Below are 57,671 nucleotides of genomic sequence, written 5' to 3' on the forward strand. Positions count from 1 at the left end.
GAGCAAGGAGTTGCTTAGTTGCTGGGCGAAAAGTTGCTCACTGAGCAAGAATTGGCCGAAATGAAAGGGCAGCAAACGACATAGTGTGTTTGCTGCCCTTCAACGTTTTGATTGGCGTGTCGAAACGTTAACTAAATGTCAGTACTTGGCCTTCAGCGCTTCTGCTAAGGGCTTTGTATTCCACTTTCGACACCACAGTGCCTTGGGCATCATGCAATTCAATCCATGTGCCTTTGTTGGAAAGTGCCGCGCCACCGCCGCCAGCACGAACAATCACTTTATGCTCTCGTCCTGGGGACAGGACCAAACGTTGATGCAATGTGGTGGTGCCGGATTTGGTTTTAATCTGCCAGCCAGTCACGTCCAACAAACCAGGGCTGTCATTTCGAATGGCGACCCATTCATTGCGATCGCCCGCACCAACAGGGTTTGGCAACGCAGATGAAATGGCGACATCACCTTCCTCAAACAACACCACATCAGGATTTGAGTGCGGATCGAGAAGCGGTTTGCTGTCATCTCGGTTTTTCAATATCGGGAAGAAGGAACGGATATGCAGACCGCGTGACTTATCCTGCGCGGTTTCTCGGTAAACCACCAAATCGTAGCGCCAACCGTTGATCGCGACACGGCGTTTTGCTTCGCCATTGAAAAATGACAAAGGATCGACATCATTTTTGTAGCTCTCAATGGTTGCGAGCGTCCCGATGGCAAGGAGGCATTCAGGGCTAATGCCAACGAAGAACCCACCTTTCGATTTGTGTGCGGTTTTGTTGCCCACGCGCCAGCGCATAGACAGGGTAGCGACATCGGTATTCAATTGGCCTTCTGGGCCGTCGTAAAACGAACCGAGGTAGTTCAAATCCGTTTTGCCATCGATCCCGTTTTGCTCATCCCAGTAGAATTTCACCCAACAGTGATAGCCACCCACTTGATACTGCGCACCTTGTTTCTTAAATTCGCCAAGAAACACATGTTCAAAGCCCGAACAATCGTGAGTCGGAGAACTGTAGTAGTTGGTATAAAGCCCAAACCACATGTTTTTCACTGAAGCTTTGAATGTCTCTAAGCTCGTGAAATCGACACACTGATTGGCACCAAAGGTATCGCTGCTGAACGGAAGGTCTGTTTGTTTGGTCGCCGCGTAACCCAAGCCACCTTTGGCCGTTTCCGCGATGGCATACTGATAAACCTGCTCCATGAGTGAAGATTGATCACCCTGAGTACGTGCAAAACATGCGTCAAGGAAGGTGTCGATTTCCTGCAGTTCTTCTGCGGTGTAGCCCTCTTTTTTGCTCTGCACTAAATTGTAATTGTCGATCAGCGCCTTGAGTGATTGGTAGGTCGGAAGCGTCGCGAGCTTGTCGGTGTTCACATCTTCAAACAACGAGAACTGCGCTAAATCGCGGTGTTTTGGTTTGCGATGGCCTTGTTCACGCAGCTTGATATCAGCCTGTTCATTCACCCAACGGCCATCTTTCATGCGTGTAACCGAAAAGCCTGTTTCGTCGCCATCCCAGAGATCTTGCACGATGTCGAAGTAGTCGCCGCGCGTCTCAATGATGTCTGTTGGAGACTCAATCGGCCGCATTTCCGGTGTTTGAATGTCGTTTGATTCGGTGTAGTTGTTCGGGGAGTAGAACATCGGATTTGCTTCGTACAGCGCTTGCTCGAAATAGAGGTCTGTAAGCTCGCTGATTTGCGTCAATGAAACCTGATAGTTCTCAAGGTTCAGGGCATGTTTGCCGTTCTGATCATCCCAGAACTCGCTTTGTTTCATCAAAAACGCACGGCACTGCAATTCCCCATTTTTGGTAAACACAATCACCTTCCAAAATGCGGACGGGATGTAGGTACCTCTATATGGCTGGTCATTGATCGTATTGATAGGGCCGGTAAATACTGACAACTTATCGCCAAGTTCTGGGTCTTCAAGCAGCCAGTTTTCGAGTTCTAGCCATTCATCTTGGTTGAACTTTGCATGTTGCAGATTGGCATTGGTGTAAAAGAAAGAATCGCGATTGGCCTGGCTTGCCTCGGCACGTGTGCCCCAAGTGATCGCCGCGCGGCGAACCATGTGGCCGCGATCCCAATCATTGTTTTTGTAAACGCTAGCACCTGCTTGGTAAGCAATGTCTACGCGTGGGTCAATTTTCCAACGGCTTCGACGAATCTGAATCAAGCCTTTCCGGTCAACGTTGTGGGCGGTGTAGAACGCGGTTTTGGTTTCGCGGTTCATTACCAGTGAAAAGTGCTCATAGTGGAGCGGATCGCCATCATCCCAAGCAATTTCTCGTAGTTCTTCGCCAAGGCGAGGTAATTGAACAGGATGCGCGAGAAAGTCGGTATTGAATCCTTGAGCTGCCATCAAAATCTCCAGTAGGGAACGAAAATACCTTCCTACGGTAAAGCAGTTGCCTTGGAAAATGGGCGAAACTGGCGCTGGATTCCAACATTGCTTCGTTGTTTTATAAGGTGGTCGAACGTGTTGGAAATAAGAGTCGGACATTGACGGTAGGTAAGAGCAAGCACGAAAGGTGTCGAAAGTGCGGAACAATGATCAAGGAAAACATATCTTCAAAAAAAATTGCGACCAAATCACGTCGTGATCGTCTTATAAGGTATTCCATTGAATATTCATGATTGCGCTATTATCACCCATGGTAGACACATCGACAGGAACTGACATGCCAGATACATTCAAGCGAGAGTTAATTGAGGCATTTACGCCGCTGCAGCAAACCATCAAGGGTTATCTCGCGAGCAAAATATCGAATGCTGATCAGGTTGATGATCTGCTTCAAGACGTGTTCTTAAAAGCGTGGAAGCAAGCAGATGCTGTTCCTGAAATTCAGAGCTTTCAAGCATGGCTATTGAGCATTGCCCGGAATACTGTGATCGATTTTTATCGCACACGAAAACTCGACAACGTAGAGCTGCACGAAAGCATCGTCGAAGAATTAGATGAAACCCTCGCATTGCACCAACAGCTTGGTAATTGCATGCTGCCATTTATTAATGACCTGCCAGAACAATACGCAGATGCTCTGCGTGAAGCCGACATTCATGATGTGAAACTGGCTACCCTTGCTGAACGTGAAGGCGTGAGCTTGTCTGCGATAAAAAGCCGCGTGGCAAGGGGCAGAAAACTATTGCACAAAAAGGTCATCGCCTGTTGTGATGTGACGTTTGCAGGTGGTGTGGTGTCTGATTACGGCTGTAAAGGCGATTGCAACTGAACTCGGCCTGCAGCGTTGGACATGAGCCTCTGCACTGGATGAGCGAGAAGGGACAAGGTGATACACTGCATGCTTCCTACGACACGAAGAAAGCACCATGTTAGATAAAGAAAAGATGCTGAAATTGGCACGAATGAAAATGCCTTTCGGCAAATACGCGGGTCGCGTGATCATTGATTTACCCGAAGAGTATTTACTGTGGTTTCGCAAACAAGGCTTCCCTGAAAATGAGTTGGGCGCGTTGATGGAACTTGCGCTGGAGTTGAAAATTGAAGGGCTAGAAACCCTTATTCGGCCGCTAAAACAAGACTAACGATCGCGTCGTAAACAACAATATCTATTGCTGAGCGGCGGCTCAGCAATGCGCATCAAGGACGAGTGTTCGCTCGATATACATCATGGAATCATTGTCTCTCTCGCAAGCCCGCAAACTTATCCTTCATTCACAACAACTGCCCCACAACATGCAAGGCGGCAGTGCTTTGTCAGCCACTTTGTCGGCAATAGAGCAATTGGGTTACATCCAAATCGATACCATTTCTGTGGTGCAGCGCGCGCATCACCACACCCTGTGGAATCGCAACCCGCGTTATGACGTTTCTCACCTTGATAGCTTGGTTGCAAGTAAACAGGTCTTTGAGTATTGGTCGCACGCAGCCGCCTTCCTGCCCATGCGTGATTATCGCTATAGCTTGCCGAGAAAACATGCGTTCAAAAGCGGCGCACAAAGCCACTGGTATAAACGCGACTTTCAGATGATGGATGACATCTTAAAACGCATAGAAGCGGAAGGGCCGTTGCTGGCGAAAGACTTCGAGGGCGAGAGAAAAACCAAGCAAGGGTGGGGCAGAAAGCCATCAAAACACGCGCTCGAAAACTTATTCATGCAAGGTGATTTGATGATCACTGCGCGTCGAAATTTCCAGAAAGTGTACGATCTAACAGAACGGGTGTTACCTGACGGCATAGACACATCACGGCCAAATGATGAGGAATATGCCCGCTTCTTGATCACGCGTTTTCTTGAAGCCAATGGTTTAGGTAACGCCATAGAAATGAGCTATTTGCTCAAGAACACCAAACCACTTATCACGTCAGTGCTGAAAGACATGGTTGCCAGTGGAGACATCCTTGAAGTTGCGATCAGCGATGCGGTGTATTTCGCGTTGCCTCAGTCACTTTCCTTGCTCGATAAACCCCTCGCCAAACGAAAAGCCAAGATCTTATCTCCGTTTGATAACCTGCTTATTCAACGAAAACGCGCCCAGTTCTTTTTTGACTTTGACTACCTTATCGAATGCTATGTGCCAGAAGCCAAACGTCAATTTGGTTACTTCTCGCTGCCCGTATTGTGGAATGGCGACCTGGTTGCGCGAATGGATTGCAAAGTCGATAAGGTGTCGTCAACCTTGGTGGTGTTGCACCTTGCCCTAGAAGCAAAGCTCAAGAACACAGAAACATTTAACGCGAGTTTGCACGACGAACTACAGCGTTTCGCTGCATTTAACGGTTGCGAAAGTTATCGCATTGAAAGAACCTCAACAGCGTAAAGTGTCTTAGAAGGAAGAGGCATTAAACCAGTTCAATTGTTGCTTTGGTTTCTCACAATTGGTTGAGTGTCTATCTGCGTTGTCGTGCATCATGTCGACGACAAATCACGTCGAGCAAGGTTAATCACCTCACACACCATGAACAAAGCAAAACACCTTCAATTACTCATCTACAGTTTCGTCACGTGGTTGAGTTTCTATTTGATTGGCTTACCCGAGTATTATCAGCAATGGCCGCTATGGTCCAAATTGGTGATCCTTCCTTTGGTGACCTTCACCTACTTTCCCGTCACCCGATACACGCTCAATAAATATTGGGATGACGGACGTCATTTCATTAACGCATGTTGGCTGGCGTTGTACCTCACCGTGCCGCTGTTTATCTATGATTACTTCCTGCTCGCTGTCTACAAAGGGCTGGGGATCGAATTTGTCATACCGTATTGGTATCTCACCTTCTTCTATTTTTCATTTTGGGTGCAGTTCCCTTACATCGGCTGGCGAATGGAAAAAGAAGAGAACAAGGCGTAACGGTCGTTCTGTCGCAACAGCTATTAACTGTTCCACCACGTGATGATGCAAATCTGGGGTTTAGGAAAAGAGACGATAGGGGGAAAGCTTTCAGACAGAAAGAGGCTGCATGATGCAGCCTCTTTGGGTGTTTACTCCGCGCCGTAGCTGGTCATGGAATCAAGGTAAAGATCAAGCAGGGCTTGATCGTTAACCTTGATGGCAACATTCTGCGCGGGCATGTCGCTCCATTCGTCAGTTTTGTGCTTGGTGTCCGTGTACTTTTGTAATGTATGCCCAACGGCTGGGCCATCGCAGACGACGCGCACCGGGCCTTTGCGAAGGGTAAACAGCGATGGGTCGATCACATAGGCAATGGCTGATGGGTCATGAACAAAGCAGCCGTTAACGCCCATGCGTTCTTTGTAGAAGTTTAAGTAGAAGCGGCTGATGTCCCACATAAACTGTCCCACTTCCCCGCAAGTATCGCGCAATGTGTCGATATAATCTGACGAGAAGAAGGCTTCATGCGTAACATCCAAACCCACGATGGTAACTTGCCAAGGCGCAGTGAACACAATGTCTGCTGAGTGCGGGTCATCATGAATATTGGCTTCGGCAAACGGCGTCACATTGCCAGTGTGTTCGTGTGTGCCAAATGCGCCACCCATGATCACGACTTCTTTAACAAGTTCGGCAATTTCAGGTGCGTGGTTATACGCGAGAGCAAGGTTGGTTAATGGACCAACGGCCACGAGCGTGACGTCGCCAGGCGATGCTTTTACGGTATCGATGATGTATTGAAATGCGGGGCGTGGATCGGCAGTGATCGTCGGTGCCTCAATGGCAATGCCGCCAAAACCATTTTCGCCATGCACGGCGATACTGGCACCTACTGGTTCACGATATAGCGGTTTGTCTGTTCCTTTTACAACGTCGCACTGAAGGTTAAAGCGTTCTTTGAGATAAAGTGCGTTGCGTGTGCCGGTTTCGATGTCTGCATTGCCAAAGATGGTGGTGAGAGCCAACAGTTCAATGTTTGGATTTGCTTCAGCAAATAGGATCGCCATTGCATCATCAATTCCCGGGTCGGTGTCTAATATTATTTTGGTTGTCATTGTGGAGACCTAGCCGATGAGTGAGTGCCTATTCTATGGAAATTTCACGGATGACTTATGCGGATATGTGTGTTTTTATTGTGACACTTATCAATAAATTCATGGAAAGTGACATTTATCCCTCTGAAAGTAGGAGGGAATTATCGTCATGTCTCTCATTTTAGATGTCAGCGTTTCTGTGTAGAGAAGGTTTTATCACGTGCGCGGCATGACAGGGCGTTGTCTAAATAGAGATAAAAGAGTGCCAGAGGCTGCTCTTTTATCTCGTCGTGGTTTTTAGACAATGCATAAGGAGGCGTGACTAATGCTCGGCACCCTCTATCGCTGGAGAGACAAGGTGTCGGTTTTCTAAAAAGCTCATTAAGTCTTGGATAGGCAGGGATTTAGAATAGAAATACCCCTGAACATAATCAAAACCTTGATGTTGCAAATAAGATTGTTGATCAATGTTCTCAATACCCTCTGCGATGATCCCCATATTGAGCTTATCGGCAAGGTATTGGACCACACTGAAAATGGCTTTTGCATCTTCATCACGCGGTAGCGCTTGAGTGAAATGACGATCGACCTTTATTTGGTCAAACCCGTAGGTCAGCAAATACTCCAGTGATGCAAAACCTGTCCCGAAGTCGTCCAGGGTCACAGTCACTCCTGCATTTTTTAGCCAGTGGCGCACTTTGTAGCTTTTCTCGGTATCGAAAATTTGGCAAGACTCTGTGATTTCGATATCAATGCGTGTCAACGGAACATTAAACTCCTCTGAAAACATCAACAAGTCGCTGATGAATTGGTCTGACACCAACTGCTTCGGAGACACATTCACACTCATCCGAAAGTGCTCAGGTAGTACATCTAAATAGTGACTGAGATCGGAAAAGGCGCGGCGTAGGATGGCTTGCCCAAGCGCAACAATCAGCCCGTTCTTTTCTGCTTCTTCAATGATTTCGACAGGGGCGCCGTCTTGTTTGGTGTCACTGTTCAATCGCAATAAAGCTTCGCAACCGACGACTTCACCAGAATGCATGCTGACTTTGGGTTGGTACTCCAAATAGAAATCATCATTTTCAATGATCTTTTGTAGTTTCTTCCTTGTTACATCACGGCGAGAGCGCTCTAGGTCGGCATCTTCGTCATAGAAGCGAATGCATTTTCTGCCAGCGTCTTTCGCAACATATAACGCGATATCAGTGCAGTGAAGAAGACGTTGCGGTGTGTGTGCATCTTGCGGATACACAGTGACGCCAATGGATGTGGTAATCCATTGCGTGTTGTTGATGTCTTCGCGATGCAGGGGAACGTTCAACACGGGATTAAGTTGCTCGACCAGCGCCTCGGGTGTGGTGTAGTTGTTAAACACGATGATAAATTCATCGCCACCCGGTCGGCTAATGATCGCGGTGTCTTTTAGTGTGCTTTGAAGAATTTCGGCGAGAGTGGTGAGCAATTCATCACCCAATTGATGCCCGTACGCATCATTGATGCCACCGAAATTATCGATGTCCAAGGAGACAACAGCAAAGCGAGAATTTTGCTCACACAGCGCACTTAGCGTTGAAAGCAATGCTCGTCGATTAGCTAAACCTGTTAATGGGTCTTTCTCAGACAATGCTTTAAGTTCCGCTTTGGTTCTCTCTAGCTTGTTCATGTACTTCGCAGCATGATCAATGGAGGTGTTGTAGGCCCGAATGAGTCGGCCAAATTCATCTTTTTCATGGCCGGCGACGGTGATCAGTTTTGCGCGGTTAGTACGATCAATGTGTGAGTTGTCATCAATGTGCTGAATAATGTTCGACAGTGGCTTGCCAATCTGGCGTTGAAAGAAAACACACAAGAACACTGCCGTCATAAAAATTTCGACAGATGTAGAAAGGAAAATCGTCCAGATCAGTTGGTGAAATTCATCGGCAGTGGGCACATAGTCGATACTGCCCACCAGTGAGCCTACGTCGGAGTCTACGTGCTTACCGTCGCGAAAGACGGGAAACGTCAATGCATGGTTTATCGTTGACGTTTCATAGCTTGGTAGAAAAGAAACGTACCAATTTTCCGTCGACGAAGACGGTGTTTTTGATGCTTTGGCAACGATGTCACCGTAGTTATCGAGCAAGATAACTTCTGAAAACAAAGAGTCTTTCTCGAAACCTTTCAGCAACGAGTACCCCTGCGTGGAATCCAAGTTGAATGCGGCATAGGCGGCGCTGTCTGTAATCTTCTCTAGCTGAGAGTTGGCTTCACGATACTTTTCGTCATAGAGGCTTTGTAATTGCACATTGGCCATTATGACGCTCATTATCATCCCCGCCACAAAACTCAGTAATATCACTGAGGTGACAAATCTGCGCATCAATGGCGCGTTTGATGATGAAAACAACCAGTTGCTCATGGATTACCTTCTGTTTTTCACTATGGTGCTGCGGCTTCACACGAAGCAACGTGCAGTTTTTTAGGATCATCTTGTGTACACACGTCATAGAGCTTGCCGCTTTTACGTAACCTGTTGTATGCATTCTCCAATGCGCTAATCACACTAGGGTCTGACTTGGGGTTAATGGCAAGGTTAAGTACCAAAGGGGATTCAGGGTCGCCTAAATAAAGGAAAGATTTCAGGTCTTTGCCGATACTGTCGTCAAATGCATAGGTAGACCAAGGGCCCAATACGAAATCGCACTTCCCATTTCTCAACAAACTAATGCGAAGCGCCGGTCGAGCGACACTGCCATCCGGCGTTCGGAATGTGTTTAGAAGGCTGTTCAAAGAGAAGAGGTTTTTATTTTGCTCAAACCCGAGTGTTTGTAGTTGCTGGTAAGAATAGGTTTCTAGTTCAGAGCAGACTCGAAACCGTTTGGCATCTTCTAAAGAGGTAATGGCTAAATCTTCACGGTGGTTTAAACCAATTAATGATGAACGCTCTAGCGCGTAAAGGGGGCCAATCCAATGAAATAAGTTTTTTCGCTTCTCGGAATAAGCAATGGAAAAGATGGCAACGTTCTTTTCTTTTGTCGCCGTTTTGTAAGCGCGCGCCCAAGGCATAACATCGATTACTGACCCTTCCATATTCGCTTCTTTGAGTATGACTTCCATCATATCAACGGCGCGACCACTGAATTGGCCTGCATCATTAAAGACTTGGAAAGGGGGGAGCAACTCACTCACGACACGTATTTGATTTTCGGCACGTGCGCGTTCACTAAAAAATATCATTCCTGCGATTATTATTAGTAATTTCATTATTTTAAGATACCGATTGGCGTTAATTTCATGCTGCTGTATGTATCATAAATCCGTGTGGTTTCCTGTTTTAAATAACACGGTTAAGAATACAATACCTTTCGTTAAACCTCTTGATACAGCACGCTAGTGACTTAACGTAGAGTGTACAAGGTTCATCGATAAGAAAATGTCTCTTAATTGATACGTATAATAGTTTTTTCGCGATTGAATTTAAGTGTCGATACAGAAGGATAGAAAACAAGTCTTTGTTTTCATGAAATTAAACACGTTGCTTATTTGATTAAGGTGTTGAATATAAATATGAAACCAAGGCTGCTCAGTATTACATTCATGCAGGGAGTCAGTAACCTTAACGATGTTGTGTCTAAATTGACAGCATAAAACGTGTAATTTCATAATGGGAAGTAAGCTCACATTTTTCGCTATTTTAAAGCGGGAAAACACACCCGAACAATATAAGAATGACAGCGCTAAATTATCTGAACCGTAATAATCTACTGCCAAAAACCTTTTGCTAAGAGCCTACTGCCAAGAACCACTTACCAATGCTGAGTGGAGAAATGATCACTAAGGTGATCAATGAGTGCGCGCACCGCTGGAGGCATGTTCTTTCGAGACGAGTAGAGCACATACACTTGCATGTCTTTAGGTTTCCAACTTGGCAATACTTCTACGAGCTTTCCTGATTGCAAATGTGTAGACACCAGATATTTGGGTTGCATAGCAATGCCTAAATCCGCGATAGCGGCTTGCGTTAACAATGTTGCGTCGTTTGCCGTGAGGTGGCAGCTAATATCGATAGATTCAATGTCAGTGTTTTTTTGAAGGTGCCATACATGGCGTTCAAAATTTTTGTACCCTAAGCACTCATGCGCCTCGAGATCTCGTGGGTGTTTTATCTCGGATGATTTGTCGATATATCCCGGCGAGGCAACCAATACGGATTCGCAAGGTGCAATCGGTTTACCAATGAGTGATGGGTCGGGGTCTGACGCAATGCGCAGTGCAAGGTCGATACGTTCCCGCGTCAGATCGGTAGTGGAATCTTCCAAATCAACATCGATGACCACGCTGGGGTGGGCATGCATAAACCCTTTTAGCGCAGGCACGAGCTGTGCGTAGCCAAAAGACATGCTGGTAGCGAGCCGGATTGTCCCTGTTAGCTCATCGTTTGCTGTGGTGAGTAGAGTGAGTTCATCCGCTTTTTCGAGAAGACGTTCGACATCGACAAGACACGCTTCCCCCGCTGACGTCAGGGAGACTTTTCGCGTGGTGCGATTTAAAAGTCGGGTTTGCAGCCAGTTTTCCATCGCTTCGATGTATCGCGTCACCATAGGGCGTGACATATCCAAGCGATCAGCGGTTGCCGTAAAGCTCCCTGAGTAAGCCACATCCACGAAGACTTTTGCGGCGGTTATTCTGTCCATATATGCATATTTTACGAAATAATAACGTCAGTATTTGCTGCGTTTTTGAACATGTCAATAAAGCCTGAGTGGCGAATTACTCCTGCTCAAGCCCTGTTCTTTTGGCGATGTCAGATTCAAATCCGTCTAGGCTGGTTTGGTTTTTCTTTAGCCAATACCGTTGAATGCCTTCTTCACCTTGACGATCAGACCATTTGTCCAAGTCATCACGATCGCCTTCGTAGCTGAAATTCGGCACAGACATGCCACACGAACTCTGCACAAGGTCGATATCCAACAAGAAAATTTGGCGCGAGGCAAAATTGATGGGGAACAAGGCCGAGAAAATCTCCCACTCCGGATCATTTCTATGCAGTGCGCGGGCTTGACCATAAGCGCGAAGGATCAGTGGCGCACCTTCAAAGGCACAAAACATGATGGTCATTCGTGGGTCTCGAAGCACATGTGCAGCAGATTCATTGCCGCTGCCCGTTTGGTTTAGCCAAGCGATGGTTTTATTGTCGATAACGCGCAGTGAATCGCCGCCTTTGGGTGACACGTTAACCTTTCCACTCTCAGCCGCTGTACCGACAAAATACATTTTCTGTTCGCCGATGAATGCGATGTGTTTTTCACTCAGTGATTTGGTTGTTTGTCCCATGTTTCGTCCTTGATGATGCCGCCATATACAGAGTGAATACCGTAACATTGTTGATTTTTCATACCAAGTCACGTGGGGTGCTTCGTCATTGAAAGGGGGGAACCGTGACAAGACGCGACCTTTTTAGGTGTCCAAATAGCTGCATCATGGAGTCATGCCTACTCTTAAGTGACTGTTTTAAGGAGTAAACCGCATGGCTGACAGCGCATCGTTACTTGTCTACAAGACTTACATGAAAGCTTTGAAAATAGCGGCGAGAATCATTCCCATTCCTCGACCGACGCTTTTTTCTGGCGCCAATAGCAGTGAGCAACTCTGTGAAGCCATTGGGTTAATGAACATTGGCAAGTTACTGATCGTGACTGATAACGCGTTGGTGGACATTGGCCTTGTGGGCAACATCGAAGCACAGCTAATTGCAAACGGGGTGGATTTTGTGCGCTTTTCCGATGTGACGCCAGATCCCACGTATCCGCAAGTTGAAGATGGATTAGCACTTTACCAGCGTGAGCAATGCCAAGGGATTCTTGCCATTGGAGGTGGTTCACCTATTGATTGCGCCAAGGTGATTGCAGCACGGGTAACCAACAAAAAAGCCATTAAACGCTTAGCGGGATTGTTGAAGGTGTGGCGAACGCCTGCACCGCTGTTTGCACTGCCAACCACGGCGGGGACAGGCTCTGAAGTGACCGTCGCCGCAGTCGTGTCCGATCCGAATACTCATCAAAAAACACCCTTGATGGATCCAAAACTTGTGCCGCTAATGGCAGCGCTTGATCCCGTATTGATGACGGAACTCCCTCCGCACATTACTGCTGCAACGGGCATGGATGCGCTCACACATGCCGTGGAAGCGTATCTTTCGGTAAATGCCACCGCAGAGACCGATGCCTACGTTAACGCAGCCATGGCTTTGCTTAGCCGCAACCTTATCGCGGCGTACAAAGACGGACGTTCACTCAAAGTCAGACAGGGCATGGCGTTTGCGTCTTACTATGCTGGCCTTGCGTTTACTAAGGCTAGCTTGGGCTATGCACATGCCATTGCCCACAATCTAGGCGCGAAATATGGCACACCACATGGTGTAGGTAATGCGCTGGCGCTGCCTCATGTTCTGGCATTTTCTCTACCAGATGCGGCCAGTCGAATGGGGAATCTTGCCAGAATGGTGGGTGTGGGGGATGAAGAGTGGGACGACAATACCAATGCCCAGGCTTTCATTGATTATGTGGTGATGTTGCAAGAAGAAATGGCGTTACCGAAAACCTTAGAAGCCATTAAAAACCACGATGTTTCCACTATTGCGCAATTGGCCATCAAAGAAGCCAATTGGAATTACCCTGTCCCACGTTATCTCACTCAGCTCGAATGTGAGTCACTGATTCAAAAATTGATGGTGTGAGGCAATAGTCGCTTCGTGTTATTGCTGTGCTTGAAGTTCGAACTGGGCTTTTTTTGATAGCGAAGACATGGCCTTGCTATAAGACCATGCAATTAACGTCGCTAAATACTCTTCGTTAAACACAGTGACATCCACAATGGTGACCCAGTGAAATCGATGCATATATCGTGCGGGTTTCACGCCGGGTTGGTCAAGCAATTCAAGGAAGCGCTCTGGAGAAACACGGATGCTGAAACGCCATTGTTCAGGCTCGCTGGTCTTGAAGTAAGCAAACTTCTTTCCACCAACGCTGTATATCAACACGTTATTGGGCGCGGCTTCTTCGTGTTCACGCACGCTCGTCATTGTGAGGCAGTGCTGCTTTAGCGTTTCTACATCCATGGTGTCTCTTCCTTGGTCACTACCCGTTTACGCGACTTCTTCTGCAAGCTGTGTCAAATACGATTGCATGAATACCGTGCGACGTTTGGCTTCTTTTTGCGCTGCGGGAGTTTTCATGGTGTTTTCGAGTTTCAACAGCTTGGTATAGAAATGATCTAATGTGAATTCGCTATCATCTGGCTCACGTGTTTCGCAGAAAGGGTCGTCAGGCGAATACAAAGGACGATTCAGTGTGACGCTGACTTGTAAGCAGCGTGCAATGCCAATTGCGCCAAGGGCATCTAAACGGTCTGCGTCTTGAACAATTTTTGCTTCGAGCGTGGAGGTTTCAATGTTTGCGCTAAAGCTATGCGCGACGATCGCATGATGAATGCCTGTCAGATACTGCTTTGGATAACCAATGTTTTCTAAAAAGGCTTGTGCTTTATCTGCAGCATACAGTGAGCTTTGGTGGCGTTTAGGGTGGCCTTTTCCAAAGGAAAAACAATCATGCAGGTAGGCGGCGGGAATAACGATTTCAGGTATTCCAACTTCTTCTTTGCATAGCTGCTTGGCAGTTTTTACCACACGCAGAACGTGCTGAAGGTCATGCGCGAGATCTTGGGTCATTTCTTGTTCGATAAAGGCAAGAAATGCGGCTTCGCGTTCAGGCGTGAGGACTTTGCTTTTGTCTAGGATCATGTGGCCAACGATTGGATTGTTTGAGAAGAAATTCTTATTAGATTAAGGGCAACAGACCCTCGATATTTTGCGCCATAGTATGCGCCAATTCCCGTTGAATTCTAGCGTCTTCACATTGTTTGAGTCGGGAGTTTTAAGAAAACGTGAGGGTGGAAGGAAAGGCTCAACGTTGCTGCTCATTTCTCATGCAAATTAGCACGAAAGACATTGCTCTGTTTTTTAAGCGACCCATGCTAGAATGCGCGCCCTTTGTGGCAGGCGATATCTGCCATACTTGTTGTTTTTCCATTTAGCCGAGATTTCTCATGCCATTCTCTAAGCTGGGCTTAAGCCTGCCGATTGTTTCAGCCGTCACTGAACTTGGGTATACATCCCCAACGCCAATTCAAGAAAAAGCGATTCCTGCGATCTTGAAAGGTGAAAACCTACTGGCTGCTGCGCAAACCGGTACAGGTAAAACGGCCAGCTTTGTGCTGCCGATTTTAGAAATGCTGAGCCGTGGCGAGACCCAGCGCAAAAAGCGTGTGCGCGCGTTGATCCTTGCGCCTACGCGAGAGCTGGTGGCACAGGTTGAGAAGAATGCTGAGCAATATGCGAAGAACCTTTCGCTTACCACGCTAGCCATGTATGGCGGCAAAGAAATTGCGGCGCAAAAACAACGTTTGGTTGAAGGCGTGGATATTCTGGTCGCAACGCCAGGGCGTTTGTTGGATATGTATTCACAGCGCGCTGTTCATTTTGATGAGATTGAAATCTTGGTATTGGATGAAGCTGACCGCATGCTCGACATGGGCTTCATCGAAGACATCAACAAGATCATCGAGCGCTTGCCTGTTGATCGCCAAAATCTGCTGTTCTCAGCGACGTTGTCTGACAAAATTCGTTTCCTTGCGAAAACAGCAGTGCCAAACCCTGTTGAAATTTCAACGGCGAATTCACAAAGTAAACCAGATATTGAACAATGGCTGACGACTGTCGATAAAGACAAAAAATCAGCGCTGTTGAGCCATTTGATCATCGAGCAAGCGTGGGAGCAGGCGTTGATTTTCCTTGAAACTAAGCATGGTGCGGCCAAATTGGTTGAACAACTTGGTAAGCGTGGCATTCAAGCTGAGTCGTTCCACAGTGGCCGCAGCCAAGCGGTACGTGAGCAACTGTTGGAAGATTTCAAAGCCGGTGATCTGAAATTCTTGGTCGCAACCGGTGTTGCATCGCGCGGTATCGACATTGAAGAGTTAACGCGCGTTGTGAACTACGACCTGCCGTTCCCTGCGGACGATTACATTCACCGTATCGGTCGTACTGGCCGCGCGGGCGCGAAAGGTGAAGCGATCACCTTCTTGTCGAAGGATGATTTCAAAAACCTTTGTATGATTGAAAGCCGCCTTGGGCATTTGATTGAGCGTCGTGACATTGAAGGGTTTGAACCACGTAAACCTGTGCCGATTTCTGTTTTGAATTACGTGCCAAAGAACAAACCAAAAGGCGACAACGCTGATAAGCGTGATGCGAAAGCACCACGAAGCCCACGCTCAGGTGCGAAACCAAGCGGACGTTCAAACAACCAAGATCGTCGTCGCGCTGATGATAGCGCGAGTAAACCAGTATCGCGTCAGCGTTCAGAGTCAGGCCGCTCAAGTAGCCCTTGGGATTCGCTGAAGCCGAAAAAAAACAGCTAACGCAGAACACATAAGCACGCGAGTTATGTCGTCGAGTGTACTTAGCGTTTTTGTTTTACGAAGCCCGCAGTTGCGGGCTTTTTTGTACGCGGAATGAAATACTGCACTGTCGTCTTAAAAACGGGAGACATGAATTGACCTTGGCGCATTTCACCGCCATGGTTGAAATGGAGTATCACGCAGCAGAAATGGGTGTCGGTAACATGCACAGAGAAGCAACGCGCCAACAAGTCACGCAGAAAAACCGAATCAAGCAATCCGTATGGGTGGGTTTGAGCGCGTTGTTGCTTGGTGGTTGTGTTTCCCCTCAGCAAGACGCGTGGGTAACAATCAATGGCATTTCAGTCACGGCCGAAGGGGCGAACGATGTTAGCACGCAATGTCAAAACGCCATCCTAGCCAAAGTCGAGCGAGAGAACATCGACGCCACTCCTCAAGAGTGGGCGGAAGCCATGGATTTATGCATGCTTTCAAATGGCCTTGTTCGCAAAGATGATCTCTATGAATACACGCCAATTTTGGTCGAGGCCACGGCACGCAGAATCAATAGCGATGTGCCTGTAATGGTGGATGATGTGACGCGATTAGACTTGGTTGAAAACGACCGACGTACATTGCGCTTTTATCACACCATTTTGGATGATTTGGTCGAAGACATTAACCTCGAACAATTCAATCATGTCGTGCCCAAAATTGTGGCGAAGAACAGCTGCAGTGTCCGTCCTACCGCTGTGTTACTTGAGAATGACGTGGTCTTCCGCTACTTCTATTTCGATGCGGAAGGCGAAAAAATCTCTGACTTTGACGTCGATATTTCCGACTGCGAGCCATAATCGTCGCAAGGCGTCCTCTTGATTTTCTCACCTTCCCCCGTTGTTAGGGTTTACTCATTCCGCAGTGCCGCTATTCACTATCCGCGGTTCGGCACGCAATACAGAAGAACGCGCTTTTTACTTTCTGCTCTCTGCTGACATTGTTCTAACGACATATCAGCCTTGTCGTCTGAGTGTGCATGGGCGTGAACAATGAACGCAGGCTGCTCGAGTTCTGTAATGGTGCTTTGCAGATCCGTCGATACGCGTTTCGCTTTTCCATTCGAATAATATTGCGCCGAAAATGGGCGACTCCCTACATAGTAAAGATCGACGAAACGGGCTTCCGGTTGTTTCTCCCAAAGCGTCAGCAACGCGTTTTCCGCCGCTTTCCCAGTCAGGTTGAAATTTAAGGCGAGCGCAGCAAACAAGATCAGCACGGGCGTGGTTAAACCGGTTAAATAGGCGCGAGTGTTGAGCGGGTTTTCTGACTGATACAAGGCAATCAGCAATGCAAAAGCAGGTAGCCCAGGTAATACGTAGCTGGCGAGAATATTACCCGCGAAGGTGAACAGCACCAACGGCGACAGCATCCAACACCAAAGGTACTGCGCATACGCATTCGTGACACTCTCTTTTCCTTGTCGAAAACGTTTTAAGAGCTGCCAGAAGAACAAAGGCGTCCACGGCAGCGCAGCGATGGCGGCATATAACCAAATCGTGCCGCGTGGTTCGTTGTGCGCAGTGCCATACAAATCGCCTTCCCAGCCAGAAACCACAAAGCGCATGAAGTGCTCACCCACCAAGAAATAGTTCAGAAACCCCGGGGTTTTGAATTCTGCCAGCATGTACCACGGCAGCGAAATAGCCAGCATCAGCAAGGTGCCGCTTACCCAAGGGAGCGCGTGCAGTACTCGTCGCCAGCGACCATCAAGCACTGTCCAGCAAAAGAGGCTGATGCCAATCAATACCAGCGTAAGCGGGCCTTTGGCGAGCATGCCAATCGCAAGGCCGACGAAAAACAGGTAGCCCGCCAGTTTGGATTGGTGCTGAAACGCGAGCCAGAAACTCGCCATGCTGAGGGTGATACCGAGCGCTAGCGCAGTGTCGGTCATGACGGCACCAGAAATGACAATGAACGCAGTGCTCGTCGCCAAAACCGCGACTGACAGGATGGCTTCTTGCACGGACTTCCCCGCGCGAACACAAAACTGATAGGTGATGGTCAAGATAAGCACGCCCACAAAAAGATGCGGTACCCGAACGGCAAACTCATTATTGCCGAACAAACTTATTCCCCCCGCACTTAGCCATGCAAACAACGGCGGTTTTCCCCAAAAGGGCACATCGTAGTCGAACATGGGGGTGATCCAGTTTTGGGTTTCGAACATGATGCGCGCCATTTCGCCATAACGTGCTTCTGTCGTGTCCATCAGGGAATACATCGGCAAGGTGATGAGGCGAATGCCCAATGAAATGATCAGCGTTGCAAGGGCGAGCTGGGTCAGCGATAGGCGTGAAATGAAGTGTGGTATACGGTTCATGGTGTAGGGATCTCAGAAACAGCGGAAGTGGATGCTTTAGCGGTGTTTGAAGCTGATGCAGGTTTGACCGTTGAGGCGTTAAAAGATGACGTTGCTGCTGCCTTGGTAAATTGGGTATCCACCAAAAAGAGTGGGCGTTGTTTGGCTTCAATAAACAAACGGCCGAGGTATTCACCCAGCAAGCCAATGGAAAGCAACTGGACGCTGCCCAGTGTCAGCACGGTGAGCATCAGGCTGGGATACCCAGCAACGGGATCGCCCCACATGAGGGTTTTGAGCACGACGACCACGGCGATGCAAAGGGCACTGACTCCCGTCATTAATCCCGCATAAGTGGCGAGTCGAAGAGGTTTGGTGCTAAACGAAGTAATGCCTTCTGCGGCGAGGTTAAACAGCTGCGAGGTATTCCATTTGGTGGTGCCCGCGAAGCGAGGGTCACGGTCAAATTGAAGGACAGTGCGCTGAAAACCGGGCCACGCAAACAAGCCTTTCATAAAACGCGTGCGCTCGGGAAGGGCATTGATGGTGTCAACAACGCGCCTGTCCAACAGGCGGAAATCCCCAACGTTTTCAGGAATGGGCACGTCGCTCAGTCGATTCAACAGGGTATAGAACATACGCGCGGTGAACCGCTTGAATGCACTTTCACCCAAGCGAGCTTTACGCTGCATATCCACAACGTCGTAGCCTGATTGCCAAGCTTCAATCATCTCGGGGATAAGCTCCGGCGGGTCCTGAAGGTCGGCATCCAGCAATATAACGGCATCACCACGGGTGGCTTTTAATCCCGCCGACATGGCCGCTTCTTTGCCAAAGTTCCGGCTGAGCCGAATCAAGGTCACATCGTGGTGCTCAGCATCGAGTGCACTGGCAATGTTGGCGCTGTCGTCCTTACTGCCATCGTCCACATAGATGATTTCGCAGCGTGCGTTGAGTGTGTCGAGCACCGACAAAATGCGCTGGTGACACGCCGCGAGAACAGCTTGTTCATTAAAAAATGGCACCACCACAGAAAGGTACGGTGGGGCATGAGAAGTTGGCTGAGCTGGGAAATATCGAATTACTGTCAAAATGGGACCTCCTACGTCAGTGAGGGCCACATTACGAGGAGAGAAGTGAAAGAAAGGTCGTTCACTTTTTTTTTATGTTTTCTGTGCAAGAATAAAGAAGAATTCGGCAGCCAGGTTTAGTGAAAATGAAAATATTACTCGTTGAAGATCATGCAGATATTGCGGGTGTTATCTACGATTACTTCGAATTGCTTGGTCACACCATGGACCATGCATTATCCGGCACGCAGGCCCTAAATCTGGTGGAAGACAATCATTATGACGTCGTCATTCTCGATGTAATGTTACCCAAAATGGACGGCATGACGGTGTGCAAAAAACTGCGTGAAAATGGCGTAGATACCCCTGTGCTCATGCTGACAGCGATGGGCGAGCGAGAAGACATTCTCTCTGGCTTCGATCATGGCGCAGATGATTACTTGGTAAAGCCATTCGATTTGAAGATCCTTGAAGCACGGGTGTCGGCGCTTAATCGACGCCGCACGGGGCAAGTGTCCGTCCGCGAGTTGGTTTTTGGCGAACTGAGCTTATCTCTCACATCACACATTGCTGTTCGTCGTGAGTGTCAATTTACCCTTAACCCATCGTTATTTACTGTGCTCAAATTGCTGATGGCACGTGCTCCGCAAGTGGTGACGAAAGAAGAGTTGGCCACCGCGCTATGGGGCGATGACGAACCCGAAGGCAACGTGTTGCGCAGCCATGTCTATCAACTCAGAAACCTCATTGATAAACCGTTTGAGTTTGGGTATATCCGCACCGTTCCGAAGATTGGTTATCAATTGGTCGACAAACCGAGTGGCGCAGAATGAGCAAGATTAAATCCGCAAAACAGCTGACGTTTACATATTTTTCGATTGTGGCGTTTGCCATCATCACCATTCACTTTTCCGTGCTGGAAAGTACGGTTGAAAACCTCGAACATTTTACGGCTCAGCACCGATTGGAGTTGTTGGCAAATAGCCTGAAAGAGGTTGATATCGACAGTGACGAAGTGGTGCTCGACAATTTTTCGACCGCCTACATCGGCTATGGTGCGTTGCCCGATTCGCTCGAAATCAGCAAACAACTTGCGCTGAACAGTGCCGTAGAAATCTACAAAGCAGGGAGAGTCGGTCAAGAAACAGATTACTTTGTGATGAAAACTGAAGTGTTGATGAATGGTGAAATGCTCGATGCTTACATCGTCAACAATGATCCCATCTTTGAATTAAGCGAAGATAAAGCGTTGAACTCACAAACCAATCAGCTGCTCTTATCGTTTGGGTTGCTGATTTTAAGTTTGCTGGTCGTGCTAAAAATTGCGTCTAGGTTGACCAAGCCCTATTCGTCGCTCACCAATCAATTGAGTGCCAAACCCAAAGGGGACTTGTCACCCCTGACATTGCCAGCAGCAGGTAAAACAGTCGAGCTTGTGACCTTGACTGAAAGTATTAACACCTATCAATCGCAAATCGCTGAGATGCTGGAAAGAGAACGGGCGTTTAACCGTTTTGCGAGCCATGAATTACGCACACCGCTCATGGTATTACGCGGCAGTTTGTCTCTGCTTGAACACTCTAACGATCCTCATTTCGTTGATAAGCAGCGAGTGCGAATGACAACCGCAGTCGAAGCCATGCAAGACTATGTGGAGACCTTGTTATCACTGACGCGAGAGAAAGAAGATGCAGTCACACCGTGGCGACTAAACAGCGCCGAAATCGAGACCTTACTTTCACATTTTCAAATGTTGCTGGAAGAGAGAGACATCGACGTGTCGGTCAATGTCGAACATGCTCCGTGTTTGCGCGTGTCTCATAAAGCCGTCGGGATTTTAATTGGTAACTTGATTAAAAATGCTTTTGTGTACACCGAACAAGGGCACATCACTGTGCATGTTTCTTCAAACGCTGTCGTGATTAAAGACACGGGAGTGGGCCTAGAGAACGAGAGTAAGGCGAATCAAGGGTATGGATTGGGTTTGGTCATTGCGCAAGACATCGCACGAAAATATGGTTGGCAAATAGATCTAAAAGCGAATGAAGCGGGGGGATGCACGGCTAGCGTAACAGGGTTAGAAAACGAAGGGTTAAAGTAGCGCGTTGACATTTTTTTCACCTATCGTCTGGTTAACTAAACCTATCGATAAGGAGATACGTATTATGAAAAAAATGTTTGGGATTGCGTTGGGTGTTTTAGGTTTAGGGGTGATCGGTTTTATCGCACTAGTTGCCTACGAAAACACAATTTATGGTGAAAGTGATGTGGCAAATGGTAAACAAAAATATGTTGAAAACTGCCTTGTTTGCCACGGTCAGAAAGGTCACGGTGATGGTTTAGCTGCTGCGGCACTCCCTGAAAAACCTGTAAATTTGCACAAGAAATTTGGCCGTTTGAATCCGATAAAATCAGGGATCATTGGCGCAGTAATAGAAGGCCGTGATGGGGGCATGCCTGCGTTTGAAGGCGTGCTCACCAAAAACGACGTGAACGACATCATGGCATATGTGTTGGAGCAAAACGACGTGACAAACTAGTGTGCTTTTTAAGCAATTAGAACTGCGCCGCACAAACGGCATAGCCTGTCGATTATGCCCGCTGGCTGTGTCATAAATAATGCATCGCTCAATAATACATACCTCTTCACTCCGTGTTTATTGGGCTCTTGGTTTCAATCAGCGATCCACTGCCTTTTAAGCTGATACATCCGCAAGTGACATCTCATTTGTGGTCAACCTTCGTCTAACTTGACGAACACCCGCCAGCACCGTTTTGGTGTTTAGTGACAGCAACACAGTCGCTGGTGGGTGCGTTTTTTCCCCGATTTACACCGTCTTTTAAATTCGCCCCTTTATTTATCGGCCTCTAACCTCTCGCTAGCCCGCATTCCTCTGCCGATTTACACCGTAAATTTTTCCATCGTCTGCGTGAATTCGTTGATGAGACAACGTGGTTGTAAGTAGTGGGCTTTACCCAAACGAGTTGAAGATGACGGATTCAGCGAGATTGACTGGTGTTGTGATCGCGGCGTCCCTTTGTAGATGTAGTCACCTCCATCAAAAAGGGACAACAAAGAGCACGATGGCAGTCAACTCGCCCGTAGGGAGGCCCTCAATGCGCCCACTTCTTCGTTAGATGCCTCGGAAATGAGGTGACTATTCCTCGCGAAATTCGCCGCGAATTGAACGCACTGATGGCCTCTGGATACGAGCATCTTCAGGTCGTTTGGGTATGTAACCTTGCAAACAGTTGTTCGTCTCTTTACATAACTCGGCTAAGGTGAGGGCAAATTTAATGGGGTGTGATGATGAAAAAATGGCGTGTGTTACTAACAAGTGCTGTGGTGATGACGGCGCTAACGGCGTGTTCGTTGACTCCCCAAGATCATGCTGACAGCACGGTGTCCGGGTCTGTTGTGCAGATGGCTGAAATCAATGATGCCCGAGAGATCCGTGATATTTATGATCGCCAGTTAGGCGAATTGTCTCCGTATCAGCTTGGGCATTATGGGCTTCGTATGTATCGCCAGACTCAAGATGACTATTACAAAGGCGCGGTTTGGACGGATATGGCGCGGGTGGCGAGTCGTCTTAACGCGTATGCGGCAGACATTAACAGTCAAGCGGATGTAGAACGACTTGGTAAAGTGCGTCTGTCCCATTATGGATCTGGCGATTCTGAGCGAGATGCGTTGCGGCAGAAAGCGGGCATTGGGCGTGAAGAATATTTGGTGCTTGGTGCTGGGCTGATAAGCAGCATGGCGCGTGCCAATGAATATGGTTTGGCACACATTGAAGATGAGAAACTGCGTGACGTGTTGGGTTGGTATAACTTTAGTGTTTATGTCACCAACCCTGAAATGATTCGTGCTTGGGCTGCGCAGCTGGCGAACCAAGTGTATTGGCTGAAGCAACTTGGTGAAGATGATCTGACGAAAACATTCGAGTCCGCGTTTCGCGAAACCTACCCAGACAGCGAAGATACACAGCTCTCCACGCAGCAATTTAACAATAAATTGTATGGCATGACGCACATCATTCTCGCGGCATCAGAATATTACCGCGTGCCAGTGTCTGAATCAGATTTCGCGTGGATCTATACGTATTACCGCGACAATATAGATACGATTTTAGCGCGCTCAAAACCGGATGTGGTGGCTGAAATTGGCATCAGTTTTCTGCTGGCAGGGCTTGATGATGATCCTGTCGTCGAACGTGCACAAGCCTATGTTCGACAGGCGATTTCAGATCAAGCTGGCATCGTACCTTCTGTATCAGGTAGCGTCGATCTTGCCAAGGGTGAGCATCGCAACGTACTCGCCATCATGTTGCTTGATTGGCAAGGTGCGAATGCCGTGCCGATGGCGGGGCAGAAAAATGGCATTGTTTCATCTGTTCCCTGGGGGTTGGTACCGAAAGCGAAGCCCTAGTGGAAAAATCGAAACCCATAAAAAAGAGAAGCAGGGAACCCTGCTTCTCTTTTTTGTATTCGGAAATCAGTTTGTGCTGATTAGTGGCTATTAGCGAAAGCAGTGCGCCGCATAACGTGCCAAACCTGACGTGACAGAGCCAAAATAGTCTCCCGCCACAATCGGTACACCGGGAAGGGTGTTTTCCAACAAGGCACGAAGAATCGGGGAGCGCGCACTACCGCCTGTCATGAAGATCGCATCCGGTTTAGCATCAGCTTGCGCAATGGCATCTTGCACTAGCTCAGCGATACGCATCACTGGGTTGCTGATCGCCTCTGCCAATTGGTCAGATTGAATCGAAATCGTCAGCGCTTCGTTGCTTAGTGGCAGCAAATGTTGGGTGCTGGTTTGCTCAGAGAGCGCAATTTTGGCTTCTTCTGCGCAACGAACAATTTGATACCCTAAGGTTTCTTGCTGCACTTTGAGTAAGCGCCTAATTTTCTCAGGTTCGCTTGCGTCTCGGATCAATTGTTCTAACACTCGGCGGTTGGCTGATGTGTAGAAATCCGATTGTGCTGCGACGTTGTTGATCGCAATCGGGTTCCAAAACTGTGTAACGGGCATGGCAATGCCGCGTTGCAACGTGCTGTCTTTACCAAACAGTGGCATCAATTGCTCAAAGGCAAGATGGATATCGAGATCATTACCACCAATTCGGCATCCTGAGTGCGCGAGCAACGATGCACGACGATCTTCCAATCCGCGCCAGCTAGGGCCCATCTGGATTAAGCTGCAGTCAGTCGTACCGCCACCAATGTCGACCACAAGCACGGTTTTGTCTTCGGTCAATGCACTTTCGTATTCCAAACCAGCGGCAACAGGTTCGAACTGGAACACCGTGTCTTTAAAGCCTGCGCGTTTTGCCGCTGCAGTAAGAATCGATTCTGCTTGTTGGTTTGCACGTTCGCCGCCTATGCCTTGGAAGTTCACAGGGCGACCAATAACAGCACGTTCGATGTCTTGTTGTAGGCTTGCTTCGGCTTGTTGCTTGATGTTTGCCATCATGGCGCACACAAGATCTTCGAAGAAGCTCACTTGCACATCACGTAAACCCGTTGCACCAAGAAAAGACTTCGGTGACTTTACGTAATACACCTCTTCAGGATCTTCTAGGTAGGTTTCTAATGCAGAGCGACCAAAGCGTAAATCGCCAGGCTCTACATCGATGCCTTCTTCTCGGTTAAACGCGACGGCGCGACGCAGTAATTGCTCGCCCGTGGTGTCAGTCGGTTTAATGTCGAAATGACGCCACAGATACTCACTGACCGCCTCACGCGTGGGCGCACAAAGCGTCGATGGAATGAAAGGGCTATCGCCTTCAAGGGGCAATAAGCGTGGCGCTTCGTTTTCTATCACGGCGACAGAACAGTTAGCCGTTCCGTAATCAAAACCGATAAACATCAAAAACTCTCCAGCGTCAAAAAGGTCGGACAGTTTACGCGATTACGTCGACAAGACAAGGCGATAAACAGTGCATGTATTTTTCAGTGTATGCGTTCAAATGGGTGACGTGAGGGGGATGGGCCGTTGGTCTGCGATTGAATGATGTGAATCACATTCTTGCTCGTTTTTTTGTGTTCAATTTTTGCTTAAGAAAACTTTTTTCAAGTTTTTAATGGTTTGAAATGTCGATGTAATTTACCGAATGGCAGCGGGCGAACGGCAAAGATCAATGAGATAAAAGACGTGCTGTAATGTCCGGGAATTTGCTTTTATCCGTACTCTGCTAAATTTGAATAGCGACAGGTTCCTCTCCGATTGCTGCCTTCGATTTTGCAATTAACCGCCGTCGTTTATCAGTCTAGAAACGCATTCTTGATCAACCGCTCTCTGATTACTGGCTGGTGCAAATCCCCCTAATTAACCCTAGATATGCGTGGGTCTGTGACCTTGTAAACGCAAGTTGGAGAGACAATGTTGTCAGTTGATGGTGTCAAAGCGGTATGTTTTGAGTTGGACGGTACGTTAGTGGATACTGCGGCAGATATTCGTTATGCCGCAGAAGAAATGCTCAAAGACATCGGGCTTCCCTGTTTGAATGCAGAGCATGTCAGCGATTGGATGGGCGATGGCACTGACAAGCTGATCCATCGCATTTTATCGCGCCAAATCGATGGGTCTGTGCCTGATCCTATTTTTCGTTTGGGCAGCGCTCTGTTTCTTAAAGCTTATCAGCATCGTCAGCATGCAACAGCCACACTCTATGAGGGGGTCGATTCGCTGCTTCGCCAACTCACACGAAAGAAAATTCCTACAGTGTTGGTCACCAATCAATCTACCTTTCATGCGAACGAGATTCTGACAGTGTTGGGTATCCGCAATCATTTCTCGTCAGTATTAGGCCGAGATGCCTTGCAAGAACCTAAACCTTCCCCTGATGGGTTGTTGGAAGCGGCTTTGTTGCTGGGCCTCAAACCCGAACAGTTGCTCATGGTGGGAGGGAGTGTGAATGATGTAAATGCGGCGCGTGCCGTTGGGTGCCCGGTGGTGTGCGTGAATTATGGTTACAACTACGGCGTCGATATTCGTTTTTCTGCGCCAGACAGCGTGGTGACATCCATTTCGGATATCGCAACGTATTTTGACAGTGGTAAAAGCAAGTTGAGTGCATCGCGTACTCGACATGCCGCGCGCAAGCCAAAATCTGTCAATGAGAAGAGATAAACGTCTTTTTTGTTGTTCATTTTGCCCTCTTTGTTCATAAAAGGTGAAAAGCACTTAACCTGAATTCGTTAAGTGCTTTTCTTTGTCCTATAGTGCGAACGGGCAACACACTGAGTAATCACTCGATACAACAACACATAACAATGGCGATTGCTCGGGTCGTGTTTTGAATCAATGAGTATTTGTACTAGGGAGGGTACGTAATGTATCGCAAAGTATTGACGTTCTGGTTTGAGGAATTAACGCCGAAAGACTGGTTCTCAAAAAACGATGAGCTTGATAAACAGATCGCACAACGTTTTGGTGAAGTGCTGGAGCAGGCATCACGTGCAGAGCTATTTGATTGGCGAAGCTCAGCCAAAGGTCGCTTGGGAGAAATACTGGTGCTGGATCAGTTTTCTCGAAATATATATCGAGATACACCAAAAGCATTTGCGCAAGATCCTCTGGCGTTGGCTTTGGCGCAAGAAGCAATCAACCTAGGCATTGAAAGAGAGCTGAGTGAAATAGAACGTACTTTTATGTACATGCCATACATGCACAGTGAATCCCAGAAAGTGCACAAAGACGCTATGCAGCTTTTCAATAGCCTTGAAGATAAACAGTCTTATGAATATGAGATTAAGCACAAAGAAATTATCGATCGCTTTGGCCGTTATCCGCACCGTAATGCCATTTTAGGCAGGGAATGTACTGAAGAAGAAACGGCGTTTTTAAAACAACCAGGCTCAGGCTTTTAGGTGTCTCGTAGCGCGGTTCTATAAATCGCAACAAGACCAATTTAAAAGAGGCGCATAATGCGCCTCTTTTTCTTTTTGGTGGCCAACGCAGCGATTAATCGGCTCGCTGTTGAAATTCAGGCTTAGGTGTCACTCGTGGGTGAATCACGTCCAATGAATCCGGTAAGCCATGATCGTTGATCATTTGAGCGTGCATACGGCGTAGTTGTCGAGGTTCGGCAACACCACACGAATGGGCGATAACGCCGACTTCATACATTAAGTTTTTCGCATAGTGTGCAACGCGCTCGGCTTTGTCTGATACGACCAAACCGTGTTGCAGCTTAGGGTCGTGCGTGGTAATGCCAGTCGGGCAGGTGTTTTTATTGCACTGCAAGGCTTGGATACACCCTAACGAAAACATAAAACCACGCGCAGAAGTAATGAAATCAGCACCAATGCACAATGCCCATGCCACTTCCGCTGGGTTAATCAACTTGCCTGACACAATCACTTTAATCCGAGATTTCAAGCCATAGGTTTCCAAGATATCCACGACCATTGGCAAGCTGCGTTTGATGGGCAGGCCCATGAAATCCATGAGTGATTGAGGTGCTGCTCCAGTACCACCATCTGCTGAATCGATGGTGATGAAATCCGGTGCAGAATCGATACCGCGCTGGTGGATTTCTTCCATCAAGGTTTCCAGCCAACCATAAGCACCGATAACGGCTTTAAACCCGACGGGCTTTCCCGTTACCTTACGCACACGAGCGATCATATCGAGCAAATCGCTCACGCTGCGGATCTCGGTGTGTCCGTTCGGGCTGATTGAATCTTGGCCTTCTGGAATACCACGAATAGCGGCGATTTCAGCGTTCACTTTGTTCCCAGGTAAGATCCCGCCTTTGCCCGGTTTTGCTCCTTGGCTCATTTTAATTTCGAACATGCGTACTTGTTCGTTAGCGGCAATGGCTTGTAGCTTTTCATCGCTAAGGTTGCCTTGTTCGTCACGAACACCGTATTTGGCCGTACCAATTTGGAAAATGATGTCAGCGCCACCTTCAAGGTGATAAGGCGATAGGCCGCCTTCGCCTGTGTTCATCCAAACGCCTGCTTTCTTTGCGCCTTTAGATAAAGAGAGAACCGCAGGTACACTGAGCGCCCCAAAGCTCATGCCTGAGATATTAAAGAAACTTGATGTGGTAAATGGTGTTGTTGCCACACCCTCGCCGAACGTCACGGCGCTCGCAGGAACGGCATCTTCTGAAAGCGTAGGGAACGGGCAGTTTAGGAATATCACATCCCCCGGTTGGTTTAGCGGTCGAGTCGAACCGAATGCGACAGTGCTATCCACGTTTTTTGCAGCACGGTAAACCCAGCTACGTTGCGCTCGGTTGAACGGCAGTTCGTCACGGTCTAATGCAAAGAAGTACTGGCGGAAAAACTCCCCCATGTGTTCGAACCAGTAACGAAAGCGACCTACGACAGGGTAGTTTCGTCGAATCGCTTGTTGCGTCTGAGTGACGTCACGAATGTAGATATAGATGATAGATAACACCGCGCAACCGATGAGAAACACGAAAAGTGCAGCGCTGAACTCGAGTAGCTTTGTCGCCCAGCTGGTAACAACGTCCATTTTGTTTCCTTCTATTTATTGTATTTTTGAATGCTCACGAATCAATAGACCGCCCCTACGAGGCTATACTTTCTTCGTGATCAAGAAGGCTCGATAAAGTCGCTCATCGGCTCGTTGTTATCGGCGTGTGAGAAATGTCTTTGCGAAGAGAGCGGTCTAGTTGGTTGATAGGGTTAACTTATCGAGACATTCAAGGTGTTGATCGCTTGAGTGCGCGAAGCAGTAATAAAGAGAATCTGTATTTAAAGAGAAAGCAGATAAAAACCTGTATTACGCGCTTTGTTGTGCAACGGAGGAAGCAATGAAAAATGACTTAAATCCTGCGAGATTGCTGGAAGCGTTTGAAATCGTCATGGCGAAGGGTGAGAAGACTGAGCTCGGGAAGATCTATGAAGGCATCGAAGCGATGACAGACTATGATGGATACAACGTTTACCTGCGAGGAAGCGGGGTAGAACTCCACATCGGTTTTCACAATACCTATGACTTGAAATACGACCAAGCCCATCAACGAGACAGCTTCCTAAAGAAGATTGATGCGTTGCTGAGTGCATAGACAAGATAACCAAAGAAAACAGAGTGACGTCAGATAGAACCTTTCCTTTTTAGGTGGATTGTATTGATGAAAAAAAGCCCTGAATCGTCAGGGCTTTCTGTTTTTACGCGGTGGCGTGTTTGCTCTGTTCTTGTGGTTTAGGTTTGTTCATGCTCACCAAGAAACGCGTGAATCGCGACGTTTCCAGTGCGATGACCAGTCCAAACGAAAGAAGCAGAGTTAATGGGGCGAGTAAAGCATCGCGGACAATGCCTTCAATGGAATAAGCGCCAAACACATTGAACAGCATGAGCATCACAACAAAGTGAGCCACATACACCCCTAAGACGCGTTGACTCAAGGCGAACGTCAGCGGTGTGTTTCCCCAGTTCGGATGATTAAGCAATAACGCAAACAAGCCAATAGCCATGATAGGTGTGCCAATCAAGAAGTCGTGATTCGCCATCCAAACATCAAATCGAGCAAGGTTAAAACCTTCCGCAAGGCAAAGTCCCATGCCGCCAATCAACATTGTCCAAGCGGTTCGCGTTGAAAATTGTATGTCTCTGCGACGCATTTCCGCGCCAGCGACCACCATTAACAAACTAAAAAACGGGCCATTGCGACTAAAGATAGGTGTTTCACCTTCCATGATTGGCTGATAGCTGCCAGCACCTAACCCCCAGACATAAAGCCCAAGTGCGAGCGGCACCATCAAGGTTTCTTGTCGTTTGCTGATGAGTAACGCTATGATCCCAAGTGCGCAAAGCAATCCCGGTATATACCAAAGATGCACCAACCCACCTTCAAAGAGGGTGTTGAGCGGTGTCTTCAACAGGAAGTCCCAGTAGCCAGATCGTTCAGCGAGATAACCTTGTGACATCACAACGTCAAATCTAAATGGCAGTAGTAGGTAGATGACACTCCATGCTAACCAAATGAGCGAAAGAGGCTTGGCATAGTGAAGAAAGGTTTTTTTAGGGTGTTGAGTGAGTTTGGGTTGAACAAAGTAGCCCGTGAGCAAAAAGAAAAAGGGCACGGCAAATCGGCAGATTTGATTGATAACATCTGAAAGTGTATTGATGGATTCGTTATACATTTCACCGCGTAATGGACCCGAATGGATAACAACGACGGCAAAAATGGCGAGAACGCGGCCCATCTCGAGAGATGATAATCGAGGAGACGACATGAAAGCTCCTAGCTAAAGCGGTAACACAAAAAATCGTGGCGTTAAGAAGTGCGTTGAATATAAAGAAAAACCGTTAGGATTCTGAGGTGGGTTTCTCGAATTTGCGAAAAGGTGAGAGTTTCGTCGTGAAAGTGACATTGTGTTGCGCGAAAAAGCATCAGGTTATCTAGTGCAAAAATAAATCATCACGATTCAATTTTCGGTTCTACCCTTATTTCTGCTTGTTGGAATGACACCTACAACAAAAAGTGGGTAGAAAATGGCTCGCATCTGTTCAGAAATGTGCCAAGAAATGCCTAGGCTGACACTTATCTTAGCTCACTGTGTTCTACATGTTTCTTTACGCGGCAACGCCTGCTATAATTCCCGCCCTTATATAAGCCAGTAATTGTTTATAGAGACGAACAATGACAGATCTAAGTAAATACAGAAACATTGGTATTTTCGCGCACGTTGATGCGGGTAAAACCACTACTACCGAGCGTATCCTTAAGCTAACCGGTCAAATCCACAAAACTGGTGAGGTTCACGATGGTGAATCTACTACCGACTTTATGGAACAGGAAGCTGAGCGTGGTATTACCATCCAGTCTGCAGCAGTAAGCTGTTTCTGGAATGGCCACCGTTTCAACGTTATCGATACTCCGGGACACGTTGACTTCACCGTAGAAGTTTACCGTTCACTGAAAGTACTTGATGGTGGTATCGGTGTTTTCTGTGGTTCTGGTGGTGTTGAGCCTCAGTCAGAAACTAACTGGCGCTACGCGAACGAATCAGAAGTTGCACGTATCATCTTCGTTAACAAACTAGACCGTATGGGTGCTGACTTCTTCCGTGTTGTTAAGCAAACTAAAGACGTTCTAGCTGCTAACCCACTGGTTATGGTTCTACCAATCGGTATCGAAGACGAATTCTGCGGTGTTGTAGACCTTCTGACTCGTAAAGCATACGTTTGGGATGACTCTGGTCTTCCTGAAAACTACGAAGTTAAAGATGTTCCTGAAGACATGCTTGACCAAGTAGAAGAATACCGTGAGATGCTAGTTGAGACTGCTGTAGAGCAGGACGACGACCTAATGGAAGCATACATGGAAGGCGAAGAGCCATCTATTGAGCAGCTTAAAGCATGTATCCGTAAGGGTACTCGCACAATGGACTTCTTCCCAGCTTACTGTGGTTCAGCGTTCAAGAACAAAGGTATGCAACTTATCCTTGATGCAGTTGTAGATTACCTTCCTTCTCCAACAGAAGTTGATCCACAACCTCTGATGGATGAGAACGGCGAAGAAACTGGCGATCACGCTATCGTTTCTGCTGACGAATCATTCAAAGCGCTTGCATTCAAAATCATGGATGACCGCTTTGGTGCACTAACATTCGTACGTATTTACTCTGGTAAACTGAACAAGGGTGACACCATCCTTAACTCGTTCACCGGTAAAACTGAGCGTGTTGGCCGTATGGTTGAGATGCAAGCGGATGACCGTAACGAACTAACTAGCGCTCAAGCTGGTGATATCATCGCTATCGTTGGTATGAAGAACGTTCAAACTGGTCACACTCTGTGTGATCCTAAGAACTCTGTAACACTTGAGCCGATGGTATTCCCAATCCCAGTTATCTCAATCGCAGTTGCTCCTAAAGACAAAGGCGGTTCTGAGAAAATGGGTATCGCAATCGGTAAAATGGTTGCAGAAGATCCATCTTTCCAAGTTGAAACTGACGAAGAAACTGGCGAAACCATCCTTAAAGGTATGGGTGAACTTCACCTAGATATCAAAGTTGATATCCTGAAGCGTACTTACGGCGTAGACCTGATTGTTGGTCAACCTCAAGTTGCTTACCGTGAAACTATCACTAAGCCAGTTGAAGACAGCTACACGCACAAGAAACAGTCTGGTGGTTCTGGTCAGTTCGGTAAGATCGACTACATCATGAAACCAGGTGAAGTTGGTACAGGCTTTAAGTTCACGTCTTCTGTAGTGGGCGGTAACGTTCCTAAAGAATTCTGGCCTGCAATCGAGAAAGGCTTCAAAGGCATGATGGATACCGGTGTTCTTGCTGGCTTCCCTGTTCTTGACGTTGAAATCGAGCTTCTTGATGGTGCATTCCACGCAGTCGATTCATCTGCAGTAGCATTTGAAATCGCAGCGAAAGGCGCATTCCGTCAATCTATGCCTAAAGCGGGTGCTCAACTTCTAGAGCCTATCATGGCTGTAGACGTGTTCACTCCAGATGACCACGTTGGTGACGTAATCGGTGACCTTAACCGTCGTCGCGGCATGATCAAAGACCAAATGGCTGGCGTAACGGGTGTTCGTGTTAAAGCGGACGTACCATTGTCAGAAATGTTCGGTTACATCGGTACACTGCGTACTATGACTTCTGGTCGTGGTCAATTCTCTATGGAATTCGCGCATTACTCACCATGTCCTGCGAACGTTTCAGAGAAAGTTATTGCTGACGTTAAAGCAGCGAACGCTAAGAAGTAATTCTTAACATTCGTCACGCTAATAAAAGCCCCGCATGCGAAAGCCTGCGGGGCTTTTTTATTGTGTGTTGTAAGTGAACTTCAGCATAATGTTTTCACACTTTCACACTTTCACACTTTCACACTTTCACACTGAGTCCGAGCAAGCAGACTCAGTATCCGTGTTTACGGCTGCGACGCGTATCCTGGTTTTACTTTGAATCTTGAGTTGCCTGTTTAGCGAGTGAAACCAATGCTTTCTCAACCTTATCGATTGGCAAGCCACATTCGGCAAGGTGGTGGCGTTCCACTAAGTAATCAGGGTTGTTGTACCCTAACCAAACATCACCGTCTTCATCTTCCCATATCAACGCTTTTTGCGGTAAATCGATCCCTGCAGTTTGGTTACACACCATCATTGGCGTGCCCACTTTCGGGTTTCCAAAAATTACCAATTGCGTAGGCCTAAGCGATAATCCAGCTTTCTTCGCCCCTTCACCATGATCGACGCGTGCCATCACCGTTAAGCCACGTACTTTCGCCGCTGCGATTAAACGATCAGTGGTCACAGGGACATCAAATTGGCTTTTCACTTGAACCATTCCTTGATGAGCAAGGGCCGGCAGCGCGATAAAAGTGGCTGCGAGTGCGATAATTCTCAGTTTTATTCCCATAACAAAGCCCTTTTAAATGTGGCGGATTAATAGCATGTGCTGAGTGAGCAAGACGTTAAAACCTTGCCGAAAGCTTCGGTGGTGAGTCACCTTTTGATAAACAGCACAAAAATTGGGCAAGATGTATGCCCTTATTTTAAGACTAGCAAAATAGTCAGGCTGTCACTGAAAAGCCCTTGGTAATAGGCAGATAGGAACGTTTGTCGCGTTATTGGCTATGGGCACTGTAATGCACAGTCACAGTACTAACTTGTAGCCAACACTGTAAACCGATTGCACGGGGTCATCTTCTGGTGTCACGGCATTAAGCTTTTTTCTGAGCTTCTTGATGTGGCTATCGACGGTTCTTTCACTGACCACGCGGTGATCTTGATAGATGTTATCGATGAGTTGTTGGCGTGAAAAAATCCGGCCGGGTTCGCTGGCGAGCAGGTGGAGTAAATTGAATTCGATGGCGGTGAGCGCGATTTTTGTGTCATGAAAACAGACGTCGTGGCGCGTTTCATCGAGGGTCAATACCGTTTGTGGAGAATCAAGAACACCGCTTGTTTGAGCGTTGTTGTTCGCCGTTGGCTGCACTCGTCTAAGCACTGTTTTGACTCTGGCCACCACTTCTCTTGGAGAAAAAGGCTTACAGATATAGTCGTCTGCTCCCAGTTCTAATCCAAGCAATCGATCAATTTCTTCCACGCGAGCCGTTACAATAATGATAGGGACGTTTGAAAAGGTGCGGATTTCTTTGCAGAGCGTTAGGCCGTCTATAACAGGCAACATGAGATCCATTAAGATGAGGTCAGGGTTATTCTCTTCTACCCATGGTATGACGTTCGAGCCGTCATACCGTTGCGTGACTTGATAGTTTGATTGAACCAGATAATCGGCGATTAACTGAGAAATTTTAGGTTCATCTTCGACGATCAATATGTGCATTTACGCCTTCCCTTGCGATGCAGTTTCGTCAGCTTTTTTGGATGGACTTGCTACTTCCAATGTCATGGTCACACGTAATCCACCTTTGTTTGAACGCTGCGCGGCAATCGTGCCATTGTGCGCGTCGACAATTTTCTTAACGATGGCGAGTCCTAAGCCCGCACCGCCTGTTTTTCTGTTTCTCGAAGTTTCAACACGGTAGAGCTTTTCAAACAATCTCGGTAACGCGTCATCGGGAACAGAAGGTGCGGTGTCATCAATGATCAGTATGACGCTTGATGCTTCGCACCTTAAGGTGACGACGATTTCCCCTGGCGCATCGGTGTACTTCTCGCTGTTCTTTAGAAGGTTTTCCATTAGCTGCTGCAATCGGGTTTCATCTCCCATGACATAGACCGGCGTTGAACAAAAAGACGTGCTCAATGAGATCCCTTTGTCCGCGGCAATAGGGCGGTAGCGTGCCACGGTGTCCGCCGCCAAGTTGCCGAAATTGCACAGCGTCATGTTGTACCGAAATGCACCGATATCAGCATTCGACAGCGTGTAGAGATCTTCGATGAGTGTTTGAAGGTGTGCGATTTCCTCTTCAATGGAAGCGAGGGTGTTTTTATTGGCTGGACGAATCCCGTCGATGATGGCCTCAAACTCGCCTTTTATGATGGAAAGCGGCGTGCGCAGCTCGTGTGCGGTATTGGCAAACCATTCTCCTCTGGCTTTTTCATTCGCATCTAACGTGGTTGCCAACGTATTGATGTCCAGTGCTAACTGCCCAATTTCGTCGGTGCTTTCAACCGCTGTTCGCGTTTGGTATTCGCCTTTAACGAGGCGTTTGGTGGTGGCCGCGATGCGGTTTATGGGTGATGTGAAAACACGAGAGAAGAAAAATGCGGGTACAGCGCCAAGAATGAGGGCGATGGAGGCGAGAAGCAGGAACGCATGCTTTTGGCTTTCAACAAACGCAATATCATATGATGCTTCGGGCACCTTAGAGGGTGGCCAAGCAATGTAGCCCACAACGGTGTTTCCAACCTTGATCGGCAAGGTATCGAAATCTTTCTTATACGGGCCAATAACAGGGATTAAATCATCAGCCAGCAAACTGATACGCATGCCGTTCTTAGGATTACTTCCGCGTCTATTGTGCGGATCATCGCCCATCCGGGGTGGTGGATGGCCCTGTTCTGGCGGCGGGTGGCCTGCATTTCTCTCAGGCGGTGGGCGTCTTGGCGGCGGTCGATGAGGTTTTGGTGGTTCAAATAATGCTTCGAGTTCCCACTCACTTAAGTGTGATTGGGTGACTGTTTCTGTCCTTTGGGAGAGTGTAAGCAGTTTACGCCAATAGAATGGTTCGCTGCGAAGCTGAGAAAAATCCCCCTTCCATTGATGGAAGTTGGCGAGATTGTCAGTGAGTGTTTTATATGTCGCGGCTTCTCGTTGGTTAATGTAACGGATCATGCCATTGTCAAAACTCCACTGTACGGCCCCGTACAAAAGTACCAGCACCATACCAAGCGTGATTAAGAAACTGAACCATAACCGAATGAAAAGTGACATGAAAACTCCAGAGGTTTGTCGTTACAAGAGTATATCCTCCTCAACCTGACGGCGAACACGGAATGGATAAGTTGCACATTTGTTTCACATTTCGCGGGCTACATATCTTTAAAATCGACCTAGGCTAAGAAAGCGCCATATCGAGTTTCGGGGAAATTATGTGCAATACGGATAAGAAAAAAAATACCAAATGGATGCTGGTTTTCGGCTTATCTGTCGGCGTGTCTATTGGATTACAGGGCTGTGGCGGCGGAGGGGATGGCGACAATGCCAACATCACCTTGACGGAAGAACAGACAGCGCTGAATGCCATTATTGAACGTTTAAATTTGGCGGTCAGCCCAACAGCAGGGCGAACAATTCCTGATATCAATGATCCGTTGGCAACTCTCGGTCGAAAGTTGTTTTTCAGTGAAAGTTTGAGTGGCGATCTGGATGTTGCCTGTGCAAGTTGTCATCACCCTATGTTGGGTGGCGCAGATGCGCTCAGCCTTCCCGTCGGTGTTAATGCAACGCAACCTCAAGTACTTGGCGAGGGGCGTGTCGACGGCGATAATTTGCCAGATGTACCAAGAAACAGCCCGACCATTTTTAACATGGCACTTTGGGATACCGGTTTGTTCTGGGACTCCCGTGTTGAGAGCTCAGGGAAAGAGGCAGGGCAGAATGGGGCGGGTTCAACCATCAGTACCCCCGATTCTGGTTTTGGCATTGCTGATGCTAATGCAGGTGACAATCTTGTGGTTGCACAAGCGCGTTTCCCTGTGACATCAGAAGAAGAAATGAAAGACACAACGTTCGAAAATGGATCAAGCAATGACACCATTCGGGGCCATTTGGCTGCGCGTGTTGGTGACTATGGTGCAGGTGTGGGGGAGTTGGCGACAAACCAATGGCTTGCTGCATTCCAAACGGGGTTTAACAGTTCAGCGGATGCAATCACGCTAATCACCTACGACAATATTGCGACAGCCCTCGCCGAATACCAACGTTCGATGGTGTTTGTGAACTCCCCTTGGCAAAACTACCTTGATGGTGATACTACGGCTTTAACCGATCAACAGGTTGAAGGGGCGTTGTTGTTTTTCACTGATACAGCCCAAGGTGGCGCGGGGTGTGTAAATTGCCACAGTGGAAGCCTGTTCAGTGATGGTTTACATCACACCGTTGGTTTTCCGCAAATTGGGCCGGGGAAAAATTCAGGTAACGATGATGATTTTGGGCGCGAGTTAATTTCAGGTGATACTGATGATCGATATCGCTTCCGCACCCCATCGCTTCTCAACATTGCAGTGACGGCACCTTATGGACATGCAGGGGCTTATGGCAGTCTGGATAGGGTGTTGCGTCACTACAACAATCCACGAAACACCGTGAATAATTACTTTAATGATGATCGACTGTGCGATTTAGAACAGTTCGAGAACGTGAGTGGCTGCAATAGCCTCTACAACAGTGCACGTTCGCACTCGATGGATGCCATTTCAAAACTGGAAGATGAACAAGATGATGGCACGTCACAACTGGATAACGTCAACATCAATGGGAATGAACGTGATCAGCTTGAAGCATTCTTGAATGCGTTGACGGACCCTTGCGTGCTTGATCGTTCCTGCATGATTGATTGGATTGCTGATGAAGTGGATGACAACCCGGATGATCAGGTGCTTATCGCGACAGACGAGTTTGGCGTGCCGCTGTAAACCAAACTCAAAGAATCGTTACCTTAAGCGTTACCCTCCCAAACGATGAAGAAAAAACCGATGTAAGTGCGACTAGAAAAGACGTGCCTACATCGGTTTTTCATGTCGTTTGAAAATCTATTTCGAGATATTTTCTAACAGAGAAGGAAATCCCCAACCGTCCTCACCCACTTTTACTGGCTTACCAGACAGGTATTCATACAGCGTTGGTGCAAGCGAACCATTCACTGCCGTCGGTATGCGTTTGTCATTGGTGACAGGTGTGCCCCAAAACCCGATAAAGGCATCTTTCTCGTGGAAATGCTCGCCAGCATGACGGCCCGGCACTTTGGTGTTATAGCCCACACCCATGGCAGGGAACAAGTTGATGGAGCCTGCGCGGTCTTCGTCATACAAGTGTGATAGCTGATTCACGCTATCTGGACGAGGCGTCAGTCTTGTTAGCTGTTGCCATGTGCTTTCATCACACCAAGTCTGTGGGTTGGCGGCGTCTGCTTTGTTCATACATTGGTCGAGCAATGCCGATTTTTCCTGCTGTTCTGATTCGCTCAGCACTGCTGCGTAAGGGTTGCTCTCATACAGATTCAATAGCACGGGTGTTTGGCCGTTTTTGGCATGATACAAAGCACGGTCGCCTTGGCGAGTAATGAACTCATCATGGCGAACGCCACCTTTTACTGCCACTAAGCGCAAAGTACACGCCGATAGGCTGCAATCTTGTTCACGCACTGCGAGGTAATCCAAACTGTCACCAAGGCGTGAAGCGGTTTCGTGCACCATGTCTATCGCAGGGTCATCTTTCCCTACGGACAAGGGTTTCCAGAAGGTTAATTCGCGATAGAGAGGCTGTGTTTCCCACCCGCGCTTACTGTTAAACAGATCCATCATGTAATTGCCGCCCGCCGTGGATGCCACAATTACATCAATCCCTTTGTTGCTGGGATAATCAAAATTATGCGTGATTTTGGGGCCTTCACCTTCGTCAGACGAGATCTTGCGAATACGCAAAGACAGGTCGTACTCCGACTCTATGCCTTCAAACACTTCTTTTTCTGGGCTGACAATATGATAGATAGGTGACAAGCCATGATCCCCCGCCATCCCCCACAGTACCTTGTCGTACACCCCTGCTTTACGGTACACCGCTTCCATTTCTCCGAGCCAAAAATCTAAGCGATTGAGTTCGCCCGTTGGCGCAAGGATTTCATCCGCAAAGGGGCCAGTAAAGTGAGCGAAATGGTCAGCCCAAGGGTTATAGGCCAACACAAAATCAGGCAGTCCTTTTTGGGAGAGTTTGGCGTAATCTTCCAGATTGTCTTTAATGGTCAAGCGCTTGGTGGTGCGTGTGAGCGGTGTCCACCATGTGATGTTCTGATAGGCCTGAATGTCTTTTATTAAGCCTTCGCGCATTGCGTGAAGGGAGACTTCTATCTCGCCGCGCTTACGCAAATCTTTTAAGCAGCGCTGTTCACCAAAATCACGGATCGCCTCGCCGAGACCAAGGTTGATCAGAGGATCGTAACTGGACTGCGCATACCAATCATATTGGGCGTTGCAGTTGAGCGTGACGAGAGGGACGAGCCTTTCAAATTGGGTTTTTGCACCATTACCGTTAAACAGAGGGTCGAGTTGAATGGCGTCATTGCCAAAAAAGTAATAGGCGCGGTCTTGTTGGCGATCGACGAAGTGGAAGTTCGGGATCCCTGTACCACCTTTACCCGCCACGTTTGCACCGGTTTTGATGATAGGCAAGTTGCGCACGCTGATGGTGGGTGTGGTAGAAACACCGTATTCCACAATGCCTTTCGCGCCCTCTTGATAAAGCCTGCTGAAAAACGGCAAGTAGCGAGGGTCGGAATAAGGTGTTTCCGCAATCTCAAATAAGAAGGTGTTATCTGGCGTGTGGTCAGTCTGAGTGACTTCGACGCCTTTTGGTGCGAAGCCTTCGATGTTTTGTTCATCCCGCTTCACTTGCTGCAAGAAAGGTGAAGGTTGTTGACTGACCAAGCCTTGAATCAGACCTTGTTGCAAACCATCGACCGTCATTTGAACAGCAAAAGGGCGTGTGTTTTGATGGCTGAGATAGGTGAATAAGGCATCAGGGTCATCATCCAACGCGTCTTGCATCCATTGGTCAAGTGCATCGATTTTTGCGCCTTCAAGCAGGTACTGGCGATAGCCTTTCAACACATTGAGTCGGACAAAATCAACCAAGCTAATGGTAATGGCTTGGGCGCGATTGTTCTCTTTGGTTTGATTTTCTGGCTTGGCGTCATCAATGATGCCAAGAATGGCGGCCTTCATGTCGCCTTCTTCAAGGCTTTCACTGTACTTCGTCAGCATGTTAATCAGCACTTGCTGGACTGTAGCGACAGTTTCCATGTCGGCTTTGCTGTCAGTGAGATATTGATATTGGTCTGGAAGTTCATCGCCATAAAGCAGTTTGTCTTTGCCGAACAGGGCATCGTACAGCGTGACTAGCGCAGCAATAAATTGGCGATTCAGCAGGGCTTCTTCTTCCGTTTTCGGACCATGACTGCTGGATTTAGCTTCGACTTTTTTCTCTTTGAGTGAAAACAGCGAATGCTGCCATTGCGCCAGTTCTGCGTCGCTGAACGTGTCCAGTAAATGCTGTTTGAAGATATCTTCATTGACCACTTCACCCGTGTAGCGATCGTAAAAGCCATAGAGTAAGTGCCCGAGCTGAATCGCGTATTTCGGATTAGACAATTGAGCAATGACCCTGGCTTTTATGTTCGCATCGAGAGGTAAGGTCAATACCAGCGCATCAAGGGTGACACCACCCACTGTAAACAGTGCAATGTCACGGCTGGTGGCCGCACTGACATTCATGGATTCATAGATCCCAGAGAACACCAATTGGCTGCTGTTGTAGATGGTGCCGACGACAGGCGTACTGCCGAGATCGGGCTGGGCATTCGCAAAAACAGAGAAAGGAGAGAGGGTCAGCGCGAAAGAGACTGCCGCTGCACAGCGTTTTAACGATTGGATGCGCGTCATGAGCTTAATACATTGTCATTGAGTATGACATAGAGCTTACTAAAGATATCAGATTGTTATAAAGGGAGGCGGTGCAGTTTTGCGCAGTTGCTCCGCCCACAAGTGAGAACAAAACTCAGATTTCGCTATCGACGACAGTTAATTGCTGCCAGCTACCTATCGTAAATTATTCGCCGTAGAAAGTGGCGAGATAATCAAGGACGCGTTCATGCTCCTCGTCTTCAAGTTCATCCATGCCTTGTTCATCGACCATCCATTCCAAGGTTTCGTCCCAACTATCGCGACTGAGCCCTTGTTGCACAACCAGATGTAGCGAATGACACACAGAACAGGTAGAGGCAACGAGCGCCATGTTTTCATCCGGCGTGAGAATGCCTTCCCCCAATGCTTTCACAGGCATCGCTTCATCACTGCTTTGCCAATTTGGCGGCGTCGGATTTTTTGTGGCGAGCCACGCAATGATGGCTGCGCGAGCACCGGGATCTTTTACACCGGGATACGCCATGTTGGTGCCTGGTGCGAAATCTGTGGGTGACGTTAAAAAGGCATCAAGGGATTCCGCATCCCATGTTTTCCCTTCAACACGGTTCGCTGAAAGGCCATCGCTGTAATTGAAGCCCGAAAACGCGGCGATTTCTCGATCCGCGAGTCCGTAAAGGGGAGGGCCCACAACCGCAATGCCATTAGGGTCTACCTGATGACAGGCTTTACACACGGCGGCTTGTTGTTCCCCTGCAGCAATCAAGGCATCATCTGCCGCGTTTGCTACGAGGGGAGAAAACAAGAAAGCAGCGCCGAACAACGACGCTGTGGTTGATTTCATCAAAGCCATTCCACCTACCCTTTTACAACGAGTGCGATACGGTGAAAGCTGTTGTTGAGGTAGCCTTTCGGGTTCCATGCAATCGCGAACGGTTGGCTTACACCTTGGTCGTCGGTCGCTTTTGCCCACACTTCGTAATAACCGGCTTGTGGGAAAGTGACTTTCGATTCAAAGGTTTGCCATGCACCGTCATTTGCAGGATCAGAAAGATCGGCATCGATCCACGTTGCGCCAAAATCATTCGAAAGCTGAACCTTGGAAACTTTTCTATCCCCAGACCACGCGTGACCGCGAACCAAGACTTCTTTGCCTGCCACTTCGCTGTTCGTTTGTGGCGAGGTGATCAGCGATTTCACGGGCATTCTTTCGATGATCACAAAATCGTCTTTATCGACTTTCTCACCGGGCGCAACAGGTCGGTTAGGCACGCGATACGCTTTGCCTGTCATCTTCGGCCCATCATGCACTTGGTCTCGCACCGTGATTTTTGTGAGCCATTTCTGTGAACATGAGCCCGGCCAGCCTGGCACAACCAAGCGAAGCGGTGCGCCGTTCATGTCGTGCAATGCTTCGCCATTTTGTGCGAAGGCAATTAGATTTTCACCGCCCAAGGCTTTCTCTATCGGTACCCCACGAGAAATGGGCAGTTTGCCTTCCTTGCCCGAAAGGTGCTTATCCGCACTGTAGTGGGCGGTATACACCGCGCCTTCTTGCACGCCGGCTGCTTTCAATACGTCAGCCAAGCGCACGCCCGTCCAAGAGGAACACGCAACAGCACCTAGGGTCCATTGGTTGCCTTTGGCTTTCGGTTCAAAATACGCGCGGCCATTACCGCCACATTCCACGACCAATTGCTGCTCAACCACCTCGAAGTTCTTCTTGAGGTCTTCGATGGTGAGTGTCATGGGTTTATCGACTAAACCATCAATGGTCAGCGTCCATGTGTCAGCATCGACAGCAGTGGGCGGAATACCGTTGTTACGAATGAAATGTCGTGCCGTTGGCGTGACATCATCATTAAGCAGGTGAGGGGGCGTTTCAGCGTTTAATGGTCTGTCGTTAAGTACGATCAGACCATCTTTCCCTGCAATGGTGACATCATCGAGCCCTTCAGCAAAGGCGGCAGGTACCATGCCTGCTGGCATATTGCGATGAAAAGGAATCGCACCGCCAAGCACGGCTGCCATGGTCGCCAAGCCTGCTCCTTTTAGAAATCCACGTCTGTCAGAATGACTTTTACGACCAAACACCGTTTCGTCTGCGGTTTCTGGGTGCTTGTTATAGAGATCGTAGATGCCTTCCGTTTGTTGCTCGTCCGTGTCTGAAGAATGTCCTTTCTTGTCCGACATGGTGCCTCCTACTTAATGGGCCAACTGAACTGTTTGGATCGTCATTCGGAAAATGTAAGCGGTTACATATTCGAAGATAAAGTATAGGCACACCTTTGATTGGGTTTTAGGGCGACTTGCAGGGCATTCTTAGTAGCGGGACATGGATGCATGATTATGCAATGAAATATGAGAGGTAAGCGCGTTTTTTGGTCAATAAAAAACACGCTTTTCTGTGCGGGATTTTGTTTAAAACTGGGTGGTCATCCATTCGCGAACGACACAGTTTTCATCGGACAGCGCAATATAACGCCATTTATCGAAGGTCAAACAGGGGTGCGATGTCGAGAACGTTAAGATGTCGCCGACTTGAAGGTCAGAATGTTCGGGCACGTCCATAAAGGTGTGTTGATCCATCACGGCGGTAGCGACAAGCCCACTAACATCAATGGCTTTGCCTTGCCTAAAGCCGCGCTCAGCAAGGGGAAGGCCAGCGTCATAGGCGGCATCACGTTTCCCCAACCCAATCACCGCTTTGCCTTTTTCGGGAAGAGATATCACGTATGCCCAGACTTCCAGTGCGTTTTGCAGGTCCCCCTCGATTTGTGCAGCAATCCCTTGGCGTTGTTTGGCTCTCGCGTTTACTTTTTCTTGTGCGGCGCGATAAATGCCGCTGTCGTGCGTGACATAACAGCCGGGGCGAATCACGGGCAACAAGTCAGCATACCGAGAGAAAACATCCGCAACGATGTCATACCATGCTGATCCAGCACCAGTGAGAATAGTGTCAGGCGTGTCTATTAGGCCCTCGTTGTTGAGTGACTGGCAAAATTGTGCAGTGTCTTCGATAAAGGCACGGATGCGATTTTCCATGTCATCGCCATGAATCACGCCTTCATACACTTCAACGCCGGCCAAAGCGACGCCTGGTAGTGCATGTATGTAACGGGCAAGTTCTGCCGCCGCTTCTGTGCCGCGAACGCCGCAGCGCCCACCTGATACGCCCAGTTCAACAAACACCTTCATGCGTTGGTTCTTTGCCGAAAAGAACGCTGATAGTTGTTCCACGTTCTGACGAGAGTCGACGCTGCAATAAATATCGACCACATTCTCGCTTTGTAGTGCGGCAATCGATGCCATGTTGGCTTTGCCGACCAATTGATTCGCGATGATGATGTTCTTCGCCCCCATCGCCACTGTCACTTCAGCTTGAGCGGGCGTGGCGATGGTCATGCCCCATGCACCAGTCGCCAGTTGTTGCTTGAAAAGGGTGGGGGCCATGGAGGTTTTACCGTGTGGACAAAGCTTCACGCCATTTTTATCCGCGAAGGTTTGCATCCACGTCAGGTTGTTGGTTAACGCTGCTTGGGAAATCACGGCAGCAGGTAGGCTAATGTCTTCTTCAAGCAAGTTGTATTGCCCGCTGTCTTTCGGTTCTACCCAAACGCCTTTGGTGCCGATAGGCCAACCTTCTCGATAGGTATCTTGATAAGGGATAGCGTCGTTGCGCATTGGGTGAGTCATTCCTTTTCTCCTAGCCGTTGCCGTGATTAATCTGAAATCTCGAGTGATATCTATCTTACTTATTGTGCTCATTAAAAATTAACACAATGGGTGGTAGGTTTTTGCGTTGCTATTCAATGTTTGAACCTCACGCCGTTCACGCGAACGCTGCGTAAATAAAAGGAAAGCCCCTTGCTGGATACCTTGATTCAACATGTTTGTGTTGTCGATGGTTCAGGACGACCACGTTATGACGCCGATGTTGGGATTGTGGAAGATCGTATCGTTGTCATTCAAGCCAAAAGCGATGTTCAATCTGATGGCGCTCCTCAAGCCAATCGCACCGAGCACGCCAAGCAGGTTATTGATGGGAATGGCTGGGTGTTGGCGCCTGGGTTTATTGATGTGCATACCCACGACGACACCCATGTCATTCGTTTTCCTGCGTGCACACCCAAAATCAGCCAAGGGGTGACGACGGTGATTGTGGGCAACTGCGGCATCAGCGCGTCACCGGCTGTTTTGACGGCTTCGCCGCCCGATCCAATGAACTTACTTGGCCAGCAAGACGACTTTGTGTATCCCGCGTTTTCCGATTACGTCGACGCCGTTGAGCGCACAACCCCTGCGGTGAATGTGGCTGCGCTGGTGGGGCATACCACGCTGCGTAACAACGTGATGGACGATATGTATCGTGCGGCTTCTGTCGAGGAAGTTGCCGCGATGAAACAAGCGCTCAGCGCAGCGTTGTCACAAGGTGCGCTTGGGTTAAGCTCTGGCCTCGCTTACGCCAGTGCAAAAGAAGCTCCGACAGCAGAAGTGATGGCGCTCATGGAAGAACTCGCCGCTTACAAGGGCATTTACACCACCCATTTACGCACGGAATTTGAAGGCATTCTTGATGCAATGGAGGAAGCTTTTCAAACCGGAAAGCACGGCAATGTGCCTGTGGTTGTGTCGCATTTGAAATGCGCGGGAGCAAAGAATTGGGGACGAACCCATGATGTACTGGCATTGATGGAGCGCACCTCCGCGACCCAAGATGTCAGCTGCGATTGCTATCCCTATTCTGCGAGTTCATCTACCCTCGATTTGGCGCAAGTCACCGACGCGTTCGAGATTAAGATTACGTGGTCGGAACGCATGCCTGAACATGCGAATAAGCGGCTTTCAGACATTGCCGCCGAGCTTGGCTTGTCTTTGCATGACGCGGCTCGTGCTCTGCAATCGGCTGGTGCGGTTTATCACTGTATGGACGAAGCCGATGTTGAGCGCGTGTTGCAACATCGGCTTACCGCGATTGGATCGGATGGGTTGCCAAATGATCCACATCCTCACCCGCGTTTGTGGGGTGCGTTTCCAAAGGTGCTTGGGCACTACTGCAGAGAGCGTCAGCTCTTTAGCCTTGAAGAAGCCGTTCATAAAATGACGGGCATGTCAGCGGCGCGATTCAACCTTCGAGATCGAGGCATTCTCCGAGAAGGTGCTTACGCTGACCTCGTGCTGTTTGACCCAAATACCGTTGATGCAGCGGCGACCTTTGATTCCCCCGTCCAAGCGGCAAAAGGCATTAAACAGGTCTGGGTGAATGGGCGAACAAGCTGGTGCGAACCCAATACTGCTGCCGCACAAGATGTTACCCGTGCGGGGCGTTTTTTAAAGCGAGGTTGTGTGTAAACAGCCTCTTCCCCCCAAGCTCACTAAGGTACGTTCGACGAGGATGTGAAGGTTGCTTGGGAATACGTGCGAACACATTTTATAGGGAGTAAAAACAATGACAATTAAGCGCTATGGCGTTGAAGGCGGAAAGGGGACGGGTGGGCAACATTTACCGTTCGCGCGTGCGGTTGAAGCGGGTGGTTTTCTGTATGTATCTGGTCAAACCCCCATGATAGATGGCGAAGTTGTCGAGGGCGGTATTGTTGATCAATCTCGCTTAGCGATACAAAACTGCGTCGATATCATGAAAGAAGCCGGATACGGATTGGAAGATGTGATCCACGTGAAAGTAGTGTTGACCGATTCGCGCTATTTTCAGTCGTTCAATAAGGTGTTTCAGTCATTTTTTGGCGAACACCCACCTGCACGAATTTGCATGGTTGCCGATCTGGTTGTCGATGTGAAAGTGGAAGTCGATGTGACTTGCTATCGAGAAGATCGCCGCTAAACAAGAACCTGCTGACCAAACAATCATAACAACATTACGTCTCACACCACTTGGCCATCAGGAATGATGGCTTTTTTCTTTCTCTGTTTTCTCTGTTTTCTCTGCTTTCTCCATCAGATGCGCCTGCGTGCCATCGAGTTCCAACATTGCTGTATCACTGAACGCAGGTGAACCAAAGAGATACTGGAGTCGCGTCTTCATCGGCGTTGGCGTGCGGGAAAAAGCCAGTGTGATGAGCGTTTTCCATTGATGGAACGTCGCCACAAACGGATTCCAACTGTTGATGGGTTTTGGAATGCCATAGTCGATGTGAATATCGTCCCTTTCTTCCACATAGGTGCCAAAAAACTTGTCCCAAATGATCAGCACGCCCGCAAAATTGCGGTCTATATACTCTGGGTTTCTCGCGTGATGTACGCGGTGATGTGAAGGCGTATTGAAGATGTACTCAACCCAGCCAAGCTTGCCGACAATGCGCGTGTGAACAAAGAATTGGAACCCAAGGTTGAGTGCGACAACCAACACCACGAACGTAGGGTCAAACCCAATCAGCATCAATGGCGTCCAAAACAGCCACATGCCAGACAGTGGATAGGTCAGGCTTTGGCGAAAGGCCGTCGTGAAATTCATGTTCTCAGAACTGTGGTGTGCCACGTGTGAAGCCCAAAGCCAGTGAACATGGTGTGACGCGCGGTGGAACCAGTAATAGAAGAAGTCTTGCAGCACAAACACGGCGAAAACGGTGACAGGCGTCAGGGTGATATCAAACAGGCGGAATTGAAACAACCAAAGGAACAAGGGCATGAGTAGCAAGGTGGCAATGACGTCCGCACCTTGATGAAGCCCAGCAAGGCTGAAGTTGCAGATCAATTCTTTGAGGGAGTAATCAGCTTGGTGACGGCGTTTTAGCGCGCGATATTCTAAGATCATGCAGATCAAAAATATCGGGGAGAGAAAAAGCAGTGTCAGTGATTCTAAGCCTGAATCCATGTCGCCTCCATCTGTATTCTGTATTGATATCCATAAAAACGGCTTGGATACAGATGACACTACATGACTGTAGGAGAAGCGACAAATTCAGTGCGGAAAAATGATACAGCGACAAACGTACGGGTTAGGGCTTATTTATCTTTTCCATTGCGTTCGCCCACGGATCTGCAGGGGTTGCATCGCCTGTGCAGAACGTGTCGAGGTAAAGGTTTTCAACTTGTTCCTTTGCCCAAGGCGTACGGCGCAAAAATTTCAGGCTCGATTTCACGGAAGGATCGTTTTTAAAGCAGTTAATGGCGATCAGTTTGCCAAGCTGCTGCCAGCCGTAATGGTCAGCTAGATCATTAACGATTTGTTCAAGCTTAACGCCGTGAAGTGGGTTATTAGGTTGCGCGTGCATAGTACTGCTCATCAATCATTGGAAACGGCTGCGACTCTGCCACAATGTGCGTCAGTGCGCAATAAAACGTGATAGATGAGAGGGTGGGACGTGTGATTTTCAAGGCAATAAAAAAGGAGCGAAACGCTCCTTTTTTCAATTTCTGGTCAGAATTAACGACGCATAGAAAGCGTTTGGTCGCTGAACTGTGTCATGCGAAGGCGCGTTTTAATGTCTTCACACGCGCGTTGAACACTGAACGTCTCTTCGTTAGAAAGATGGAAAGACAAGGTGCTCGTAAAACGAATGTCTTCACACACATCAGCCAACCCAACAAGGTCGCTCAATTTGGCATCTGTCGGATCTTTTAGCATTTTTTCATGCTGCTTCTGGATCTGAATAGTATAGATTTTGCTCGAATAAGTGTAAGAGGAAAGTGTCATCGCGATCATGGCAATCAGCAAGATTGCAGAAACGATGAAAAGTGGTTTTTTATTAGGCAAATCTTCAAACATGCGAACTTCTTATTGATTTAATTGTAGGTAACTCTCAAACGGAGTGTGAGTCTACTCTTCTAGGCATTCCTATCGCAAGCGCCTTGCGTTTCATTTCTCGTTCTTTTTGAGATGCTAATCCCAAAATATGCACTTCGCTGCGCATTCACGACAGTTGTGATTCGCAACCTTTGAATTATTAGGTTGTTGCACACTTTTTTCTGGCGACATTTGCATACGGTTAAGTATAATGAGAATCAATATCAATAAAGGCCTGTTTAATTATGTGCCAAGTTCTGATGATCGAACGTGTTGCTTCGCTGTGTGGTTGGGTTAAAACCACGTTTGCCCAACACGGTTGTAAAGTAACAAGAGTGCTGCATCTGAATCAGGCGGAAATTGCACTTAAACAGTGTCATTTTGATTTGGTGCTGATTGCATCGGAGAACTCAGAACTGTGTTTGCCTGATATAAAGGTGCTTCGTCATCAAACCATGGCACCTATGATTGCTTTGCTGCCTCCGGAATCTGAGTTTGATGATGTTTCTTTATATCAATGTGGTGTCGATAAGTGCCTGTCTAACAGCATCGACCGCACGTCACTTTGGGAAGCGGCGCAAAGCGTGTTGAGCGAATCCGCTGAAGTGAAATAGACAGTGAAAAGCACGAGATAAGAAAGGACTGAACACCTGCGACGGAACGCGCTTGTCTTTGGCATGGCGACAAATCGTTGGAGTAAACCTCAGCGAATGAGAAAGCATGATAGGCGAGGGCGTGTGTTGGAATGGACGACGACCTCTGAATTTACGCAACTTGTTCTTGCTGAGGAATAACAATCGTCACTTATGCAATATAGCGCGGTATACTTGGCGAGTTTTTGTTACGCGCAACCATTTTACCCAGAGACTAGCACGACCATGACAATCAACCTGCGTATGGCATCACTTGTATTGATGACCTTGCCTTTTTCTCTTCATGCCAGCGAGCTTGATACGGCGACTGCCATTGAAGCGCAAACGACAAAATCTGCTGCGGCTTCTCAACAACGCATTGATACCAGCGCCATTACGTCGCTTCAACTCAAAGCGGACATTGCGCAACGCCAACAAGAAATTGAAAACCTCACCTTGTATCGCAATCACCTTCAAGCACTGGTCGCAGACCAAAACAAAGAAGTGGGTAGCCTGAATCAACAAATCACAGACATAAAAGAGACCCGCAAAGGCGTGGTACCACTTATGTATCGCATGATTGATGATTTGCAGACCTGGATTGAGCAAGATTTGCCGATCAAATCTGAAACCCGAACGGCGCGCGTTGAAACACTTAAAGCCATGATGGGGCGTGCCGATGTTGCAGATGCTGAAAAGTTTCGACAGATCCTTGAAGCCTATTTGGTGGAGTTAGCTTACGGCGGCAAAATGGGTTTGTACCAAGAAACGTTGAACATTGCGGGACAGCAACGTGATGTTGATGTGCTGCACCTTGGCCGTTTATCGTTGGTCGCGCGTAGCCTTAATGGTGAAACCTTTTGGTATTTCGATGCGCCATCCTCGTCTTGGACGGCGGTGGATGCCAGTCAAAACGAAGATTTGACCTTTGCCTTTAAGGTTGCCAATCAAAGCGTTGCGCCAACACTACTGACATTGCCGCTTTCTGTGTCGCCTTCTCATGCGGAGGCACAACAATGAGCCGAATGAAACGCACACTCATCGCTGCGCTGTCTGTCAGTGCGCTTCTCTCTCCTTTGCCCGCATTGAGCGACTTGGTGACCGACACTAATCTTGCTCAGCAGCAATCGAATGCGCACAACGCGACTCGCGAAGCGGGGTTTGAAGACACCGAGCAGAGCTTGAAAGCGCAATTGGCTGTGCTAGAAGCACAACATGCTGCGCTAGAAATTGAAACACAAACCCTGAGCGATACCTTTAGCGACAACGAACAGTATTTAGCCGAGCTTGATGAATCCCTTCGCTTGGAAACGGGCACATTGGGTGAGCTTTTCGGCGTGCTTCGTCAATCTAGCCGCGAGCTGAAAAACGAACGTGTTGATGCTCCCGCAGCCATTGGCCAGTCTGACTATGATGCGGCGCTTGATCTGATTTTGGATGCGAAGACCTTACCGTCACTGTCTGCCCTGAATACCGTTTGGCATGGTATGCAAGCAGAGCTAGAAAACGGACACGTGATTGCGCCATTGACGCTGAATGTGCGTGATGCAGAAGGCGTAGTTACTGAACGTGCCGTCACACGCTTAGGTAACATTGGGTTGGTGGATCAACACGGCTACCTTGGTTGGAACAGTGCGAAGCAGCAAGCTAACCTGTTGCCTGTTCAACCTAAACATGGCCTAACGTCGAACTCGTTAGCACAAGCTAATGCGGGTGACAGCGTGATCCTCGATCCGACCCGTACCGAATTACTCCAACAATTGGCCTTTACCCCAACCTTGAGCGAACGATTTGAGCAGGGCGGTCTCGTCGGGAAAATCATCGCTGTGTTGCTGTTTGTTGGACTTGCGATCAGTGCGGTTCGCGGTGTGTCTTTGTTCCGCGCCCGTGTGGCGATTCGCAAGCAAATGAAACACCCAGAAACAGCGGGTGATAACCCACTTGGACGCATTCTGTCTGTGTATCAACAAGCACCGAACCGTTCACTGGATGCGCTTGAGCTTCACTTGCTTGAAGCCATTGTCGATGAACAACAGGGCTTTGAAAAAGGTCTCTCAATGCTCAAGTTGCTTGCGGCCCTCGCGCCTATGTTGGGTCTGTTGGGCACAGTGACAGGCATGATTGAAACCTTCCAAGTGATCACCCAGTTCGGTAACGGCGACCCAACCGTGATGGCGGGTGGTATTTCCATGGCGCTTATCACCACGGTGCTTGGCCTTGTTGCTGCAATGCCATTGCTATTGGCGCACAACGTATTGAGCACGCAAGCGGAAACCTTGCGCGGCATGCTAGAGAAAGTCGGCATTAGCTTGGTGGCGCAGCAGTCTGATCTGGCTGATAACACGGTGACCAAGGCAATCGCATGACCGATCTAGGCACCGAACTGAGTAACGAACTAGCAACAGTGGCTTCTCAACCTCTCGCGGCTGGCCTGTTCGATGGGCAATTGCTTGAACAGGGTTGGCAATCGCTCTCCATGTTCATGCAGCAGGGCGGCCCCATACTATGGGGCTTGGCGCTGGTCGGTGCCGCAAGTTGGTTAGTGGTGATCGAGCGATTGATTTACGTGTTCAATGTGTTTCCAAAACAGGAAAAACACTGGATTGAACAGTGGCGTCAGCGCAAAGGCCAACGCGAATGGGCATCACGCGCCATTCGAGATGGCTGGCTATTTGAAGCGCATGTGTCGCTGCACCGCAACCTCAATTTACTCAAAGCATTAGTGTCACTGTGTCCCATGTTGGGGCTATTGGGCACCGTCACTGGCATGATCACTGTGTTTGATGTGATGGCCGTGCAAGGCACGGGAGAGCCACGTTTGATGGCGGCGGGTATTTCAATGGCAACCCTTCCGACGATGGCGGGCATGGTTGTGGCGCTTGCGGGCATGTTCGCGCAAGCCCGAATTTCTAAAGTTTGTGAGCGCCGTGAAGCGTCGCTGACGAAAGCATTAAGGAGTCGCTCGTGAGATTTCAGCGTGCGCAAAAAAATCGTGAAGACGCTCAAATTGATCTCACGTCGATGCTCGACATCGTTTTTATCATGCTGATTTTCTTTATCGTGACGAGCTCGTTTGTGCGTGAATCCGGTGTGGATGTAAACCGTCCTTCTGCTAGCAATGCTTCTGCCAAAGCCAGCGCCGGTATTTTCGTGGCGATTACCGCCAACAATGACATCTACATTGATCAGCGTGTCATTGATGCAGAACGTGTCGAAGCGACATTGGAGCGCCTGTTGATAGATCAACCCGAAGCGTCTTTAGTGATTCAAGCCGATGAACACGCCTATAACGGCACTGTGGTCACGGTGATCGATGCCGCTAAAAGTGCGGGTATTGCCAATATCGCGTTGGCGGCGGAGCAACCCTAATGTCACGTTGGGTTATTGCACTGCCTTTGGCGATTGCGTGTGTGTCTGGCCTGTTTCTATTGATGGCAGCCATGGTGACACCGACAACGTTTAAAGACGATGAAAACAAAAGCGGCATGGTGTTTGATTTGGTGATGCAAGAGCCTGAAATGGAACTGAATCGACGCCATCGCGACGTACCGCCAAAGCCGGAAGAACCGCAAGAGCCTATGTCTCAGCCTGCACAAGCAGCGGCGCCTCAAACACAGACACAGACCTTGTCTTCCCCGCTCCCTCAGTTATCGTTTGATATGCAGGTAGAAGGGATCAGCATTTCAGCGCCAACGTTTGAGCAGCCTGTTGTTGCAGAAAGTGCGGTGGGAGAGATTGCCGATGTCAGTCTTGCTGCGCCGATAGCATCAGATTTGGATGGCACGTCGAATCAACAAGCCATGCCAATGTATCGATCAGAGCCGAGCTACCCTGCGAAGGCACTGCGTCGCCGCATTGAAGGGTTTGTGGTGATCCGTTTTACCATTGATGAAACCGGGCGTCCGCAAGATTTAGAAGTGGTAGAGGCCTCGCCGAAGCGCGTTTTTGAACGCGATGCCATGCGCGCCCTAAAGCGTTGGAAATACCAACCAAAACGTCTTGACGGTAAAGCCATCAAGCAACCGAATCAAACAGCAAAAATAGAGTTTAAGTTAGCCAAATGATGTGTCGTCGCACCTTCTCATTGTCAAAAGCCATTCGCTGCGTGTGTCTCGCTGTCGCGCTATGTTCAGCGCCGTCGTTTGCTGCACAATTGTCGCAAGGCACTGTGCTGAAAGTACAGAAAGCGTTCGCGTTTCAAGAGAAGGAAGCGTGGCATGATGCGATTACTGTATTGCGTGAAATAGAGACCAAGAAAGCCTACGATCGCGCTTACGTTGATCGCATGCTGGGTGTGTTGTATTGGCAAACAGATGATGTGAACGCCGCGATGCGTTTTCTAGAGAAAGCGGTCAAAAGCGATGCGTTGTCGGGTGACGAAATGCGTTCAGCACAACGCATGCTTGCGGATTTGTACTTGTCGAACGGCAACTATAAATCCGCCGCATCGCTGTATTCACAGCTGGTAAAAACCGCCAAAGACAAAAAAGAGTCAGCAGAGCTGTGGTTGCGTTTGGCTCAGGCGAATTATCAACGCAAGGCGTGGAAAAGCACGCTGACCGCCATTAACAAGCACCTTACTTTGACCTCGCCGGATACGGTGTCAGCACTTTCGATCAAGCTGGGCGCAGAACTTCAACTGTCCCGCTGGAAGCGCGCAAATAGCACCCTGGAACACCTCATCGCCCTTGAGCCCAAGAAAAAGGTATGGTGGATACAACGCGCAGGCAACTATCAACGTTTAGCGCAGCCTGAGAACATGCTGAGCACATTACTTCTCGCGCAACGTGAAGGCATTGAACTGACCACCTCAGAGCAAAGAACCATCGCGCAGCTATATGCGCAAAAAGGCGTGCCGGAAAAAGCCGCGTTAGTGTTAGACAGCTTACCCGCTTCAGAACAAGATGCAGTGACCCTGTCGCAGAGTGCCTCTTACTGGCAGCATGCCAAAGAGTGGGAGAACGCCATCTCAGTATGGAAGAAAGCCGCAAATGCCGATAACACGTACCGTTGGCAATTGGCTCAGCTTCAACTTCAACAAGGGCTTTATGTAGAAGCACTGTCGAGCTTGAACAAAGTGACATCGCCTGAGAAAAAAGCCTCGGTAGAAATGCTACGGGCAACGGCGTATGACAAACTGGAACAGGCCGACAATGCCTTGCTCCATGCAAAGCGTGCGTATGATCTTCTCCCATCGCCGAAGAGCGAAAGCTGGGTGAACTACCTGACCCAGAAACGAAAAATGGCCAAGGTTTCAGCAACCCCTCAAGTGCACTAAATACGCAGTAACATTTATTGTGTCGTTCTCCTTTTTTATTAGTTGATAATCGCGTCAATACCGCCGTATTATCCTTGCCTAATCTTACAAGAACCCCATTTTTATTGGGGTTGTTAGGTGAATACTCGGCCATCAGAGAAGTACACCTTCTCAGCCGGTTAAGGAAAACACGCGAAAGGGCAACATTGCTCACTCGTATTATCAAGAGAACACGCTGAATGACGCTAGACCTGATCACCGACATCCTTGGTTGGACATCGGTTGCTTTCTATATTTCTATCACCATCTTCAACACCATGAAGTTCACCCGTTTTGCCGCGTTTGGCTCTGCCGCCAACGATACACTCTGGGCATTTTTAATGGGCTGGTGGCCTAAAGTCATTCTCAACCTCTCTGTTGCTTCCTTGAACACCTATCGTTACGCGAAGGATTTCACCTCAGCGCCTAAGTCGGTGATCATGGGCTTAGGTGGCTTGATGGCGGCGGGTATTCTTTACATCGCTTATGTTGCCGTATCGGGTTTCATCGCTGATCCCACTTTGGCAGTGGCGCTTCAATTCGCCGATTTAGGTGTGATTCTCGCGGCGTTGTACATGACCACTTTGACGAACTACCGCAAGCTGATGCTACTTTCAGGCTTCATCGGTATGGCGGCTTACTATGGCAACGACCAAATGATGATCATCAAAGCGCTGGTCATCGGCATCATGACGTACAAGCTGCTTTTCGATAAATCACAGAATGTTGAAACGGCGAACGCTGCGTAAAAATAATGCGGCTTCGACGAGAGAAAACACAAAAACGGCACTGCTTGCAGTGCCGTTTTTTATGGGGGGAGAAAAGCGGTTATTCAGCGGTCAGCGGTTTAAGGCCAGCTAAAATCGTTGGCAGAAGCTCGGACACCGTTGGGTGGACAGGCAAGGCTTGCTGCATGATGCGATAGCTCGCACCCGTTGCCATGTAGTTGGTGATTACCGAAATGATCTCGTCGCCGTTGAGGCCAAACACGGTTGCACCGAGGAATTGCTCGGTATCACCATCAACAATCAATCGGATCAAACCACGCGTTTCACTCTCTTCTTTGGCGCGACTGACGTTGGCCATTTTCATGTCTGAAATCAGAATATTCTGGCCTTCGGCAACCCGCTTTTTCGCGTCAGTCATTGAGAGGCCAACACGGCCTAACGGTGGATCCGTAAACATGGCATACGTTGTTGGACGTTGGTCTGCACCTTTCCATTGATACAAATCCTGCATGCCATCCAGCGAGGCTAAAACAATCTCATGATCATGGTAGCTCGTGTGCGTAAACGCACCGCGGCGGTTAACGTCGCCCAGCGCCCAAATGCCGGGCACATTGGTTTGCAGTTGGGGATTGGTTTTGATGTAACCACGGTCATCGCGCTCCACACCCACACTTTCTAGTGCCAAGTTTTCGGTGTTTGGTACACGTCCTGTCGCGAAGAGAATGTGGCTAGCTTCGAGGACTTCACCGTTCCCTAAGGTCACCGTTACGCCGCCATTGTCCGTGGGAGCTAACGACGTCATCGCGGCTTCAAGATACAGATTCACGCCTTCATCTTTCATCATGTCGGCAATGATATCGGACACATCCGGGTCTTCGCGTTCAGCCAGTGCATCCGCGCGATGGAGTATCGAAACCTCAGACCCTAATCGACGGAATATCTGTGCCATTTCGAGGCCAATGTAGCTGCCTCCTACGATCACGAGGTGTGATGGTCGCTCGTTTAGCGCAAGTAGCCCGCGGTTGTCTAAATGGCGAACGCTATCAAGCCCGGTAACCGGCGGGGTAAAAGAGCGAGTGCCCGTATTCAAAAAGACGTCAGGCGCGGCGAGACGGCGGCCGTCAACGTCGACGAGAAACTTATCGCCGTCTTTACCGGCAATTTGCCCCCAACCAAAGATCACCTCGATATTGTCGAAGCTGTTTAGCCACTGCGTCAATCCAGCTCGAGAGGTGTTCACGCGCTCACGCATGCGTTCCATGGCCGCCAAAAAGTCGATCTGAACGTCCCCAGCAGACACACCAAACTCCTCGGCATGTTTGACCATGTGTGCCACTTTCGCTGACTTACGTAACGTTTTTGTCGGCGTACAGCCATTGTTGACACAGGTTCCTCCCAATTGGTCGCCTTCTATGAGTGCAACGCGAAAACCACGCTTTGCCAATTGTGCTGCCAGCGCAGGCGCTGCTTGGCCAGACCCGATCACTATTTTGTCAAATTGCTCCATAATACGATTCCCCAATCAGTACATGTATTCAGAATTTTTCGAGCTAATGGCACAGCTCCACTATGCCGCTAGTTCGTGCATCACTCACGGCATCAACCAGTATTCGATAATTTGAGTATGAAGATTGAGCGGATGGGTCATGTTTGTGACGAGTGGGGAAGAGAGCCGTTAGCGTCTGCCAAGGTTCGGCGACACGATAAAAGTTGCGAAAAACGCGCATAAGTAGTGGTAAATGACACCTCAGTATTTAGAATGCACGAACTGAAATTATTATCGAATTAGAGTGACCTTATGCTTCGTGATTACACCTTTGAATGTCTCGTAACCATGCCTCGCCATGAACTGGAAGAGTTTAGTGCTCGAATCATAAGCAAAATGGTGCCAGAAGACGTGATGAGTGAAATTTTCACGTTTGAGCAAGAGGAAATAGACAGCGAAGAGCGTTTATTGTCAGCACGTCTTGATGCCATGCTACGCATGACGGCGATTGCACTGAACGAAACGCAACAAGCGTTTGATGACTCAGAAAACGCCAAGCAAAACAGCGAAAGGATGACGCGATTGATCCTTTGGCATTTCTACGCGATTTCGTTCCGTTTGGAACAAGCCATTTCCCTTGAGATCCATTGTGAACACGTTGAAGCATTGCTGAAAAACGCACCTACGGATGTGTTTGCATGGGTCAAAACCCTCACCGAACTGCTTCACACCTACGCGGAAATCAGCGAGAAGCAAAACCCACAAGGGTGAGTAAACCGCTGGGGTAACTCCCTCTGAGTTTGTAGAAACGGCACTGGTATCAGCGCCGTTTTTTTGTGTCTGGGGGAAAGGAGATATTGGTATTTTTATAAATTGTTTTTGCCCCAAAGTGAGCCAGTATGATTTTCGATGAGGTGTTTAAAAGTCTCCTATTTACCCTACTATTTATAATCCGAAACGTGCTTTTC

The 57,671-nt window shown here is 48.5% G+C and carries 51 protein-coding genes; 27 read left to right on the top strand and 24 right to left on the bottom strand.

Annotated elements, in window-relative coordinates:
• Nucleotides 1-127 precede the first annotated feature (127 nt).
• Complete coding sequence (locus BCT27_RS04475; RefSeq protein WP_102315833.1) at nt 128-2,368, bottom strand: DNA/RNA non-specific endonuclease; 2,241 nt, start codon at nt 2,366-2,368, stop codon at nt 128-130.
• Nucleotides 2,369-2,687: 319 nt separating this feature from the next.
• Here BCT27_RS04475 and BCT27_RS04480 point away from each other — a divergent pair, with 319 nt between their 5' ends.
• The 4 genes from BCT27_RS04480 (at nt 2,688) to BCT27_RS04495 (ending at nt 5,320) form a co-directional block, all read left to right on the top strand.
• Nucleotides 2,688-3,239, top strand: coding sequence for a sigma-70 family RNA polymerase sigma factor (locus BCT27_RS04480; protein ID WP_157939232.1), 552 nt, complete (start codon nt 2,688-2,690; stop codon nt 3,237-3,239).
• Between the two features lie 97 nt (nt 3,240-3,336).
• The gene (locus BCT27_RS04485; protein WP_074928672.1) at nt 3,337-3,552 is read left to right on the top strand and encodes a DUF3820 family protein; all 216 of its coding nucleotides are present in this window, start codon (nt 3,337-3,339) and stop codon (nt 3,550-3,552) included.
• Nucleotides 3,553-3,637: 85 nt separating this feature from the next.
• Nucleotides 3,638-4,789, top strand: coding sequence for a winged helix-turn-helix domain-containing protein (locus BCT27_RS04490; RefSeq protein ID WP_102395161.1), 1,152 nt, complete (start codon nt 3,638-3,640; stop codon nt 4,787-4,789).
• A 138-nt stretch (nt 4,790-4,927) separates the two neighbouring features.
• Entirely contained in the window at nt 4,928-5,320 is a 393-nt protein-coding gene (locus BCT27_RS04495; protein ID WP_102395162.1) for a hypothetical protein, read from the top strand.
• 131 nt (nt 5,321-5,451) lie between these two features.
• Here BCT27_RS04495 and BCT27_RS04500 read toward each other — a convergent pair whose 3' ends face one another.
• The 5 genes from BCT27_RS04500 to BCT27_RS04520 form a co-directional block, all read right to left on the bottom strand.
• On the bottom strand, nt 5,452-6,417 hold the full coding sequence (locus BCT27_RS04500; protein WP_102315837.1) for a nucleoside hydrolase: 966 nt from the start codon (nt 6,415-6,417) through the stop codon (nt 5,452-5,454).
• A 301-nt stretch (nt 6,418-6,718) separates the two neighbouring features.
• On the bottom strand, nt 6,719-8,707 hold the full coding sequence (locus tag BCT27_RS04505) for an EAL domain-containing protein (protein WP_241908502.1): 1,989 nt from the start codon (nt 8,705-8,707) through the stop codon (nt 6,719-6,721).
• Between the two features lie 113 nt (nt 8,708-8,820).
• Nucleotides 8,821-9,618 carry a substrate-binding periplasmic protein gene (locus tag BCT27_RS04510; RefSeq protein ID WP_102315839.1) on the bottom strand — a complete coding sequence of 266 codons (798 nt, stop codon included), beginning with the start codon at nt 9,616-9,618 and terminating at the stop codon, nt 8,821-8,823.
• A 569-nt stretch (nt 9,619-10,187) separates the two neighbouring features.
• Complete coding sequence (locus tag BCT27_RS04515) at nt 10,188-11,075, bottom strand: LysR family transcriptional regulator (protein ID WP_102395164.1); 888 nt, start codon at nt 11,073-11,075, stop codon at nt 10,188-10,190.
• A 76-nt stretch (nt 11,076-11,151) separates the two neighbouring features.
• Nucleotides 11,152-11,715 (bottom strand): pyridoxamine 5'-phosphate oxidase family protein, encoded by a 564-nt coding sequence (locus BCT27_RS04520; RefSeq protein ID WP_102315841.1) that lies wholly within the window; start codon nt 11,713-11,715, stop codon nt 11,152-11,154.
• Between the two features lie 193 nt (nt 11,716-11,908).
• Here BCT27_RS04520 and BCT27_RS04525 point away from each other — a divergent pair, with 193 nt between their 5' ends.
• The gene (locus tag BCT27_RS04525) at nt 11,909-13,117 is read left to right on the top strand and encodes an iron-containing alcohol dehydrogenase (protein WP_102395165.1); all 1,209 of its coding nucleotides are present in this window, start codon (nt 11,909-11,911) and stop codon (nt 13,115-13,117) included.
• Between the two features lie 18 nt (nt 13,118-13,135).
• On the opposite strand, the gene BCT27_RS04530 is transcribed toward BCT27_RS04525, so the two are convergent.
• Together BCT27_RS04530 and BCT27_RS04535 are read right to left on the bottom strand one after the other, a co-directional pair.
• Entirely contained in the window at nt 13,136-13,498 is a 363-nt protein-coding gene (locus BCT27_RS04530; RefSeq protein ID WP_102395166.1) for an MmcQ/YjbR family DNA-binding protein, read from the bottom strand.
• 27 nt (nt 13,499-13,525) lie between these two features.
• Nucleotides 13,526-14,179 carry an HD domain-containing protein gene (locus tag BCT27_RS04535; RefSeq protein ID WP_102395167.1) on the bottom strand — a complete coding sequence of 218 codons (654 nt, stop codon included), beginning with the start codon at nt 14,177-14,179 and terminating at the stop codon, nt 13,526-13,528.
• Between the two features lie 305 nt (nt 14,180-14,484).
• Here BCT27_RS04535 and BCT27_RS04540 point away from each other — a divergent pair, with 305 nt between their 5' ends.
• Together BCT27_RS04540 and BCT27_RS04545 are read left to right on the top strand one after the other, a co-directional pair.
• Nucleotides 14,485-15,858, top strand: coding sequence for a DEAD/DEAH box helicase (locus tag BCT27_RS04540; protein ID WP_102395168.1), 1,374 nt, complete (start codon nt 14,485-14,487; stop codon nt 15,856-15,858).
• A 134-nt stretch (nt 15,859-15,992) separates the two neighbouring features.
• Nucleotides 15,993-16,691, top strand: a complete 699-nt coding sequence (locus BCT27_RS04545) for a hypothetical protein (protein ID WP_241908504.1) — start codon at nt 15,993-15,995, stop codon at nt 16,689-16,691.
• Nucleotides 16,692-16,768: 77 nt separating this feature from the next.
• On the opposite strand, the gene BCT27_RS04550 is transcribed toward BCT27_RS04545, so the two are convergent.
• Nucleotides 16,769-18,214, bottom strand: a complete 1,446-nt coding sequence (locus BCT27_RS04550) for an ArnT family glycosyltransferase (protein WP_102395169.1) — start codon at nt 18,212-18,214, stop codon at nt 16,769-16,771.
• Nucleotides 18,211-19,284: a glycosyltransferase family 2 protein gene (locus BCT27_RS04555; protein WP_102391252.1), complete on the bottom strand. Its 1,074-nt coding sequence runs from the start codon at nt 19,282-19,284 to the stop codon at nt 18,211-18,213. The genes BCT27_RS04550 and BCT27_RS04555 overlap by 4 nt, the downstream gene beginning before the upstream one ends.
• Nucleotides 19,285-19,409: 125 nt before the next feature.
• On the opposite strand from BCT27_RS04555, the gene BCT27_RS04560 reads away from it, so the two are divergent.
• From BCT27_RS04560 to BCT27_RS04575, 4 genes are all read left to right on the top strand, one after another.
• The gene (locus BCT27_RS04560; protein WP_102315846.1) at nt 19,410-20,096 is read left to right on the top strand and encodes a response regulator transcription factor; all 687 of its coding nucleotides are present in this window, start codon (nt 19,410-19,412) and stop codon (nt 20,094-20,096) included.
• Nucleotides 20,093-21,364, top strand: a complete 1,272-nt coding sequence (locus tag BCT27_RS04565; RefSeq protein WP_102395170.1) for a sensor histidine kinase — start codon at nt 20,093-20,095, stop codon at nt 21,362-21,364. Before BCT27_RS04560 ends, BCT27_RS04565 begins: the two co-directional genes overlap by 4 nt.
• Nucleotides 21,365-21,428: 64 nt before the next feature.
• A complete protein-coding gene (locus tag BCT27_RS04570) occupies nt 21,429-21,803 on the top strand; it encodes a c-type cytochrome (RefSeq protein ID WP_102315848.1) in 375 nt (124 codons plus the stop codon).
• A 767-nt stretch (nt 21,804-22,570) separates the two neighbouring features.
• The gene (locus tag BCT27_RS04575) at nt 22,571-23,695 is read left to right on the top strand and encodes a DUF3541 domain-containing protein (protein WP_102395171.1); all 1,125 of its coding nucleotides are present in this window, start codon (nt 22,571-22,573) and stop codon (nt 23,693-23,695) included.
• Between the two features lie 90 nt (nt 23,696-23,785).
• Here the strand turns inward: BCT27_RS04575 and yegD are convergent, their stop codons facing one another.
• A complete protein-coding gene (gene yegD / locus BCT27_RS04580) occupies nt 23,786-25,138 on the bottom strand; it encodes a molecular chaperone (protein WP_102315850.1) in 1,353 nt (450 codons plus the stop codon).
• Between the two features lie 513 nt (nt 25,139-25,651).
• On the opposite strand from yegD, the gene BCT27_RS04585 reads away from it, so the two are divergent.
• Together BCT27_RS04585 and BCT27_RS04590 are read left to right on the top strand one after the other, a co-directional pair.
• The gene (locus BCT27_RS04585; RefSeq protein ID WP_102395172.1) at nt 25,652-26,401 is read left to right on the top strand and encodes an HAD-IA family hydrolase; all 750 of its coding nucleotides are present in this window, start codon (nt 25,652-25,654) and stop codon (nt 26,399-26,401) included.
• A 203-nt stretch (nt 26,402-26,604) separates the two neighbouring features.
• A complete protein-coding gene (locus BCT27_RS04590; protein WP_102395173.1) occupies nt 26,605-27,141 on the top strand; it encodes a DUF924 family protein in 537 nt (178 codons plus the stop codon).
• Between the two features lie 94 nt (nt 27,142-27,235).
• Here the strand turns inward: BCT27_RS04590 and BCT27_RS04595 are convergent, their stop codons facing one another.
• Nucleotides 27,236-28,759 carry an FMN-binding glutamate synthase family protein gene (locus BCT27_RS04595; RefSeq protein WP_102395174.1) on the bottom strand — a complete coding sequence of 508 codons (1,524 nt, stop codon included), beginning with the start codon at nt 28,757-28,759 and terminating at the stop codon, nt 27,236-27,238.
• A 301-nt stretch (nt 28,760-29,060) separates the two neighbouring features.
• Here BCT27_RS04595 and BCT27_RS04600 point away from each other — a divergent pair, with 301 nt between their 5' ends.
• Nucleotides 29,061-29,315 (top strand): DUF3081 domain-containing protein, encoded by a 255-nt coding sequence (locus tag BCT27_RS04600; protein ID WP_017014978.1) that lies wholly within the window; start codon nt 29,061-29,063, stop codon nt 29,313-29,315.
• A 103-nt stretch (nt 29,316-29,418) separates the two neighbouring features.
• On the opposite strand, the gene BCT27_RS04605 is transcribed toward BCT27_RS04600, so the two are convergent.
• On the bottom strand, nt 29,419-30,486 hold the full coding sequence (locus tag BCT27_RS04605) for an acyltransferase (protein ID WP_102395175.1): 1,068 nt from the start codon (nt 30,484-30,486) through the stop codon (nt 29,419-29,421).
• 407 nt (nt 30,487-30,893) lie between these two features.
• Here BCT27_RS04605 and fusA point away from each other — a divergent pair, with 407 nt between their 5' ends.
• Nucleotides 30,894-32,978 carry an elongation factor G gene (gene fusA, locus BCT27_RS04610; protein WP_102391247.1) on the top strand — a complete coding sequence of 695 codons (2,085 nt, stop codon included), beginning with the start codon at nt 30,894-30,896 and terminating at the stop codon, nt 32,976-32,978.
• A 190-nt stretch (nt 32,979-33,168) separates the two neighbouring features.
• On the opposite strand, the gene BCT27_RS04615 is transcribed toward fusA, so the two are convergent.
• From BCT27_RS04615 to BCT27_RS04625, 3 genes are all read right to left on the bottom strand, one after another.
• Complete coding sequence (locus tag BCT27_RS04615; protein WP_017017415.1) at nt 33,169-33,630, bottom strand: DUF302 domain-containing protein; 462 nt, start codon at nt 33,628-33,630, stop codon at nt 33,169-33,171.
• 237 nt (nt 33,631-33,867) lie between these two features.
• Nucleotides 33,868-34,560 (bottom strand): response regulator, encoded by a 693-nt coding sequence (locus tag BCT27_RS04620; RefSeq protein ID WP_102395176.1) that lies wholly within the window; start codon nt 34,558-34,560, stop codon nt 33,868-33,870.
• Nucleotides 34,561-36,114, bottom strand: coding sequence for an ATP-binding protein (locus BCT27_RS04625; RefSeq protein ID WP_102395177.1), 1,554 nt, complete (start codon nt 36,112-36,114; stop codon nt 34,561-34,563).
• A 158-nt stretch (nt 36,115-36,272) separates the two neighbouring features.
• Here BCT27_RS04625 and BCT27_RS04630 point away from each other — a divergent pair, with 158 nt between their 5' ends.
• Nucleotides 36,273-37,817, top strand: coding sequence for a cytochrome-c peroxidase (locus BCT27_RS04630; RefSeq protein ID WP_102395178.1), 1,545 nt, complete (start codon nt 36,273-36,275; stop codon nt 37,815-37,817).
• Between the two features lie 117 nt (nt 37,818-37,934).
• Here the strand turns inward: BCT27_RS04630 and BCT27_RS04635 are convergent, their stop codons facing one another.
• From BCT27_RS04635 to BCT27_RS04650, 4 genes are all read right to left on the bottom strand, one after another.
• The gene (locus BCT27_RS04635; RefSeq protein ID WP_102395258.1) at nt 37,935-40,670 is read right to left on the bottom strand and encodes an alkaline phosphatase family protein; all 2,736 of its coding nucleotides are present in this window, start codon (nt 40,668-40,670) and stop codon (nt 37,935-37,937) included.
• A 334-nt stretch (nt 40,671-41,004) separates the two neighbouring features.
• Nucleotides 41,005-41,661, bottom strand: a complete 657-nt coding sequence (locus BCT27_RS04640; protein WP_198597515.1) for a c-type cytochrome — start codon at nt 41,659-41,661, stop codon at nt 41,005-41,007.
• A 14-nt stretch (nt 41,662-41,675) separates the two neighbouring features.
• On the bottom strand, nt 41,676-43,010 hold the full coding sequence (locus BCT27_RS04645; RefSeq protein WP_102395180.1) for a molybdopterin-dependent oxidoreductase: 1,335 nt from the start codon (nt 43,008-43,010) through the stop codon (nt 41,676-41,678).
• Between the two features lie 228 nt (nt 43,011-43,238).
• On the bottom strand, nt 43,239-44,501 hold the full coding sequence (locus BCT27_RS04650) for an amino acid deaminase (protein WP_102395181.1): 1,263 nt from the start codon (nt 44,499-44,501) through the stop codon (nt 43,239-43,241).
• A 183-nt stretch (nt 44,502-44,684) separates the two neighbouring features.
• On the opposite strand from BCT27_RS04650, the gene BCT27_RS04655 reads away from it, so the two are divergent.
• On the top strand, nt 44,685-46,169 hold the full coding sequence (locus BCT27_RS04655; RefSeq protein ID WP_102315862.1) for an N-acyl-D-amino-acid deacylase family protein: 1,485 nt from the start codon (nt 44,685-44,687) through the stop codon (nt 46,167-46,169).
• A 97-nt stretch (nt 46,170-46,266) separates the two neighbouring features.
• Entirely contained in the window at nt 46,267-46,659 is a 393-nt protein-coding gene (locus BCT27_RS04660; protein WP_017008719.1) for a RidA family protein, read from the top strand.
• 57 nt (nt 46,660-46,716) lie between these two features.
• Here BCT27_RS04660 and BCT27_RS04665 read toward each other — a convergent pair whose 3' ends face one another.
• From BCT27_RS04665 to BCT27_RS04675, 3 genes are all read right to left on the bottom strand, one after another.
• Nucleotides 46,717-47,649: a sterol desaturase family protein gene (locus BCT27_RS04665; protein ID WP_102395182.1), complete on the bottom strand. Its 933-nt coding sequence runs from the start codon at nt 47,647-47,649 to the stop codon at nt 46,717-46,719.
• A gap of 124 nt (nt 47,650-47,773) precedes the next feature.
• The gene (locus BCT27_RS04670) at nt 47,774-48,049 is read right to left on the bottom strand and encodes a VF530 family protein (RefSeq protein ID WP_017008721.1); all 276 of its coding nucleotides are present in this window, start codon (nt 48,047-48,049) and stop codon (nt 47,774-47,776) included.
• A gap of 152 nt (nt 48,050-48,201) precedes the next feature.
• A complete protein-coding gene (locus BCT27_RS04675) occupies nt 48,202-48,543 on the bottom strand; it encodes a hypothetical protein (RefSeq protein WP_102315864.1) in 342 nt (113 codons plus the stop codon).
• A 263-nt stretch (nt 48,544-48,806) separates the two neighbouring features.
• Here BCT27_RS04675 and BCT27_RS04680 point away from each other — a divergent pair, with 263 nt between their 5' ends.
• The 8 genes from BCT27_RS04680 to BCT27_RS04715 all read left to right on the top strand — a co-directional run bounded on the left by BCT27_RS04680 (nt 48,807) and on the right by BCT27_RS04715 (nt 55,238).
• Nucleotides 48,807-49,175 (top strand): DNA-binding transcriptional response regulator, encoded by a 369-nt coding sequence (locus BCT27_RS04680; protein ID WP_102315865.1) that lies wholly within the window; start codon nt 48,807-48,809, stop codon nt 49,173-49,175.
• A 264-nt stretch (nt 49,176-49,439) separates the two neighbouring features.
• A complete protein-coding gene (locus tag BCT27_RS04685) occupies nt 49,440-50,213 on the top strand; it encodes a DUF3450 domain-containing protein (protein WP_102395259.1) in 774 nt (257 codons plus the stop codon).
• Nucleotides 50,210-51,559: a MotA/TolQ/ExbB proton channel family protein gene (locus BCT27_RS04690; protein ID WP_102395183.1), complete on the top strand. Its 1,350-nt coding sequence runs from the start codon at nt 50,210-50,212 to the stop codon at nt 51,557-51,559. Before BCT27_RS04685 ends, BCT27_RS04690 begins: the two co-directional genes overlap by 4 nt.
• Complete coding sequence (locus tag BCT27_RS04695) at nt 51,556-52,161, top strand: MotA/TolQ/ExbB proton channel family protein (protein ID WP_102395184.1); 606 nt, start codon at nt 51,556-51,558, stop codon at nt 52,159-52,161. The genes BCT27_RS04690 and BCT27_RS04695 overlap by 4 nt, the downstream gene beginning before the upstream one ends.
• The gene (locus tag BCT27_RS04700; protein ID WP_102315868.1) at nt 52,158-52,562 is read left to right on the top strand and encodes an ExbD/TolR family protein; all 405 of its coding nucleotides are present in this window, start codon (nt 52,158-52,160) and stop codon (nt 52,560-52,562) included. Before BCT27_RS04695 ends, BCT27_RS04700 begins: the two co-directional genes overlap by 4 nt.
• Nucleotides 52,562-53,257 carry an energy transducer TonB gene (locus BCT27_RS04705; protein WP_102395185.1) on the top strand — a complete coding sequence of 232 codons (696 nt, stop codon included), beginning with the start codon at nt 52,562-52,564 and terminating at the stop codon, nt 53,255-53,257. The genes BCT27_RS04700 and BCT27_RS04705 overlap by 1 nt, the downstream gene beginning before the upstream one ends.
• On the top strand, nt 53,254-54,471 hold the full coding sequence (locus BCT27_RS04710; RefSeq protein WP_102395186.1) for a tetratricopeptide repeat protein: 1,218 nt from the start codon (nt 53,254-53,256) through the stop codon (nt 54,469-54,471). The genes BCT27_RS04705 and BCT27_RS04710 overlap by 4 nt, the downstream gene beginning before the upstream one ends.
• Before the next feature lie 218 nt (nt 54,472-54,689).
• Nucleotides 54,690-55,238 (top strand): hypothetical protein, encoded by a 549-nt coding sequence (locus BCT27_RS04715; RefSeq protein ID WP_102315871.1) that lies wholly within the window; start codon nt 54,690-54,692, stop codon nt 55,236-55,238.
• Nucleotides 55,239-55,317: 79 nt separating this feature from the next.
• Here BCT27_RS04715 and BCT27_RS04720 read toward each other — a convergent pair whose 3' ends face one another.
• Nucleotides 55,318-56,724 carry a mercuric reductase gene (locus BCT27_RS04720; RefSeq protein ID WP_102395187.1) on the bottom strand — a complete coding sequence of 469 codons (1,407 nt, stop codon included), beginning with the start codon at nt 56,722-56,724 and terminating at the stop codon, nt 55,318-55,320.
• A gap of 291 nt (nt 56,725-57,015) precedes the next feature.
• Between BCT27_RS04720 and BCT27_RS04725 the strand changes: the two genes are divergently transcribed.
• Nucleotides 57,016-57,474 (top strand): exoribonuclease R, encoded by a 459-nt coding sequence (locus BCT27_RS04725; RefSeq protein ID WP_102395188.1) that lies wholly within the window; start codon nt 57,016-57,018, stop codon nt 57,472-57,474.
• The last annotated feature ends 197 nt before the right edge of the window (nt 57,475-57,671 follow it).

The organism is Enterovibrio norvegicus (genome assembly GCF_002876705.1).
GTDB classification, from domain to species: Bacteria; Pseudomonadota; Gammaproteobacteria; order Enterobacterales; family Vibrionaceae; genus Enterovibrio; species Enterovibrio norvegicus_B.

Excerpts from the sequence above, each read along its gene's own strand:
- BCT27_RS04475 (WP_102315833.1), bottom strand. The coding sequence starts at position 2,368 with ATGGCAGCTCAAGGATTCAATACCGACTTTCTCGCGCATCCTGTTCAA.
- BCT27_RS04480 (WP_157939232.1), top strand. The coding sequence starts at position 2,688 with ATGCCAGATACATTCAAGCGAGAGTTAATTGAGGCATTTACGCCGCTG.
- BCT27_RS04485 (WP_074928672.1), top strand. The coding sequence starts at position 3,337 with ATGTTAGATAAAGAAAAGATGCTGAAATTGGCACGAATGAAAATGCCT.
- BCT27_RS04490 (WP_102395161.1), top strand. The coding sequence starts at position 3,638 with ATGGAATCATTGTCTCTCTCGCAAGCCCGCAAACTTATCCTTCATTCA.
- BCT27_RS04495 (WP_102395162.1), top strand. The coding sequence starts at position 4,928 with ATGAACAAAGCAAAACACCTTCAATTACTCATCTACAGTTTCGTCACG.
- BCT27_RS04500 (WP_102315837.1), bottom strand. The coding sequence starts at position 6,417 with ATGACAACCAAAATAATATTAGACACCGACCCGGGAATTGATGATGCA.
- BCT27_RS04505 (WP_241908502.1), bottom strand. The coding sequence starts at position 8,707 with ATGAGCGTCATAATGGCCAATGTGCAATTACAAAGCCTCTATGACGAA.
- BCT27_RS04510 (WP_102315839.1), bottom strand. The coding sequence starts at position 9,618 with ATGATATTTTTTAGTGAACGCGCACGTGCCGAAAATCAAATACGTGTC.
- BCT27_RS04515 (WP_102395164.1), bottom strand. The coding sequence starts at position 11,075 with ATGGACAGAATAACCGCCGCAAAAGTCTTCGTGGATGTGGCTTACTCA.
- BCT27_RS04520 (WP_102315841.1), bottom strand. The coding sequence starts at position 11,715 with ATGGGACAAACAACCAAATCACTGAGTGAAAAACACATCGCATTCATC.
- BCT27_RS04525 (WP_102395165.1), top strand. The coding sequence starts at position 11,909 with ATGGCTGACAGCGCATCGTTACTTGTCTACAAGACTTACATGAAAGCT.
- BCT27_RS04530 (WP_102395166.1), bottom strand. The coding sequence starts at position 13,498 with ATGGATGTAGAAACGCTAAAGCAGCACTGCCTCACAATGACGAGCGTG.
- BCT27_RS04535 (WP_102395167.1), bottom strand. The coding sequence starts at position 14,179 with ATGATCCTAGACAAAAGCAAAGTCCTCACGCCTGAACGCGAAGCCGCA.
- BCT27_RS04540 (WP_102395168.1), top strand. The coding sequence starts at position 14,485 with ATGCCATTCTCTAAGCTGGGCTTAAGCCTGCCGATTGTTTCAGCCGTC.
- BCT27_RS04550 (WP_102395169.1), bottom strand. The coding sequence starts at position 18,214 with ATGAACCGTATACCACACTTCATTTCACGCCTATCGCTGACCCAGCTC.
- BCT27_RS04560 (WP_102315846.1), top strand. The coding sequence starts at position 19,410 with ATGAAAATATTACTCGTTGAAGATCATGCAGATATTGCGGGTGTTATC.
- BCT27_RS04565 (WP_102395170.1), top strand. The coding sequence starts at position 20,093 with ATGAGCAAGATTAAATCCGCAAAACAGCTGACGTTTACATATTTTTCG.
- BCT27_RS04570 (WP_102315848.1), top strand. The coding sequence starts at position 21,429 with ATGAAAAAAATGTTTGGGATTGCGTTGGGTGTTTTAGGTTTAGGGGTG.
- BCT27_RS04575 (WP_102395171.1), top strand. The coding sequence starts at position 22,571 with ATGATGAAAAAATGGCGTGTGTTACTAACAAGTGCTGTGGTGATGACG.
- yegD (WP_102315850.1), bottom strand. The coding sequence starts at position 25,138 with ATGTTTATCGGTTTTGATTACGGAACGGCTAACTGTTCTGTCGCCGTG.
- BCT27_RS04585 (WP_102395172.1), top strand. The coding sequence starts at position 25,652 with ATGTTGTCAGTTGATGGTGTCAAAGCGGTATGTTTTGAGTTGGACGGT.
- BCT27_RS04590 (WP_102395173.1), top strand. The coding sequence starts at position 26,605 with ATGTATCGCAAAGTATTGACGTTCTGGTTTGAGGAATTAACGCCGAAA.
- BCT27_RS04595 (WP_102395174.1), bottom strand. The coding sequence starts at position 28,759 with ATGGACGTTGTTACCAGCTGGGCGACAAAGCTACTCGAGTTCAGCGCT.
- BCT27_RS04600 (WP_017014978.1), top strand. The coding sequence starts at position 29,061 with ATGAAAAATGACTTAAATCCTGCGAGATTGCTGGAAGCGTTTGAAATC.
- BCT27_RS04605 (WP_102395175.1), bottom strand. The coding sequence starts at position 30,486 with ATGTCGTCTCCTCGATTATCATCTCTCGAGATGGGCCGCGTTCTCGCC.
- fusA (WP_102391247.1), top strand. The coding sequence starts at position 30,894 with ATGACAGATCTAAGTAAATACAGAAACATTGGTATTTTCGCGCACGTT.
- BCT27_RS04615 (WP_017017415.1), bottom strand. The coding sequence starts at position 33,630 with ATGGGAATAAAACTGAGAATTATCGCACTCGCAGCCACTTTTATCGCG.
- BCT27_RS04620 (WP_102395176.1), bottom strand. The coding sequence starts at position 34,560 with ATGCACATATTGATCGTCGAAGATGAACCTAAAATTTCTCAGTTAATC.
- BCT27_RS04625 (WP_102395177.1), bottom strand. The coding sequence starts at position 36,114 with ATGTCACTTTTCATTCGGTTATGGTTCAGTTTCTTAATCACGCTTGGT.
- BCT27_RS04630 (WP_102395178.1), top strand. The coding sequence starts at position 36,273 with ATGTGCAATACGGATAAGAAAAAAAATACCAAATGGATGCTGGTTTTC.
- BCT27_RS04635 (WP_102395258.1), bottom strand. The coding sequence starts at position 40,670 with ATGAATGTCAGTGCGGCCACCAGCCGTGACATTGCACTGTTTACAGTG.
- BCT27_RS04640 (WP_198597515.1), bottom strand. The coding sequence starts at position 41,661 with ATGAAATCAACCACAGCGTCGTTGTTCGGCGCTGCTTTCTTGTTTTCT.
- BCT27_RS04645 (WP_102395180.1), bottom strand. The coding sequence starts at position 43,010 with ATGTCGGACAAGAAAGGACATTCTTCAGACACGGACGAGCAACAAACG.
- BCT27_RS04650 (WP_102395181.1), bottom strand. The coding sequence starts at position 44,501 with ATGCGCAACGACGCTATCCCTTATCAAGATACCTATCGAGAAGGTTGG.
- BCT27_RS04660 (WP_017008719.1), top strand. The coding sequence starts at position 46,267 with ATGACAATTAAGCGCTATGGCGTTGAAGGCGGAAAGGGGACGGGTGGG.
- BCT27_RS04665 (WP_102395182.1), bottom strand. The coding sequence starts at position 47,649 with ATGGATTCAGGCTTAGAATCACTGACACTGCTTTTTCTCTCCCCGATA.
- BCT27_RS04670 (WP_017008721.1), bottom strand. The coding sequence starts at position 48,049 with ATGCACGCGCAACCTAATAACCCACTTCACGGCGTTAAGCTTGAACAA.
- BCT27_RS04675 (WP_102315864.1), bottom strand. The coding sequence starts at position 48,543 with ATGTTTGAAGATTTGCCTAATAAAAAACCACTTTTCATCGTTTCTGCA.
- BCT27_RS04680 (WP_102315865.1), top strand. The coding sequence starts at position 48,807 with ATGTGCCAAGTTCTGATGATCGAACGTGTTGCTTCGCTGTGTGGTTGG.
- BCT27_RS04685 (WP_102395259.1), top strand. The coding sequence starts at position 49,440 with ATGACAATCAACCTGCGTATGGCATCACTTGTATTGATGACCTTGCCT.
- BCT27_RS04690 (WP_102395183.1), top strand. The coding sequence starts at position 50,210 with ATGAGCCGAATGAAACGCACACTCATCGCTGCGCTGTCTGTCAGTGCG.
- BCT27_RS04695 (WP_102395184.1), top strand. The coding sequence starts at position 51,556 with ATGACCGATCTAGGCACCGAACTGAGTAACGAACTAGCAACAGTGGCT.
- BCT27_RS04705 (WP_102395185.1), top strand. The coding sequence starts at position 52,562 with ATGTCACGTTGGGTTATTGCACTGCCTTTGGCGATTGCGTGTGTGTCT.
- BCT27_RS04710 (WP_102395186.1), top strand. The coding sequence starts at position 53,254 with ATGATGTGTCGTCGCACCTTCTCATTGTCAAAAGCCATTCGCTGCGTG.
- BCT27_RS04715 (WP_102315871.1), top strand. The coding sequence starts at position 54,690 with ATGACGCTAGACCTGATCACCGACATCCTTGGTTGGACATCGGTTGCT.
- BCT27_RS04720 (WP_102395187.1), bottom strand. The coding sequence starts at position 56,724 with ATGGAGCAATTTGACAAAATAGTGATCGGGTCTGGCCAAGCAGCGCCT.
- BCT27_RS04725 (WP_102395188.1), top strand. The coding sequence starts at position 57,016 with ATGCTTCGTGATTACACCTTTGAATGTCTCGTAACCATGCCTCGCCAT.